At 53.3% G+C, this 57,671-nt stretch carries 48 protein-coding genes and 1 other annotated feature (2 of these 49 cut by a window edge); of the genes, 24 read left to right on the forward strand and 24 right to left on the reverse strand.

The window, feature by feature from the left end; all coding sequences use genetic code 11:
- The 4 genes in view from mdtD to IBT46_RS12835 are tightly spaced (at most 4 nt apart) and all read right to left on the reverse strand, a layout consistent with a single transcriptional unit that may run on beyond the window.
- A protein-coding gene (gene mdtD / locus IBT46_RS12820) for a multidrug transporter subunit MdtD (protein WP_200546084.1) crosses the window boundary here: on the reverse strand, positions 1 to 1,015 show its 5' portion. 392 nt of this gene lie to the left of the window's left edge; 1,015 of the gene's 1,407 nt are visible here — the first part of the coding sequence; it begins with the start codon at positions 1,013 to 1,015; its stop codon lies off the left edge, out of view.
- A gap of 4 nt (positions 1,016 to 1,019) precedes the next feature.
- On the reverse strand, positions 1,020 to 4,094 hold the full coding sequence (gene mdtC / locus IBT46_RS12825; RefSeq protein WP_200545982.1) for a multidrug efflux RND transporter permease subunit MdtC: 3,075 nt from the start codon (positions 4,092 to 4,094) through the stop codon (positions 1,020 to 1,022).
- Entirely contained in the window at positions 4,091 to 7,210 is a 3,120-nt protein-coding gene (locus IBT46_RS12830; protein WP_200545983.1) for an MdtB/MuxB family multidrug efflux RND transporter permease subunit, read from the reverse strand. Before IBT46_RS12830 ends, mdtC begins: the two co-directional genes overlap by 4 nt.
- On the reverse strand, positions 7,210 to 8,472 hold the full coding sequence (locus tag IBT46_RS12835) for an MdtA/MuxA family multidrug efflux RND transporter periplasmic adaptor subunit (RefSeq protein ID WP_200545984.1): 1,263 nt from the start codon (positions 8,470 to 8,472) through the stop codon (positions 7,210 to 7,212). The genes IBT46_RS12830 and IBT46_RS12835 overlap by 1 nt, the downstream gene beginning before the upstream one ends.
- A gap of 230 nt (positions 8,473 to 8,702) precedes the next feature.
- Between IBT46_RS12835 and IBT46_RS12840 the strand changes: the two genes are divergently transcribed.
- Both IBT46_RS12840 and IBT46_RS12845 read left to right on the forward strand, forming a co-directional pair.
- The gene (locus IBT46_RS12840; protein WP_200545985.1) at positions 8,703 to 9,665 is read left to right on the forward strand and encodes an aldo/keto reductase; all 963 of its coding nucleotides are present in this window, start codon (positions 8,703 to 8,705) and stop codon (positions 9,663 to 9,665) included.
- Positions 9,666 to 10,083: 418 nt separating this feature from the next.
- Positions 10,084 to 10,341, forward strand: coding sequence for a hypothetical protein (locus IBT46_RS12845; RefSeq protein ID WP_200545986.1), 258 nt, complete (start codon positions 10,084 to 10,086; stop codon positions 10,339 to 10,341).
- Positions 10,342 to 10,396: 55 nt separating this feature from the next.
- Here the strand turns inward: IBT46_RS12845 and IBT46_RS12850 are convergent, their stop codons facing one another.
- The 5 genes from IBT46_RS12850 to IBT46_RS12870 form a co-directional block, all read right to left on the reverse strand.
- Complete coding sequence (locus tag IBT46_RS12850) at positions 10,397 to 11,404, reverse strand: hypothetical protein (RefSeq protein ID WP_200545987.1); 1,008 nt, start codon at positions 11,402 to 11,404, stop codon at positions 10,397 to 10,399.
- Positions 11,397 to 13,079 (reverse strand): AAA family ATPase, encoded by a 1,683-nt coding sequence (locus IBT46_RS12855; protein WP_200545988.1) that lies wholly within the window; start codon positions 13,077 to 13,079, stop codon positions 11,397 to 11,399. Before IBT46_RS12855 ends, IBT46_RS12850 begins: the two co-directional genes overlap by 8 nt.
- Before the next feature lie 325 nt (positions 13,080 to 13,404).
- Positions 13,405 to 14,757 carry a molecular chaperone gene (gene yegD / locus IBT46_RS12860; RefSeq protein ID WP_200545989.1) on the reverse strand — a complete coding sequence of 451 codons (1,353 nt, stop codon included), beginning with the start codon at positions 14,755 to 14,757 and terminating at the stop codon, positions 13,405 to 13,407.
- Positions 14,758 to 14,839: 82 nt separating this feature from the next.
- Positions 14,840 to 17,437: a diguanylate cyclase gene (locus IBT46_RS12865; protein ID WP_200545990.1), complete on the reverse strand. Its 2,598-nt coding sequence runs from the start codon at positions 17,435 to 17,437 to the stop codon at positions 14,840 to 14,842.
- 129 nt (positions 17,438 to 17,566) lie between these two features.
- Positions 17,567 to 18,181, reverse strand: a complete 615-nt coding sequence (locus IBT46_RS12870) for a phosphatase PAP2 family protein (protein ID WP_200546085.1) — start codon at positions 18,179 to 18,181, stop codon at positions 17,567 to 17,569.
- A 219-nt stretch (positions 18,182 to 18,400) separates the two neighbouring features.
- Between IBT46_RS12870 and udk the strand changes: the two genes are divergently transcribed.
- The 3 genes from udk (at position 18,401) to asmA (ending at position 21,589) form a co-directional block, all read left to right on the forward strand.
- Positions 18,401 to 19,042, forward strand: coding sequence for a uridine kinase (udk, locus tag IBT46_RS12875; protein WP_123334955.1), 642 nt, complete (start codon positions 18,401 to 18,403; stop codon positions 19,040 to 19,042).
- Positions 19,043 to 19,149: 107 nt separating this feature from the next.
- Positions 19,150 to 19,731 carry a dCTP deaminase gene (dcd, locus tag IBT46_RS12880; protein ID WP_200545991.1) on the forward strand — a complete coding sequence of 194 codons (582 nt, stop codon included), beginning with the start codon at positions 19,150 to 19,152 and terminating at the stop codon, positions 19,729 to 19,731.
- Positions 19,732 to 19,744: 13 nt separating this feature from the next.
- Positions 19,745 to 21,589, forward strand: a complete 1,845-nt coding sequence (gene asmA / locus IBT46_RS12885) for an outer membrane assembly protein AsmA (RefSeq protein WP_200545992.1) — start codon at positions 19,745 to 19,747, stop codon at positions 21,587 to 21,589.
- A gap of 161 nt (positions 21,590 to 21,750) precedes the next feature.
- On the opposite strand, the gene IBT46_RS12890 is transcribed toward asmA, so the two are convergent.
- Positions 21,751 to 23,319: a TerC family protein gene (locus tag IBT46_RS12890; RefSeq protein ID WP_200545993.1), complete on the reverse strand. Its 1,569-nt coding sequence runs from the start codon at positions 23,317 to 23,319 to the stop codon at positions 21,751 to 21,753.
- A gap of 355 nt (positions 23,320 to 23,674) precedes the next feature.
- On the opposite strand from IBT46_RS12890, the gene galF reads away from it, so the two are divergent.
- The 15 genes from galF to wzzB all read left to right on the forward strand — a co-directional run bounded on the left by galF (position 23,675) and on the right by wzzB (position 40,112).
- Entirely contained in the window at positions 23,675 to 24,571 is an 897-nt protein-coding gene (galF, locus tag IBT46_RS12895; RefSeq protein ID WP_200545994.1) for a UTP--glucose-1-phosphate uridylyltransferase GalF, read from the forward strand.
- A 46-nt stretch (positions 24,572 to 24,617) separates the two neighbouring features.
- Complete coding sequence (gene galE / locus IBT46_RS12900; protein ID WP_200545995.1) at positions 24,618 to 25,631, forward strand: UDP-glucose 4-epimerase GalE; 1,014 nt, start codon at positions 24,618 to 24,620, stop codon at positions 25,629 to 25,631.
- Positions 25,632 to 26,085: 454 nt separating this feature from the next.
- On the forward strand, positions 26,086 to 27,132 hold the full coding sequence (gene wecA, locus IBT46_RS12905; RefSeq protein WP_200545996.1) for a UDP-N-acetylglucosamine--undecaprenyl-phosphate N-acetylglucosaminephosphotransferase: 1,047 nt from the start codon (positions 26,086 to 26,088) through the stop codon (positions 27,130 to 27,132).
- Positions 27,133 to 27,211: 79 nt separating this feature from the next.
- A complete protein-coding gene (gene rfbB, locus IBT46_RS12910) occupies positions 27,212 to 28,303 on the forward strand; it encodes a dTDP-glucose 4,6-dehydratase (protein ID WP_200545997.1) in 1,092 nt (363 codons plus the stop codon).
- Positions 28,300 to 29,202, forward strand: a complete 903-nt coding sequence (rfbD, locus tag IBT46_RS12915; RefSeq protein ID WP_200545998.1) for a dTDP-4-dehydrorhamnose reductase — start codon at positions 28,300 to 28,302, stop codon at positions 29,200 to 29,202. The genes rfbB and rfbD overlap by 4 nt, the downstream gene beginning before the upstream one ends.
- A 33-nt stretch (positions 29,203 to 29,235) precedes the next feature.
- Positions 29,236 to 30,114, forward strand: a complete 879-nt coding sequence (gene rfbA, locus IBT46_RS12920; protein WP_200545999.1) for a glucose-1-phosphate thymidylyltransferase RfbA — start codon at positions 29,236 to 29,238, stop codon at positions 30,112 to 30,114.
- A gap of 1 nt (position 30,115) precedes the next feature.
- Positions 30,116 to 30,643: a dTDP-4-dehydrorhamnose 3,5-epimerase gene (gene rfbC / locus IBT46_RS12925; protein WP_200546000.1), complete on the forward strand. Its 528-nt coding sequence runs from the start codon at positions 30,116 to 30,118 to the stop codon at positions 30,641 to 30,643.
- 50 nt (positions 30,644 to 30,693) lie between these two features.
- Positions 30,694 to 31,944, forward strand: coding sequence for a flippase (locus IBT46_RS12930; protein ID WP_200546001.1), 1,251 nt, complete (start codon positions 30,694 to 30,696; stop codon positions 31,942 to 31,944).
- Entirely contained in the window at positions 31,934 to 33,037 is a 1,104-nt protein-coding gene (locus IBT46_RS12935) for a glycosyltransferase family 4 protein (protein WP_200546002.1), read from the forward strand. Before IBT46_RS12930 ends, IBT46_RS12935 begins: the two co-directional genes overlap by 11 nt.
- A complete protein-coding gene (locus IBT46_RS12940; protein ID WP_200546003.1) occupies positions 33,037 to 34,017 on the forward strand; it encodes a glycosyltransferase family 2 protein in 981 nt (326 codons plus the stop codon). The genes IBT46_RS12935 and IBT46_RS12940 overlap by 1 nt, the downstream gene beginning before the upstream one ends.
- A 1-nt stretch (position 34,018) precedes the next feature.
- Entirely contained in the window at positions 34,019 to 35,137 is a 1,119-nt protein-coding gene (locus IBT46_RS12945) for an EpsG family protein (protein ID WP_200546004.1), read from the forward strand.
- On the forward strand, positions 35,134 to 36,204 hold the full coding sequence (locus IBT46_RS12950) for a glycosyltransferase family 1 protein (RefSeq protein WP_200546005.1): 1,071 nt from the start codon (positions 35,134 to 35,136) through the stop codon (positions 36,202 to 36,204). Before IBT46_RS12945 ends, IBT46_RS12950 begins: the two co-directional genes overlap by 4 nt.
- A complete protein-coding gene (locus IBT46_RS12955) occupies positions 36,179 to 37,300 on the forward strand; it encodes a glycosyltransferase (RefSeq protein WP_370569446.1) in 1,122 nt (373 codons plus the stop codon). Before IBT46_RS12950 ends, IBT46_RS12955 begins: the two co-directional genes overlap by 26 nt.
- Before the next feature lie 225 nt (positions 37,301 to 37,525).
- Entirely contained in the window at positions 37,526 to 38,932 is a 1,407-nt protein-coding gene (gene gndA / locus IBT46_RS12960; RefSeq protein WP_105591420.1) for an NADP-dependent phosphogluconate dehydrogenase, read from the forward strand.
- 163 nt (positions 38,933 to 39,095) lie between these two features.
- Positions 39,096 to 40,112 (forward strand): LPS O-antigen chain length determinant protein WzzB, encoded by a 1,017-nt coding sequence (gene wzzB, locus IBT46_RS12965; RefSeq protein ID WP_200546007.1) that lies wholly within the window; start codon positions 39,096 to 39,098, stop codon positions 40,110 to 40,112.
- A gap of 86 nt (positions 40,113 to 40,198) precedes the next feature.
- Here wzzB and IBT46_RS12970 read toward each other — a convergent pair whose 3' ends face one another.
- From IBT46_RS12970 to hisL, 10 genes are all read right to left on the reverse strand, one after another.
- A complete protein-coding gene (locus tag IBT46_RS12970; RefSeq protein WP_200546008.1) occupies positions 40,199 to 40,684 on the reverse strand; it encodes a YbaK/prolyl-tRNA synthetase associated domain-containing protein in 486 nt (161 codons plus the stop codon).
- A gap of 57 nt (positions 40,685 to 40,741) precedes the next feature.
- Positions 40,742 to 41,353: a bifunctional phosphoribosyl-AMP cyclohydrolase/phosphoribosyl-ATP diphosphatase HisIE gene (gene hisIE, locus IBT46_RS12975; RefSeq protein WP_200546009.1), complete on the reverse strand. Its 612-nt coding sequence runs from the start codon at positions 41,351 to 41,353 to the stop codon at positions 40,742 to 40,744.
- On the reverse strand, positions 41,347 to 42,123 hold the full coding sequence (gene hisF, locus IBT46_RS12980) for an imidazole glycerol phosphate synthase subunit HisF (RefSeq protein ID WP_200546010.1): 777 nt from the start codon (positions 42,121 to 42,123) through the stop codon (positions 41,347 to 41,349). The genes hisIE and hisF overlap by 7 nt, the downstream gene beginning before the upstream one ends.
- Positions 42,105 to 42,842: a 1-(5-phosphoribosyl)-5-[(5-phosphoribosylamino)methylideneamino]imidazole-4-carboxamide isomerase gene (gene hisA, locus IBT46_RS12985; protein ID WP_200546011.1), complete on the reverse strand. Its 738-nt coding sequence runs from the start codon at positions 42,840 to 42,842 to the stop codon at positions 42,105 to 42,107. The genes hisF and hisA overlap by 19 nt, the downstream gene beginning before the upstream one ends.
- Before the next feature lie 5 nt (positions 42,843 to 42,847).
- Entirely contained in the window at positions 42,848 to 43,438 is a 591-nt protein-coding gene (gene hisH / locus IBT46_RS12990; RefSeq protein ID WP_200546012.1) for an imidazole glycerol phosphate synthase subunit HisH, read from the reverse strand.
- Complete coding sequence (gene hisB / locus IBT46_RS12995) at positions 43,438 to 44,505, reverse strand: bifunctional histidinol-phosphatase/imidazoleglycerol-phosphate dehydratase HisB (RefSeq protein WP_200546013.1); 1,068 nt, start codon at positions 44,503 to 44,505, stop codon at positions 43,438 to 43,440. Before hisB ends, hisH begins: the two co-directional genes overlap by 1 nt.
- Entirely contained in the window at positions 44,502 to 45,596 is a 1,095-nt protein-coding gene (hisC, locus tag IBT46_RS13000; RefSeq protein WP_105591428.1) for a histidinol-phosphate transaminase, read from the reverse strand. Before hisC ends, hisB begins: the two co-directional genes overlap by 4 nt.
- Positions 45,593 to 46,900 (reverse strand): histidinol dehydrogenase, encoded by a 1,308-nt coding sequence (gene hisD / locus IBT46_RS13005; protein ID WP_200546014.1) that lies wholly within the window; start codon positions 46,898 to 46,900, stop codon positions 45,593 to 45,595. The genes hisC and hisD overlap by 4 nt, the downstream gene beginning before the upstream one ends.
- Before the next feature lie 4 nt (positions 46,901 to 46,904).
- Entirely contained in the window at positions 46,905 to 47,804 is a 900-nt protein-coding gene (hisG, locus tag IBT46_RS13010; RefSeq protein WP_105591430.1) for an ATP phosphoribosyltransferase, read from the reverse strand.
- A gap of 90 nt (positions 47,805 to 47,894) precedes the next feature.
- Positions 47,895 to 48,017, reverse strand: a sequence feature (His leader region).
- A complete protein-coding gene (gene hisL, locus IBT46_RS13015) occupies positions 47,993 to 48,037 on the reverse strand; it encodes a his operon leader peptide (RefSeq protein ID WP_200546086.1) in 45 nt (14 codons plus the stop codon). (Overlaps the previous feature by 25 nt.)
- Positions 48,038 to 48,214: 177 nt before the next feature.
- Here hisL and IBT46_RS13020 point away from each other — a divergent pair, with 177 nt between their 5' ends.
- Positions 48,215 to 49,045, forward strand: coding sequence for an SDR family oxidoreductase (locus tag IBT46_RS13020; protein WP_200546015.1), 831 nt, complete (start codon positions 48,215 to 48,217; stop codon positions 49,043 to 49,045).
- Here the strand turns inward: IBT46_RS13020 and IBT46_RS13025 are convergent.
- From IBT46_RS13025 to puuD, 3 genes are read right to left on the reverse strand one after another with little or no spacing between them, the layout of a single operon-like run.
- Positions 49,042 to 50,316, reverse strand: a complete 1,275-nt coding sequence (locus IBT46_RS13025) for an FAD-binding oxidoreductase (protein WP_200546016.1) — start codon at positions 50,314 to 50,316, stop codon at positions 49,042 to 49,044. The two genes, IBT46_RS13020 and IBT46_RS13025, sit on opposite strands and share 4 nt — an antisense overlap.
- 40 nt (positions 50,317 to 50,356) lie before the next feature.
- Positions 50,357 to 50,914 (reverse strand): HTH-type transcriptional regulator PuuR, encoded by a 558-nt coding sequence (puuR, locus tag IBT46_RS13030; protein ID WP_200546017.1) that lies wholly within the window; start codon positions 50,912 to 50,914, stop codon positions 50,357 to 50,359.
- Entirely contained in the window at positions 50,911 to 51,672 is a 762-nt protein-coding gene (puuD, locus tag IBT46_RS13035; protein ID WP_200546018.1) for a gamma-glutamyl-gamma-aminobutyrate hydrolase, read from the reverse strand. The genes puuR and puuD overlap by 4 nt, the downstream gene beginning before the upstream one ends.
- A gap of 226 nt (positions 51,673 to 51,898) precedes the next feature.
- Between puuD and IBT46_RS13040 the strand changes: the two genes are divergently transcribed.
- Both IBT46_RS13040 and IBT46_RS13045 read left to right on the forward strand, forming a co-directional pair.
- Positions 51,899 to 53,317, forward strand: a complete 1,419-nt coding sequence (locus IBT46_RS13040; protein ID WP_200546087.1) for a glutamine synthetase family protein — start codon at positions 51,899 to 51,901, stop codon at positions 53,315 to 53,317.
- Positions 53,318 to 53,800: 483 nt separating this feature from the next.
- On the forward strand, positions 53,801 to 55,168 hold the full coding sequence (locus IBT46_RS13045; protein WP_105591437.1) for an APC family permease: 1,368 nt from the start codon (positions 53,801 to 53,803) through the stop codon (positions 55,166 to 55,168).
- Positions 55,169 to 55,253: 85 nt separating this feature from the next.
- Here IBT46_RS13045 and sbcB read toward each other — a convergent pair whose 3' ends face one another.
- Positions 55,254 to 56,681, reverse strand: a complete 1,428-nt coding sequence (gene sbcB, locus IBT46_RS13050) for an exodeoxyribonuclease I (RefSeq protein ID WP_200546019.1) — start codon at positions 56,679 to 56,681, stop codon at positions 55,254 to 55,256.
- A gap of 239 nt (positions 56,682 to 56,920) precedes the next feature.
- Between sbcB and IBT46_RS13055 the strand changes: the two genes are divergently transcribed.
- Positions 56,921 to 57,671 carry the 5' portion of a D-alanyl-D-alanine carboxypeptidase family protein gene (locus IBT46_RS13055; protein ID WP_200546020.1) on the forward strand. 95 nt of this gene lie beyond the right edge of the window, so 751 of the gene's 846 nt are visible here — the first part of the coding sequence; it begins with the start codon at positions 56,921 to 56,923; its stop codon lies beyond the right edge, outside the window.

Consider the following 57,671-nt stretch of genomic DNA (forward strand, 5'->3'; position numbering starts at 1 on the left):
GCGCCAGCGCGACGGTGGAGCCCACCAGCACGTGGCGATAGCCGAAACGGTTAACGATCTGTACCACGATGCGCTTCATGCCCATATTGCCCAGTACCATCGGGATCATCATCAGCCCGGCGTGCAGGGGGCTGTATCCCATGCCGATCTGCAGGAAAAGCGGCGTCATAAACGGCAGCATACCGCTGCCGATGCGGGCGGTCAGGCTGCCGAGCAGGCCGATGGAGAACACGCGATTATCAAACAGTTTGAGGCTGAACAGGGCGAGATCGTTGTGGCGGGCGTGCAGCAGATAAAACAGCATCGTAAACACCCCGGCAAGAATAAACAGGCACAGCAGCAGCGGAGAAATGCCCAGCCCGCGCTGGCCGTCGAGCGCCAGAGTCAGCGTCGCCATCCCTACCGCCAGCAGCAAATAGCCGGTGAAATCGAAGCGGCGGGTAACCAGCGTGAAGTTGGGCAGCAGCCGCAGGGTAGCGATAGCACCGACGATACCCACCGGAATATTAATCAGGAAAATCCAGTGCCAGCTGGCGTACTCGACCAGCACGCCGCCCAGCGTGGGCCCCATCAGCGGGCCAATCTGCCCCGGTATCGTGACGAAGGTCATTGCCGCCATATACTGATCGCGCGGCACCAGCTTCATCACCGTCAGGCGGCCCACCGGCACCATCATCGCCCCGCCGATGCCCTGTACCACCCGCGCCATTATCAGCTGGTCCAGCGTGCCAGAAAGGGCACAGCACAGCGAACCGAGGCTGAACAGGATAATCGCGCTGAAAAACACGTTGCGCACGCCAAACCTGTCCGCCAGCCAGCCGCTGACCGGCAGCATAATTGCCACCGTCAGCACGTAGGAGACAATCACCGAATGCATATGCAGCGGGCTTTCATGCAGGCTGGCGGCCATCGACGGCAGCGCGGTGTTGACGATGGTGGTGTCCAGCGTCTGCATAAAGAACCCGAAGGCAACGATCCACAGCTGCCAGCGAACGGAGGAGGGCGGCGAGGCGATCACATCAGGCTTCCTCAACCACAGGCTGCGGGCGCGGCTTACGGCGCAGTTTATCCATATACAGATAAACCACCGGCGTGGTGTACAGCGTCAACAGCTGGCTCATCACCAGGCCGCCGACGATAGTGATCCCCAGCGGCTGGCGCAGTTCGGCACCGTCACCGCTGGTCAGCACCAGCGGCAGCGCGCCGAGCAGGGCGGCCAGGGTGGTCATCATAATCGGCCGGAAGCGAAGCAGGCTGGCCTGCTCAATGGCTTCACGCGCCGTCAGCCCGCCTTTGCGCTGCGCTTCAATGGCGAAGTCCACCATCATAATGGCGTTCTTCTTCACGATGCCGATCAGCAGCATAATGCCGATCAGCGCGATCAGGCTGAACGGCGCGCCGAACAGTTCCAGTGCCAGCAGCGCACCGACGCCCGCCGAGGGCAGGGTGGAGAGAATGGTCAGCGGATGGACGTAGCTCTCATACAGAATGCCCAGCACGATATACACGGTGGCGATTGCCGCAATAATCAGCCACAGCTGGCTGCTCTGTGATTTCTCAAACTCTGCCGCCGTACCGGCAAAACTGCCGCGCACGCTGGACGGCACGCCCAGCGCGGTGACGCTGCGGTCGATCGCCGCCGAGGCCTGCGAGAGCGACACGCCTTCCGGCAGGTTAAAGGAGATGGTCGAGGACGCCGACAGCCCCTCGTGGTTGACCGACAGCGGCGAGTTCGCCGGTTTCCAGCTGGCAAAGTAAGACAGCGGGATCGGTTTCCCTTCGCTGTTAATCACGTACATCTGGTTCAGCGCGCTGATGTCCTGGGTGTAGCGCGGATCGACCTCCATCACCACTTTGTACTGGTTCAGCGGCTGGTAAATGGTGGAGATCTGCCGCTGGCCGAAGGCGTTGTTCAGCAGGTTGTTGACGTCGGACACGTCAATACCCAGGCTGGACATTGCCGCGCGGTCGTAGGTCAGCGCCATCTCTGCGCCTTTGTCTTCCTGGTCCGAGTTGACGTCGGCCAGCTCCGGCAGCGCGGCAAAGGCGCGGCGGATTTTTGGCTCCCACTCGCGCAGGTCGTCCAGGCTGTCCGACAGCAGGGAATACTGATAGCCAGCGTTGGACTCGCGCCCGCCGATGCGCAGATCCTGTACCGCCATCAGGAACAGGTTGGCCCCCGGTTCCTTCGACAGCTTGGCGCGCAGGCGGGCAATTACCTGCTGGGCGTTCTCGGTACGTTCAGACAGTGGTTTCAGCGAGATAAACATCGACCCACTGTTGGTACGGAATCCGCCGGTAAAGCCAACCACGCTTTCCACCGCCGGGTCATCGTGGACAATGCGCATAAAGTCCTGCAGCTTGTCGCGGATCGACTGGAAGGAGATGCTCTGGTCGGCCTGAATAAAGCCCATCAGCCGCCCGGTATCCTGTTCCGGCATAAAGGTTTTTGGAATGGACACGTAAAGGTACATGGTCAGGCCGATGGTGGCGAAGAACACCAGCAGCGTCCAGCGCGCGTGATTCAGCACCACCCGCAGCGAACGGCCATACCCCTGCTGCACGGCCAGCAGCACCTTGCCGAAGCCGCGAATACGTGGCTGCTGATGTTTGCGCTGCGGCTTCAGCAGCAGCCCGCACATCATCGGCGTCAGGGTGATGGAGATCAGCAGTGAAATACCGATTGCCACCGACAGCGTCACGGCAAATTCGGTAAACAGCCTGCCAATCAACCCGCCGAGCATCAGCAGCGGCAGGAACACCGCTACCAGCGAAATGCTCATCGACACCACGGTAAAGCCGACTTCGCGCACGCCCTGCAGCGCCGCCTGCACCGGCTTCATCCCGGCTTCCACATGGCGGGATATATTCTCCAGCACCACTATCGCATCGTCGACCACAAAGCCGGTGGCGACCGTCAGCGCCATCAGCGACAGGTTGTTGAGGCTGAAGCCGCACAGGTACATGGCGGCAAAGGTGCCGATTAGCGAAACCGGCACCGCCACCGCCGGGATCAGCGTGGCGCGGCCAGAGCGCAGGAAGGCAAACACCACCAGAATCACCAGCCCGACGGAAATCGCCAGCGACTGCTCTACCTCGTGCAGCGAGGCGCGAATTGTCGGCGAGCGGTCCTGCGCCACGTTCAGCTCAATGGATGCCGGGATAATCTTACGCAGCTCCGGCACTTCGGCGCGGATGCGGTCGACGGTGTCAATAATATTGGCTTCCTGCGACTTGCGGATCATCAGCAGGATCGCCGGTTTGGCGTTGGCCATCCCGGCATTGCGTACGTCCTCAACCGAATCGGTGACGTTGGCCACGTCGCTCAGCCGCACCGCCGCGCCGTTGCTGTAGTGCACGATCAGCGGTTGATACTCCGCAGCGGTTTTCAGCTCGTCGTTGGTTTTCAGCTGCCAGCGGTGGTGGTTATCTTCCACCGCGCCCTGCGGCTTGCGCACGTTGGCGTTGGCAATCGTTTCCCGCACCGCATCCAGCGACAGGCCTTGGTTAAACAGCGCCTGCGGATTCAGCTCTACGCGCACCGCGGGCAGCGAGCTGCCGCCGACCGACACATCTCCTACGCCCTCAATCTGCGCCAGCTTTTGCGCCAGCTGGGTGGAGGCATAGTCATACAGCTGGCCCTGCGAATAGGTATCCGAGGTCAGGGTCATGATCAGGATCGGCGCGTCGGACGGGTTGGCCTTACGGTAGGTTGGCCGAGAGGGCATACCGCTCGGCAGCAGGCTTTGTGCAGCGTTGATCGCGCCCTGCACGTCGCGGGCGGCACCGTTAATATCGCGGTCGTAGTCAAACACCAGAATAATGCGCGTGGAACCGAGCGAGCTGCTGGAGGACATCTCGGTAACGCCGGCAATACGCCCCAGCGCGCGCTCCAGCGGCGTCGCCACGGACGAAGCCATGGTTTCCGGTGAGGCACCCGGCATCGAGGCGCTGATCATAATCACCGGGAAATCCACCTGCGGCAGCGGAGCCACCGGCAGCAGGCGGAAGCCCAGAATACCGGCCAGCAGGATCGCCACGGTCATCAGGATAGTGGCGACCGGGCGATGGATAAACAGGGCGAAAAATTTCACTCTGCCTCCCGGCGCGCGAAGCGCTGGCGAGTGGCGTGGGCGAGGCGGTCAAACAGCAGATAGATCACCGGCGTGGTGAACAGCGTCAGTACCTGGCTGACGATCAGCCCGCCGACCATGGCCGTACCCAGCGGGCGGCGCAGCTCCGCGCCAACGCCGGTGCTCAGCATCAGCGGCAGCGCACCGAGCAGGGCGGCCAGCGTGGTCATCAGGATCGGACGGAAGCGCAGCAGGCAGGCCTGATAAATCGCATCGTACGGCGACATGCCCTGTTCGCGCTCGGCGGCCAGCGCAAAGTCGATCATCATGATGGCGTTCTTCTTCACGATACCAATCAGCAGGATGATGCCGATAATGGCGATCACGTCCAGCTCGCTGCCGCTAATCAACAGCGCCAGCAGCGCACCGACGCCCGCGGTGGGCAGCGTGGAAAGAATGGTAATCGGGTGAATAAAGCTCTCATAAAGAATGCCCAGCACGATATACATCGCCACGATGGCCGCCACAATCAGCCAGACGGTGCTGGAAAGTGCCGCCTGGAAGGCGAGGGTGCTGCCCTGGAACTGGGTCATGATTTCCGCCGGCATTTCCATCGACTTCTCGGCCTGAGTGACGGCATTCACCGCCTGCTCCAGCGAGTAGCCGTCGCTGACGTTAAACGAGAAGGTCGCCGACGGGAACTGGTCAAGGTGGTTAATGCTCAGCGCGCCGTGGCGCTGTTCAACGCTGGCAATCGCGCTCAGCGGCACGCTGCCGCCGTCGGTGCTTTTCAGCCGCAAGCTTTGCAGCGCAGCCAGGCCCGGCGTGGCGGTGGTGTCGTGCTCCAGAACCACGCGGTACTGATTTGCCTGAGTGTAGATGGTGGAGATCAGGCGCTGACCGAAAGCGTTATACAGCGCGTTATCCACGTCGGCCATGGTAATACCCAGACGGCTGGCGGTATCGCGATCGACGCGGATATAGGCTTCCAGCCCCTGGTCCTGCCAGTCGTTGCTGACGTCCTTCAGCTCCGGCATGGTGTTCAGTTTTGCCAGCAGCTTCGGCACCCACAGGCTGAGCGAGTCGAGCGACCCGGCCTGTAGCGTAAACTGATACTGGGTGCGGCTGACCTGAGTATCAATGGTCAGATCCTGCACCGGCTGTAGCCACAGGCTGATGCCGGGGATCTGCGCAACCTGCTGTTGCAGACGGGCAATCACCACCGGGATGCGGTCGTCGCGCTCATCCAGCGGCTTGAGGTTGATTTGCAGCCTGCCGCTGTTCAGCGCCGAGTTGGTGCCGTCGACGCCGACAAACGAGGTCAGGCTCTGTACCGCCGGATCTTTCATAATCACCGAGGCCACTTCCTGCTGGCGCTGCGCCATGCTGGCGTAGGAAACGGACTGTGAGGCCTGCACGGTGCCGGAGATAATGCCGTTATCCTGCACCGGGAAGAAGCCTTTCGGGATCACCAGCCACAGCATCACGGTGATCGCCAGCGTGCTTAGCGCTACACCGAGGGTAATCCACGGATGATTCAGCACCCGGCTCAGCAGGCTGCCGTAGTGGGCAATGACCTTATCAAACATCGCCTCGCTGGCGCGCGAGAAGCGATTCTGTTTACGCAGCGACTCCACGCTTAACATGCGCGCGCACATCATCGGCGTCAGGGTGAGTGAGACCACGGCGGATATCAGGATCGCCACCGCCAGCGTCACGGCAAATTCGCGGAACAGCCTGCCGACGATATCACCCATAAACAGCAGCGGGATCAGTACCGCAATCAGCGAGAAGGTCAGGGAGATGATGGTGAAGCCGATCTCTCCGGCACCTTTCAGCGCGGCAGTTAGCGGTTTTTCGCCTTTCTCGATGTAGCGCGAGATATTCTCGATCACCACGATCGCATCATCCACCACGAAGCCGGTGGCGATGGTTAACGCCATCAGCGTCAGGTTGTTGATCGAAAAGCCGCAGAAATACATCACCGCAAAGGTGCCGACCAGCGACAGCGGCACCGCCACGGCCGGAATAATGGTGGCGGGAACGTTGCGCAGGAACAGATAAATAATCATGACCACCAGCGCAATGGCCAGCAGCAGCTCAAACTGTACGTCGTTAACCGACGCGCGGATATTGGTCGTGCGGTCGGTCAGCAGCTTAACGTCCACCGATTTTGGCAGTGAGGCGGTCAGCGCAGGCAGCATCTGGCGGATGTTGTCGGCCGTATCAATAATATTGGCGCCCGGCTGGCGCTGGACGTTAAGCACGATCGCCTGCTGGCGGTTGGCCCACGCCCCCAGCCAGCTGTTTTCCGCACCCTGTTCAACGGTGGCGACATCGCCCAGCCGCACCGGCGCGCCGTTAAGGTAAGTGACGATTAGCTGGCGATAGCCTTCGGCGGTTTTGATCTGGTCGTTGGCGGACAGCGTAATGGCGCGTTCCGGGCCGTCCAGGCTGCCCTTCGCCGAGTTGACGTTGGCATTGCTGATGGCGGTACGCACCGTTTCGGTAGTGATGCCCATTGATGCCAGCGCCTGCGCGTTCAGTTTCACTCTGACCGCCGGGCGCTGCCCGCCGGACATCGTCACCAGCCCGACGCCGGAAACCTGCGAGATTTTCTGCGCCACGCGGGTTTCCACCATATCCGCCACCTGGGTCATCGGCATGCTGGTGGTGGTGACGGCGAGAGTCATAATTGGCGGATCGGCCGGGTTAACCTTACTGTAAACCGGTGGGTTTGGCAGATCGCTGGGTAACAGGTTGGTGGCGGCGTTAATCGCGGCCTGCACCTCCTGCTCGGCCACGTCCAGCGGCAGCGTCAGCTGGAACTGCAACGTTATCACGGAGGCGCCGCCCGCGCTCTGCGAGGACATCTGTTTCAGGCCGGACATCTGACCAAACTGGCGCTCCAGCGGGGCGGTGACCGCAGAGGTCATCACGTCCGGGCTGGCACCGGGGTAGAGCGTCACCACCTGAATCGTGGGGTAGTCCACTTCCGGCAGTGCCGATACGGGCAGAGAACGATAACCGATGATCCCGGCCAGCAGGATCGCAATCATCAGCAGCGTGGTGGCGACCGGGCGCAGAATAAACTGGCGCGATGGTCCACCGCCGGTTGTGGAAGGCATTCCCTGCATCAGTCGCTGGCTCCCTTGGCTGGCTGTGCGCTTTTACCAGAGGTCAACGGTGTGGACTGCGGGGCGACGATTTCGACTTTTGCACCTTCGGTCAGGCGATCGATGCCGTCGGTGACGACTTTTTCACCGGCCTGCAGGCCGCTGCTAATCACCACGGTTTCGCTGTCCTGGATGCCCACGGTGACGGATTTTTTGCTGACTTTATTGTCGGCGTTGACCACCCAAACAAAGTGGCCCTCGTTACCCATTTGCAGCGCCGCTGCCGGGATCACAATCGCATCCTGTAGGGTAGCGACCTTCAGGCGAGCATTCACAAACTGATTAGGGAACAGCCGGTCATCCTCGTTGCTGAAGCGGGCTTTCAGTTTAACGGTGCCGGTAGTGGTATCGATCTGGTTATCCATGCTGAGCAGCGCACCCTGCGTCAGCAGCGTTTTATTGCTGCGGTCCCAGGCTTCGACCGGAACAGCGCCCTGTTTCTGTGCGTTAAGAATGGCGCTGATATCATTTTCCGGCAGGCTGAACACCAGGTCGATCGGGTGCGTCTGGGTGATCACCACAATTCCATTGGTATCGCCGCTGGTGATGTAGTTGCCGATATCCACCTGTTTCAGGCCCACGCGGCCATCGATCGGTGAAGTGATACGGCTGTAGGTGAGGTTGAGTTTGGCGCTGGCAACGCTGCCCTCATCGGCTTTAATCGTGCCCAGCGTTTCGCTAACCAGTGATTTCTGAGTGTCGAGGTCCTGCTGCGAAACCAGGCTGGTTTTCGCCAGCTTTTCATAGCGCGCCAGGTCGCGGCGGGCGTTTGCCAGCGTTGCCTGATCCTTCGCCAGCTGGCCTTCTGCCTGGATCAGCGCAACCTGCCACGGGCGGGGATCGATTTCGGCCAGCAGCTGTCCGGCTTTCACCTGCTGCCCTTCGGTAAAGTGCAGCGCAACTAAATCGCCGTCAACGCGGCTGCGCAGGGTGACGGTGTTGGCGGCGGTGACGGTTCCGAGGCCGGAGAGATACTGCGGCACGCTTTTGCTTTGCGCGACGGCCGCCTGCACCGGGCTTAATTCTGCGCCCATACCGCCAGGACCGCCTGGCCCACCGGGGCCGCGCCCGCCACGGCCACGAGGATGCGCGGATTTTTCAGCTGTGTCAGGTTTTGCTCCCGGAGCATCAGCATGGCTGTGCCACCAGTACAGGCCGCCGCCAACCAGTGCGGCAAGAATAACAACCAGTGGGATAATGGGGAAACGGCGCTGTGCTTTCATTAACTCTCTTGCTCTCCGGTAGCGGGGATATGTCCAGATGGGACGAAAGGCGTCCACTCTTCATTTTAGCTAATTATAACTTACGAAAAATGAAGGAAATAAGGATAACTGTATAGTTCTGCATTGTCTTCTGTTCACATTCTGCAAATTATTAGACAGAAAATGTCGAAGCGACAGATAGTTAGTCTGCTAAGATTGATGCCGTGAAACCCATCTACCAGGAGATTGAAATGAGTACTTCAGAACATCGCCAGCTTGGTCGTTCCGGCATTCAGGTTCCGCTACTGACCTTTGGGGGTAACGTTTTTGGCTGGACGGCCGATCAATCAACGTCTTTTTCCCTGCTGGATGCACTGGTGGAGAAAGGCCTGAATTTTATTGATACCGCCGATGTTTATTCGCGCTGGGTTCCCGGCAACGAGGGCGGCGAATCAGAAACCATCATCGGTAACTGGCTGAAGCAGAGCGGTAAACGCGACAAAATCATTCTGGCCACCAAGGTGGGGATGGATTTGGGCGACGGTAAAACCGGTCTGGCACCTAAATACATTCGCCAGGCGGTTGAAGCTTCCCTCAAACGTCTGCAAACCGATTATATCGATCTGTATCAGGCGCACCGCGATGATGAAGATACGCCATTACAGGATACGCTGGCTACCTTTGATGCATTAATTAAAGAGGGCAAGGTGCGTGCTATCGGTGCCTCAAACTACTCCGCCGACCGGCTGAGTGAAGCGCTGAAAATCAGTGCGGATGCCGGCCTGGCGCGCTATGAGACGCTGCAGCCGGAATATAACCTGTACGATCGCGAAGGCTACGAAAGCGGTCTGGAAGCGGTGGTAGAGGAGCATGGGCTGGGGGTAATTAACTATTATTCGCTGGCCAGCGGTTTCCTCAGCGGTAAGTACCGCAAGCCGGAAGATGCGGCGAAGAGTGCACGCGGGCAGGGCGTGGTGGAGAAGTATCTGAACGATCGCGGCTTGAAGATTGTGCATGCGTTGGTGGAGGTGGCCGAGGCGCATCATGCTTCGCCAACGCAGGTGGCGCTGGCCTGGCAGATTGCGCGCCCGAGCATTACCGCGCCGATCGTGAGTGCGACGTCGCTTGCGCAGGTGGATGAGCTGGCGAAGGCGACTCAGCTGAAGCTGACTGATGCGGATAAGCGTTTGCTTTCTGAGGTCAGTAGTTACTGAGTTGTTTGCAAAGCCTGGAGTTAGCGCTGGCGGGTTGTGCCCCCGTTCGGGCGGTCCTCGCGCCGCTGCGCGGTTCCTTCACTTCGTTCGTCAGCCTCCCGGACCGCCCCAGACGGGCCGTCCTGGCCCGGCTGTGACTTTCGCCAGCTTCCCTGCTGGCGAATCCTGGCTTCCTCTCTGCGTTCAGCGCTGTGGATTGCCCTCTCGGGGGCACAACCCGCCTGCTTTCTGACCTTCGTGTTGCCTGACAATCTAAAAGCGATGAAATTCTGAAAGGGGACAGCCCTGGAGCAGCAGCAGAGACTGCCCCCATACTCCTGTTCCGCAGCGAACCACACGGCAACGCGTTGATGCAACTCGCGGCTTTGAGGTATCATCACCGCCCTGTACATGTTCCCACCGCCGTGAGGCAAACCGTATGAACAAGAAAAAGATCTTTATCGTCTACCTGCCGGTCAGCCTGGTGTTCTTTATGATCCTGCCAGGAGCTATCCTGCGCGATATGCCGCCAGAGCGCTTTGCCTCGTTCAGCCATATCACCAGCCTTGGTGGCGTGCTTAACCCAATCGTCTCCGTGCTGCTCTTCCTGGCTATCGTCTCGGTGATTCTGGCAATGATTGCCGTTCCGCTGATTGGCCGCTGTGCCCGCGCAATCATTAATAGACGTAAAGGGTAAGCCTCGGGCTTATTCTGCGATATGCCGGGCGATTGGATACCCGGCTCCGCTTCGGCTATTCAAACAAACGCATCTGGAATGCCAGATCGCGCACCAGCTTAGTGAAGGGCTGGATCTTCTCGTTTGGTGTTCTGGCGAACTCCCCTAGCAAAAAGGCTTTAATTTGAGCCGGAGAGTAGTGGGGGCCCAATAAAGCAGTAACTGCATTAATATAGTCGTCGTTATACACTTTTTTCAACTGCGCAAGATGGGTCACAACTAATCCTGAATTTTTATAACGGTCATCTAATGCCAGAACTTGATTCAAATTTGCCAGTTTCGGCGCCATAGAGGTGTTTTTTTCTCTCAGTTTGACACTGATATCTTTATTTGTTTGTAAGCTAAACAGAGCATTGATCAAATCTTCATCGTCGATATAAAAATCAAAAATATCGTCAAGCTTTTCGGCTGTCGGATTAAATATAACAGGCTGCTGAGATTTTTTTTGATTACACACTTTACAACAAGGTACAAGATTGTTGATATTAATGGCGTAATAATAATGAGTTACCTTGTCTTTGATATGATCCAGATCGCCATAAAATGCGCTGTCGGTACAATCTAATATACCCTTGTCACAATAACCGCATACCTGACCATTAAGCGTTTTTACATAATTAATGCATCGTTTGCTATTGCGAAAGTTTTCATACTGTTTGATCATGAATGCTTCGGCATTATCATGGGAATTTTTTAAAATCCTGTGACCATGGCGATCTAGCCTACTTTCAATGTTATTTGGAGAGCTGGCATCGGCAGAGATATTGCCGACTATAATATCTTTTAGATAAGCCATGTGAGGCTGATGTAAATAGTTCTCTTGCACTTTCGTGAAATTTTTATTATTGATTTTTGGGATATCTTCGCCAATAAATAGATTGACATGACTCCGATTATTGTCAAAGAAAATGGTTCGGAACTGGTTTTTTCCACTCCGGATTTCTTTCTTGATTTTCGTTTTTAACGTGCTAAAGAAGTTACCGTGAAAGAACCAGCATAGAAATAACGTTTGTTGCTCAGTCATGGTTCAACCTCCGGCGTAAAAATTCTTTCTCCGATTCACTGAGTTCGTCAATCAGGCTATTGAGGCGCTGATGATGGCTGCCCTCTGCCATGATAAGTTTGTTAAGAGTAGCAGTCAAAGATTGTACAATTAGCGGTTCGGAAACCTCTCCGATCAGGAATGATAAATCGGAGATGCTTTTTTCCTCTATGGCTTTGTGGATCTTGTTCCTGATAAATTCACTTACCACGTTAGTAACCAAAAAACTATTTTTATACAAGTCATAGACATTAGCACCCAATGTTTTCGTTTTCAGATTAATCATACCATTCTCACCGAGATATAATACTTTTCTTCGTGGAAAGTCTGATAAAATCAGTGGGTTATGAGTTGATATAATGACGTTGAAATGTTTGCTTTTATCTTTGTCCTTTAGTAAGGAAACCACCCAAGCGATCAGCTGGGTTTGTAATTCAGGGTGTAAATCCGCATCAGGTTCATCAATAAATAAATTTACGCACTGACCTGGTTCAATTTCATTATCTATATCATTTATTTTACAGGCAAGATCAATCCGTTTCCATTGGCCGGTACTGAAAGGGGGGTAAATATAATATTTATATCCTTCGGCGATAATCTCATTGCTTGTTGAAGCTTTCAGCATAAATTTAAGTGTGCTGAGATGTTGTGGGTTATGAATTGAAAAGTTCAGTTGAATTTCATTTTTATCCGGGTTGGTATCAATAATTTCCGCCAGATTGTTGACGTGTCTGTCTAACTGTTCATCGAAAAATAAAGGCGTTTCGGGAAATAGGATTCCTGAACCATGATAAATGTTTGTAATATGATCTTTGCGGAAAATCTCTACAATTTTTTGTATTGAATAGCCCTGCGTTGTGTTTTTTCTTCGATACAAGTTAGCTGTAATGATTCGCATTAAAATGAGTTTAACAAATGAAATTTTATTGTTGAAGAAATTCCTCTTCATTTTTTTTATTTGACTGGTGAAGTTTTTTCTGCCGTAGTTATTGCCAATGATTTCTGATAGATTAAGCTGACTCAACCAGCGGTCTGTGATAACCAATCGTATCGATTTCCCCTGACACAATTCGTCGAGTTCATTGTTAAACGGCAGGCTGTCAATAAACAAATAGGCTTCTTTCAGGTTGTGCAGACCATTATATCTTTGCTCATTGCCAACAGAATAATCATTATCGGCATTGACGATTCCGGACTTAATCATATTGGTGTTATTCGACGAGAGATAAATCGAATGATAATTCGGAAATTCGTTGCTGGGGTGCTCCGTTAATCTGACCAGCAGGCCCTGCTCATTTTTTTCAGCTGTCCCTTTTCCAGAGTAATGGATTCCCTCTTTAACATATAGAACGTAGTAAGTTTCGTTGTGTTGAAAAACAGCAGTGTATTCAGAATTCGAATGAAATCTGCCTTTTTTATCTTTTTTAATGGAGTTTAAAAAATCCATTAAACAGGTTTTTCCGCAACCATTTTTGCCGATCAGGCAACTTATACCAATGTTCTCCGCAAAGAAACCATCCGGAACACTTTCTTTACCGGCGGTGAGCATTAAAAGACGTCGCTCAGGATCAAAGGCAAAATCGTATTTGTTATCCAGATTAATTGTAATGTTTTTATAAACCAGATGTTTCTCAATAAAGGCATACTTTAATAACATGTCATCCTCAACATAGTTCTGCTGCGCCGGCCCTGGAGTGTTGCAAAAATGACAGGGGTAATGGATAAGTATCTGTATCAGCGAGATTATAAGTTACAACGGGATAAGGTATTCACACTACAACGTTATGCTAATCGGAGCAATGCGATATGAAAGGTCCTGTTTTTATGTGTGGCAGAGCGATGGGGTAGGTAACAGAAATAAGGGTGCAGGGACTAAATTGGGTTGCGGCTTATGCCGCAACCGTGTGAAGCGATGAGGTGGATAATAGCGAAAGATTGGTGCACGAACTCCGCAACGTTTCCATTGCGCTATCATGCGCCTATCAGCGGAACATCACCTGCGCCCAGCGCGCCAGCCCCGCCGTAACTGAACCGAAATCATCGCCGCTGGTTAGCGGGATATCCGGCAGTTGACGCTGCAACGCCTGGCGCAGAACAGGTGACTTCGCGCTGCCGCCGGTCAGATAAATCACGTCGGGCTTCGTGCCGCTGGTCTCCAGCGCCAGCGCAACCTGTTCCTGAATCCGCTCAAGAGGCTGGTTAATCGCCGCCTGGAGCGCCGCCACGCTGATATCCGTTGCCAGCCCGTTGTCGATAAAATCTAATCCCGCCAGCGTCTGCGGCCGATCGGAAAGCGCAATCTTGCTCTCTTCCGCCGCACGCACCAGACGATAGCTCAGGCGCTGACGCCAGACTTTCAGCAGGCGCTTCACCTTCTCCGGCTCGCGCGCATCACGGATCAGATCCTGCAGCAGCTTGTTGCTGGCCGCGGCATAGAAATCACTCTGTGCCGGAACGTCGTTAATCGCCACCGCATTCCACCACGGCAGGGCAGGCAGGCCCATTCCCTTCACGGTTTCACCGCCCAGACCCAGCAGCGGCATCAGCTCCTTAAAGGCCAGCATAATATCCAGATCGTTACCGCCTACGCGGCAACCGCTGTGACCCAGCAGGCTGCCGCTGCGATCGGATTTATCGTGCCACTGCGGTCCCATCAGCAGCATCGAGCAGTCGGTGGTTCCGCCGCCGATGTCGACGACCAGTACGCGGCTTTCCTTACTTAGCGTGGCTTCAAAGTCCAGACCGGCGGCTACCGGCTCGAACTGGAAAATCACATCGCTAAAACCGGCACGGCTGGCCGCGCGGGCCAGAATGCCTTCAGCCTGCTGGTTGGCGTCGTCACCGCCCAGCCCCTGGAAGTTGACCGGACGGCCAATCACCGCCTGGGTCACGCTGTCGTTCAGCGAGCTTTCCGCCGACTGACGAATATGCAGCATCATTGCGCAGACCAGGTCCTCAAACAGCGCGACCTGCTGCGGCTTCAGGCCGCTGGCACCAAGGAACGATTTCGGTGATTTTACAAACCACACCTCTTCCGGATCGTCCATATACTGTGCCAGCGAGGCCAGACCGAACTTCACACTGGCCGGTGTGACTTCAATATCTTCTTCGCGATTGAAAGCGACGGAGCGCCGCAGCAGCGCCTGGCTCTCAGCGTGCGGCGTAGGGACCTGATGATGGCGGAACAGCCATTCACTGACGGCTTCACGGGTTGGCGCACACAGCATTGAGGGTAAATAGGGGGAACCCTGCTCTAGTGGCAGCATTTTTGGCTGGCCCTGGTCCATGATGGCGACCGAGCAGTTGGCCGTACCGTAGTCGAAACCGATAAACATCGTTCTCTCCGCTGAGTGGGGAAAAAAAGGGGGCGACTTTAGCCTGGCCGTGTCGGCAGAGCAAGGGGATATAGTGGTTTTATTAACGGGGGAGGGGGGAGATGCCCGGTGTCGGAGGCAGGTCGTGATCCGTTGCTTCGCCGTAAACCGCAATCTTGCCCCGACCGCTGTTTTTGGCCTGATAGCAGGCGATATCGGCCTGTGTCATCACTTCAACCGCGTTGCTGCTGCTGTCAAAAATGGTCAACCCGGCGCTGGCTCCAACAGAGAACTCGTGACCTTTCCACAGGAATTGATATTGACTGATGGTGGCGACCAGGCGACTGGCGATCTCGCTGGCGTCCTCCAGCGAACATTCCGGCAGCAGCATGCCAAATTCATCGCCGCCAAGACGGGCGAGGAAGTCGCTGCCGCGCAGCTGGCGCATCATCAGCGTCGACAGCTCACGCAGCAATGCATCCCCGGCGGCGTGGCCGGCGCTGTCATTTACCGCCTTAAAGCGGTCCAGGTCGACGAAGGCCAGCACGTGATGCATGTGCTGATTCTCCTGCGGCATCAGCAACACTTTCAAACGCTGCTCAAAGCTGGCGCGGTTCGGCAGGCGGGTAAGCATATCGTGAGAGGCGCTGTAGCGCAGGCGTTTAAATATTTCCCGCGACTCGCTGACGTCCTGGATAACCATGACGCTACCGATATTGTCGCCTTCCTGGGTGCTCAGCGGCGACAGGCTGTAGTTGATGGCAAACACCTCGCCGGCGCGATTGTGCAGGACGAGATCCTGGTCCGGGGAGTCAGCGGGTTTGGTATTTTTCGGCAGGGCGCAGCTGAGGACGATCTCCTGTTCTGGCCCTTCACCACCGTGAGTGATCTGCAAGATTTCAGCGATAGGCTTGCCCACCGCATGGTGCTGAGGCCAGCCGGTCATTTTTTCCGCCACCGGATTCATAAAGATCACCTGCATCTCTTCATCGGTGCTGATCACCGCTTCATCAATGGCATCCAGCGTGATGTGCATGCGCTCCCTTTCCTGATCGAGGGCGTCGGTCAGCTGGCGAAATGCGGTGACATCCTGATTAATCCCTAACATACGCGAAGACTGGCCGGGTTCGTCCGCTACCATATTGCCCTGGCAGCGGATGTAGCGAATACCCGAGCTGGTTTCAATACGGTACTCAACGTCAATCGGCGAGGTGTTTTTCATCGCGTCATCAAGTAAGGCCATCACCTTTTTTCGATCGGCGGGCAGCAGGCAGTTCATCCAGCTTTGCTGGGTGATAATCGCGCCTGGCGGCAGATGGTAGAGCTGGAACATGCGCCTGTCCCAGGTCATTTCTCCGGTGATCGGATTCCACTCCCATACGCCGATTCCGGCAGCGTCATTCGCCAGGGTGATGCGCTCCATCAGCTGCTGATTGACCTTCTCGGTTTGCTTAAGCCCGGTTATATCCTCTATTTGCGATATGAAATAGAGTGGCTGCTGTTCGCTATCGCGCACCAGAGAAACGGCCAGCAGCGCCCAGACGGTTTGGCCGTCGCTGCGAAGATAGCGCTTTTCCATACTGTAGCTGGCGATCTCTCCGGCCAGCAGGGCATTCATCTGTATTAAATCGGCATTCAGATCGTCGGGATGACTAAGCTGCTGGAAGGTCATTCCTTCAAGTTCATCCTGGCGATAGCCAAGCAGGCGGCACAGCGATTTATTGACCTGCAGCCACTGACCGCCGGGTGCCACCAGCGCCATGCCGATCGCCGAATATTCCATCGCATGGCGAAAGCGGGTTTCACTCTCCGAGATATGCTTGCGCTCTTCGCGGAACGAGTGCATCACCAGGGTCATTAAATGGCTGGGCACCAGCGCCAGCAGGAAGGGTAGCCAGGGAACCGAGACCAGCAACGGTGCGCTGATAAAGTCCTGCGGGATCAGGTTTAGCGCCAGCATCAATGAGATCATCGATACTGTCACAAGATAAACGATGAACGCGGCCAGCCGCGGCAAACGCACGGCGCTGTAAAACAGAATGACAATCACGAAGGCAAACGACCACGGCAGAAAGCGCAGGGCCAGCCAGCTAAGAGTAAGGGTGACCAGCAGGGTGAGTACCGTCTCGATCAGCACCCGATGCTTCATCAACGAGTCGCGCTGCCACAACAGTGCTACCGGACCGAGCGCCAGCATACCGATGACCTCTGAAGCAACCCATGTTGAGAAAAACTGCGTCAGTGAAGCGGCGGGGATATTCAGCAGCGCGCTGGCCAGCATCGCGCCAATAAACGGGGTGAACAGGCCGACCGCCAGCATCATTTTTACCCAGCTGTACAGCGTATTCAGCGGAGCGTGGTGATCCAGCAGCAGGCGCAGCATCACGCCGCCCATCAGCGCCTGGGCCAGATTGATTAACGGGAATTTCAGATTGGAGAGGCCTGGGCCAAGAATAATCGCATTGGCGCAGATCACCCCTACCATGCAGCCGCTCAACAGCAGCGGCAGGTGACGTACAGGATTACGAAATACCACGATGGTCATCAGCGCGGTGGAAAACCACAGCGGTGAGATCTGGCCGCTGATTTTAATCAACTCAAGGCAGTAAAGGGTGGATGCCAGGCTCAGTAAACCCAGCAGCAGGCTGTTCAGCCACTGCGTCCGGCTATGTTGTACATTGGCTAACGTTTCTGAGGCCATCCACACTTATCCAGCACGGCGCCTGGCAGCGGCGCAATCTTTATCTCTAAAGCCATGCTAGCACAAGAAAACCAGCTTGAAGTGGATGGCACAAAAAACCTGCGAGAAATGCCCCAGATTAAGTCGAGTTTATTGCTTGATTTTTAACAGATCCGCGCGCGTCCACGGGTGTTCGATGCCGGCAATTTGTGCAGACAGCTTTTGCAGAAACTGCTGAGTAGTGGCAACACGTCCGTTACTGAAAAGAAGCACGGGCACCAGCAGCGCGATGCACAGCTGCGCCAGTGAAAAACCCCTTGGCCGAACGGTACGCTGGCTGAGCAGAAAGGCGGTGCTAAGTGTAAAGCCCAGAACCAGGCCGGCAATCACCTCGCTCACTGAATGAGCGTTGAGTTCAAGGCGTGATATCCCAACGATAACCGGGATAAGATAACCCGCGATCAGCAGAACGCGCCGCCATATTACGGAAAGCCGGCCGCTCAGCAGCCAGAACATTACTGGCCACAGGGTGGCGGACATGGCACTGTGGCCGCTGAAGCCGGTGAAGTTAAAGCGCACGCTGCCAATCCCAAAGCCGAGGAAGGCGATTTTTGACAGGCTGACCACCAGTCCCGCACAGCCGAACGCCAGCAGCCAGAACCAGACGGCGCGTTTGTCGTCGTTTTTCCAGCGCAGCAGGAAGGCGATGATGACCGCAGTCGGCAGTAACAGCATGCTGTCACCGAAATAGGTCAAAAGATGCATTATGTGATCTGGCACGCTGTTTCCTTGAGGCTTTTTTGCTTGTCGTACTTTAACCGCACGCCAGCATATTATCTAACGGTATAATCTGAAAACGCCGGGGATGCTTTTTTCTGGCATCAGATGGGTGAACTCCCTATAATTGCGCGCGCTATGCCCTTCATATTTCAGGAAGCTGGCTATTTATCCTTTCATTTTGTCTCGGAATCAGGTCGTTAATTTATGGCTGACAAGTCGCATCAGTGCGTCATCGTAGGTATCGCAGGCGCTTCAGCCTCGGGGAAAAGTCTTATCGCCAGTACGCTGTATCGTGAAGTCCGCGATCGCGTGGGTGATGAAAATATTGGCGTGATCCCGGAGGATGCCTATTACAAAGACCAAAGCCATTTAACGATGGAAGAACGGGTTAAAACTAACTACGACCACCCGAGTGCCATGGATCACACGCTGCTGCTTCAGCATCTGCAAATGCTGAAGGCCGGGCAGTCGATTGAACTGCCGGTCTACAGCTATGTTGAGCATACGCGTGAGAAAAAAACCATCACGCTGAAGCCGAAGAAGGTCATTATCCTCGAAGGCATCCTGCTGCTGACCGATGCACGCCTGCGTCAGGAGATGAATTTCTCGATCTTCGTCGACACTCCGCTCGATATCTGTTTGATGCGCCGCATGAAACGTGATGTAAATGAGCGTGGCCGCTCAATGGATTCGGTGATGGCTCAATATCAGAAGACAGTTCGCCCGATGTTCCTGCAGTTTATTGAACCATCAAAGCAGTATGCGGATATTATCGTGCCGCGCGGCGGGAAAAACCGCATCGCTATTGATATCCTCAAGGCGAAGATTAATCAGTTCTTTGAGTAACCCTTGCAGGCCCGCCTGGCGGGCAGGCTACGGAGGTCGAACGGTGCGCTTTCCCGTTGTTCTCGTCGCCGCTTTTAAGCATTTCTGAATAGGTTGGAGTTTCCGTTATGAGATTATGTGACCGCGATATTGAAGCCTGGCTCGATAATGGCAAACTGGGCATCACCCCGCGCCCGCCGGTGGAACGCATCAGTGGTGCCACGGTTGATGTCCGACTAGGCAACCAGTTCCGCACGTTTCGCGGCCACACGGCTCCGTTTATTGATTTGAGCGGACCAAAGCATGAAGTCAGCGCTGCGCTGGATCGAGTGATGAGCGACGAAATCGTTCTGCCGGAAGGCGAAGCGTTCTTTCTGCATCCGGGGGAGCTGGCGCTGGCGGTAACCTTTGAGTCGGTGACGCTGCCTGACGATCTGGTCGGCTGGCTTGACGGGCGTTCATCGCTCGCCAGGCTGGGCTTGATGGTACATGTGACCGCGCATCGTATCGATCCCGGCTGGCAGGGGCGTATTGTGCTGGAGTTCTACAATTCCGGTAAACTTCCGCTGGCTCTTCGCCCCGGTATGCTGATCGGCGCACTGAGCTTTGAACCGCTATCGGGCCCGGCAGCACGCCCGTACAACAGCCGCCAGGATGCGAAATATAAAGGTCAGCAGGGCGCGGTTGCCAGTCGAATCGACAAAGACTAAAGGTGGCAAAGGCATGAAAAGATTGATAACCACACTGGCCATTCTACTGGTGGTGATGGTGGCCGGAATGACCGCACTCGTTCTGCTGGTCAATCCCAATGATTTTCGCGCCTATATGGCTCAGCAGGTTGAGCAGCGCAGCGGCTATCAGCTTGCGTTGAAAGGCGAGTTGCGCTGGCACGTCTGGCCGCAGCTGAGTATTCTTTCCGGGCCGGTCACGCTGACCGCGCAGGGGGCTTCTCAGCCCGTGCTCAGTGCGGAAAACATGCGCCTGGATGTCAATCTTCTGCCTCTTCTCTCCCACCAGCTTTCCGTAAAACAGGTCATGCTTAAAAATGCCGTTGTGCGGCTGATCCCGGAAAGCGAGCGCCAGCGACCTGCCGACGCTCCTATCGGTCCTGAAGGCAGTTCGCCGCCGTCGGTGATTGAAGATGTGACACGCGGCTGGCGGTTCGATATTTCTCACCTGCGGATTGTCGACAGTTTGCTGGTCTGGCAGCAGGATAACGGCGAGCAGCTTAACGTTCGCGATTTTAATCTGCGGCTCGATCAGACTCAGCCGCGACTGGTTAATCTTGAATTCAGCAGCCGAATTAGCCGCGATCAGCGCGATCTGCGCCTGCAGTTCAGCAGCGAACTTGATATCACCCACTATCCCCGCCAGATAAACGCCGCTATTAAACAGCTCGACTATCAGCTGCAGGGTGCCGATCTGCCGCAAACCGGGATTAAAGGCCAGGCGGCTATGGCAGCCAGCTGGGATAATGCTAATCAGCGCTTCAGCCTTAGCGACATTCAGCTCAGTGCCAATGACAGTCAGCTGAGCGGGACTATTACCGGCAGTCTCGGTAACCGGCCGCAGGTTGTGGCGGATCTCAGTTCGGCAACGCTGAATATGGATTCACTGTTAGGCATTCCAGAAACCACTAACGCCGATGCGGCGCAGCAGAGTCAGCGTACCGGACGTGCGCCGGTGATCGCTGAATCAGCGCCTGTCAACAATGCGGACTCACCGTTGAATGCCATCGACGGTAAAATCGGTTTGAAAATGGCTAAACTTCGCTGGCGCGGCATCGATATGGATGCGGTGGATCTGGAGGCGACGAATCAGCAGGGCTTGCTCAGTCTGGTCAGACTGCAGGGCCAGGCTGACGGCGGTACGTTCTCCCTGCCGGGAAGTATTGACGTCCGTAGCTCACAGACCCGTGTCGCACTTAAGCCTTCATTTCAGCGTGTTGGTATCGGTCCCCTGTTAAAAGCATTTAACCTGCCTGATACCATTAGCGGCGAGCTGTCGCTGGACGGTGATTTCAGCGGCAATGGCTTAACCGTGGCTGAATTTAATCATCAGTGGCAGGGGAGTGCGGATCTCAAGCTGGATAACGCCCAGTTTGCCGGGCTTAACTTCCAGCAGTTGATACAGCGTGCTGTGGAAGGGAACAGCGACAAAGTGCGCGGCGAGCGTAACGACCAGCCGATCCTGCAGCAGATTAGCGGCCACGCCACGCTGAATAACGGCCTGGTTACCTTCCCTGAGCTGAATGCGCAGTCGACCATTCTGAACTATACCGGCAGCGGTAATGTCGATCTGGCAAAAAGGGAGCTGGATATTAACTTTGGCGTAACGGTGATGCGCGGCTGGCAGGGTGATGACACGCTGGTCAGGCGTTTGCAGCAAACGCCGGTGCCGCTGCGGATTTACGGCCCGTGGTCGACGATTAACTACAGCCTGAAAGTCGATCAGGTGCTGCGCCAGCAGTTGCGTGATGAAGCGAAACAGCGCTTGAAAGAGTGGATGGGGCGCAACCCGGAAAATGAAAAACGTAACGATGTGAAAAAGCTGCTGAAGGATATGTAAGCCGGTAGCAGTTCTTACATCTCATGCCGTCACGTTTTATCTCATCTGCCGCGCGTTGTGCCGTTTCACCGCGTTTTCTTACAACCCCAGCGCCGGAAATGACGTGGCGTTATCCTGCGCAGGCTGGCGAAAATGCTGAGCCTGCGCAATATGCTGTACTTCTATTCCTCTTCCGCCGGTGGCGGTACGATCTGCACTTTTTGTACCCGATGGTTTTCTACCTGCAGGGTGCGGATCAGATAATCACCTATCTGCACCTCTTCCCCGACCTGCGGCACGTGCTGCAAATGTTCCATCAGCAGTCCCGCCAGCGTATTGTATTCACGCTTTTCATCCAGCGGCAGCGGCAGGTACATCGTCAAATCGTCCAGCGGCATATGCCCGTTAGCCGTCCAGCTGCCGTCGGCGTTTTGCTGAATATCGTAACGAGGGTCCAGCCGTTCCCCCTCGTTTGGCAGATTACCGGCAATCGTTTCCATCACGTCACTCAACGTGACCACGCCTTCCACCGAACCAAACTCGTCCACCACGAAGGCAAAGTGGGTGCGTGCATTGCGGAACTGCTCCAGTGCGGGCAGCAGCGGTAGCTGTTCAGGGAACACCAGCGGCTGACGGATTAAGGCCCGCAGATCGAGGCTGTTGCCGTGCAGTGCCTGTTTCAGCAGTTCAATCACATGAACCACGCCAAGCGGCTCTTCGCTATTTTCAGTAATGATCAGGCGCGTGTGCTGATTATTGTCCAGGCGGGACATAATCTCTTCCGGCGATTCGGCAAGGTCAATGTGCTGGATATCATGGCGGGAGGTCATGATGCTGCTGACGCTGCGTTGGCCCATTGCCAGCACCCGCGCAATCATCATCCGCTCCTGCTTATTAAAAATCGCTTTTGGCGCGGCGTTACTGGCCACCAGAGAGGCGGTTTCCGCGTCAAGTTCAGCCGGTTCATGGCTGCCGCGCAGCAGGCGTAAAACTGCTTCAGCGGTACGCTTGCGCAGCGGGGCTTTAGCCGACAGGAACCGACGGCGGTTGAACTGGGAAAGCTGATTCAGCGCCTCAATCATCACCGAGAATCCGATGGCGGCGTAGAGGTAGCCTTTAGGAATGTGATAGCCAAAACCGTCGGCGACCAGGCTGAAACCAATCATCAGCAGGAAGCTCAGACAGAGAATAATAATCGTCGGGTGGCCGTTCACGAAGCGGGTCAGCGGTTTACTGGCCAGCAGCATGAGCATGATCGAGATGATCACCGCAGCCATCATCACCGCCAGGTGGTCCACCATACCCACGGCGGTGATCACAGAATCGAGGGAAAATACCGCATCCAGTACCACGATTTGTGCCACAACGGGCCAGAATCGCGCACCGCGTTTTTGCGGATTTTGCTCTTCATCTTTACCTTCCAGCCGTTCATTCAGTTCAACGGTGGCTTTGAACAAAAGAAAGACCCCGCCAACCAGCATAATCGCATCGCGCGCACTAAAAGCATGCCCGGCAATTGAGAACAGCGGAGCCGTGAGGGAAGAGAGCCAGGAGATAGAGGCCAGCAGCATCAGGCGCATCAACAGCGCCAGCAGTAAGCCGGTAACGCGAGCGCGGTCGCGCAGGGCAGGGGGAAGTTTCTCCGCCAGGATGGCGATAAACACCAGGTTATCAATGCCCAGCACTAATTCCAGCACCACCAGGGTGACCAGTCCGGCCCAGATTGACGGGTCGGCGATCCATTCGAACATTGTTTTTACCTGTTAACCAAAAGTTGTTGCGTAATGATGAGTGTGAATCCCCGTGATTTCAACTGATAACCCCCTGCTGAAGCATTGCCGATTATTATCATTTATTGACTTATGCGGAATGAACTATTTATTGACCATAAAGCCTAAAATTATCCCGTTTAAGCTGGTTTTATTGCCGGTGGCGTAGCATATTATTGAGCCGTACTAACTGCATATTAACGAGCGATTTCGCTGGTTCCTTGAGTTTTAATTGGCACTGACCGCTGAACAATTTTCAGATTAAGATTATACTTAAGGATCGCACCGATAATGCATAATCAGCGAACGCTTATTACTTCATTTATATGGAAAAATTATGACCAAGCTTAAAGCAGTTATCCCGGTCGCGGGTCTCGGTATGCATATGCTCCCTGCTACAAAAGCGATTCCTAAAGAGATGTTGCCGATCGTTGATAAGCCGATGATTCAGTATATCGTCGACGAGTGCGTGGCAGCGGGCATTAAGGAAATTGTACTGGTCACCCACGCTTCTAAAAATGCAGTAGAAAACCATTTTGATACCTCTTACGAACTGGAAGCGCTGCTTGAGGCTCGCGTTAAGCGCCAGCTGCTCAGCGAAGTTCAGTCCATATGTCCGCCGGGCGTCACCATTATGAACGTGCGTCAGCCGCAGCCACTGGGTCTCGCGAACTCCCTGCTGTGCGCCCGCCCAATGCTGCACGACGAAGCTTTTGTTGTGCTGCTGCCGGATGTGCTGCTGGATGACGCTTCAGCGGACCCGCTGCGTTACAACCTGGCCGCGATGGTAGCTCGCTTTGAAGAAACCGGCCGTAGCCAGGTGCTGGTTAACCGCATGCCGGAAGCCGATCTTTCTGAATACTCGGTGATCACCACCCAAGATCCGCTGACTATTCCTGGCCGCGTTAGTCAGATTGTCGATTATGTTGAAAAACCAGAGCAGCCGCAGGCGCTGGATTCTGACCTCTCTGCCGTTGGTCGCTACGTGCTTTCTGCCGATATCTGGTCCGAGCTGGAAAATCTGGAACCTGGCGCGTGGGGACGTTATCAGTTAACCGACGCCATCGCTAACTTGAGCAAAAAACGTCCGGTTGATGCGCATCTGCTGACGGGGCAAAGCTTTGACTGCGGACGCAAGCTGGGTTACATGCAGGCTTTCGTGACCTGGGGGCTGCGTAATAACGCCCAGGGACGTGATTTCCGCGATGCAGTGAAAAAAATTCTGGCAAAATAACAATCTGAGGGTGCCGCGGGTCTGCCCGCTGCGTGAAGGAGTCTGAATGGCTATTTTAGTAACGGGTGGAGCAGGCTATATCGGTTCCCATACTGTACTGTCACTGCTGACCCGCGGTGATGATGTGGTGGTGTTGGATAATCTGAGCAACGCCTCGAAAGAGTCGGTGAATCGTGTTGAAAAGCTGACGGGTAAAACCGCGACTTTCCGCGAAGGCGATATTCTCGATCGTGCCTGCCTGCGGGATATTTTCGCCAGCCACAATATCAGCGCGGTGATCCACTTTGCCGGGCTGAAAGCAGTAGGGGAATCAACGCGTAAGCCGCTGGAGTATTACCAGAATAACGTTACCGGTACGCTGGTGCTGCTGGAAGAGATGCGCAGCGCGGGCGTTAACCAGTTTATCTTCAGTTCTTCGGCCACCGTTTACGGTGCCGATGCACCGGTTCCCTATGTGGAAACTACGCCGATTGGTGGCACAACCAGCCCTTATGGCACATCGAAATTGATGGTTGAGCAGATTCTGCGCGACTATGCCAAAGCCAATCCCGCGTTCAAAACGATTGCCCTGCGCTATTTCAATCCGGTCGGTGCGCATGAATCCGGTTTGATTGGTGAAGATCCTAACGGAATACCTAATAACCTGCTGCCGTATATTGCACAAGTCGCAATCGGTCGCCTGGAAAAACTGGGTATCTTTGGTGATGATTATCCAACCAAAGACGGTACTGGCGTACGTGATTATATTCACGTGATGGATCTGGCAGAAGGGCATCTTAAAGCGCTGGACCATCTGTCTGCGATTAACGGTTATAAGGCCTATAATCTGGGCGCCGGTAAGGGTTATTCGGTACTGGAAATGGTTAAGGCTTTCGAGAAAGCTTCCGGCCGGCCGGTACCCTATCAGGTTTCTCCGCGTCGTGATGGCGATCTGGCCGCTTTCTGGGCTGATGCGTCTCTGGCTGATAGCGAACTCGACTGGCGGGTTTCACGCGGCATTGATGAGATGATGCGCGATACGTGGAACTGGCAGTCAAATAACCCAAATGGTTATCGTTAGTAATCAATTTCACTTGTTACTACATCGAAAGCTCCCTCAGTGGGAGCTTTTTTTTTTGCTCGCTGTAAAATGAAAAATTTTGTGAATTGCTCATATATCATGAATTATATGGGAAAATTCCCAATAACGAATTTTTAACGTTAGCAGGGCAAAAAAAACAGCTCCCCTGCTGTTTAATTGCGCACATAAAGCAATTATCCCTACTCTTCATAAAAATTTTCAAATTAAACTTGTATGCCTCATGCCGAGGCGGGAGAATTAGTGATTCTTTTGGTAATCCTTGATGAGATTTTGTTTCCAGGAGTTATCTGAAGAAAAAATTTAGCCAGGCAGGATAGTCTGACTATGCTTGAGTAGGGGAAATCGCGTTTAGTGGACTGGATTGCTGTGCCAGGGGCGGTAGCGTGGTTTCATTGAGCGAAATGCAAAAAGCTAAGTGAGCATTGGTGCACATATGCAAGAGATCGTTCTCATCTTTCTGGGGGCTTTAGCGCTGTTGTTTATTGCGAGGAAAATAGCTCGCAAAGTGGGGCTGGTGGACAAGCCAAACGCGCGTAAGCACCATAGCGGGCATATCCCTTTGGTCGGCGGCGTTTCTGTCTACTTTTCCTTGTGGATTCTCTATGCGCTGCAGCCTGCGTGGCTGCCTGATTTCGATATTTATATGATTTGCGCCACGCTGCTGCTGCTGGTGGGGGTGCTTGATGACAGGTTTGACCTGCCGGTGATGCCGCGTATGGGTCTGCAGGCGGCGGTAGCGGGCATTATGATGTACAACGGGCTCTATTTATCCTCACTGGGTAATATCCTGTTCGGTTACCAGCTGATTTTGGGAACCTTTGGTTATGTGATTACCCTTTTTGCCGTTATTGCAGCCATTAACGCTTTCAACATGGTCGACGGCATTGACGGATTGTTAGGCGCACTCTCCTGCGTCACCTTTGGCTCGCTGGGCATCGTGTTTATCATGGGCGGCAATGATGATATGGCGATGTGGTGCATGTGCCTGATGGCGGCCTGCCTGCCTTATATTCTGCTCAACCTTGGTATTCCATGGGGCAGAAAGTTCAAGGTCTTTATGGGTGATGCGGGCAGCATGCTCATTGGTTTTACGGTGATCTGGCTGCTGATTGTCGCCTCTCAGGGGCAGGATGCGATTATGAGCCCGGTAACCGCGCTATGGCTGATTGCGGTGCCGCTTATGGACATGATGCGTGTGATGATTGCGCGTATTCGCCGTGGCAGTAGCCCGTTCCGCCCCGACCGCGAGCACATGCACCATATCCTGATGCGTGCAGGTCTTAGCGGGCGCTGGACGTTGGTGATCATGACTTCTGCGCAGGTATTCAGTGGCATGATCGGCATTATCCTTGAAGGCTGCCGCGTGCCTGATAACTGGCAGCTCGCCCTGTTTGTCGGCAGCTTTATTTCACTGCTGTATGCCATGAAATCGTTGGAAAGACTCAAAGTGACTTTTGGGCGCTTCCTGGCCGTAAAATAGGCTAACTGGAAAGTGCAGGCGCCGGGGCCCTATCTGTCCCGGCGCGATTTGCCAGGCATTATTATAAGAGAGAGACCGTGTGAAAATTTTAGTGACCGGCGGAGCCGGATTTATCGGTTCGGCCGTCGTGCGCCATATCATCAGTGAAACCGCAGACAGCGTCATCAATGTTGATAAACTCACCTACGCAGGTAACCTTGAATCTGTTGCAACGGTGAGTTCAGATCCCCGTTATGCCTTTGAACAGGCAGATATCTGCGATAAAAGCGCGATGGCCGCTATCTTTGCTCGCCATCAGCCTGATGCGGTTATGCATCTGGCGGCTGAGAGCCACGTCGATCGCTCGATCAGCGGACCCGCTGATTTTATTGAGACCAATATCGTCGGAACCTACGTCTTACTGGAAGCGGCGCGTCAGTACTGGAGCGAGCTGGATGCCTCACGCAAGGAGGCTTTCCGTTTCCATCATATTTCGACCGATGAGGTGTATGGCGATCTTCCCCATCCTGATGAAGTTAGCGATGGGCAAAACAACCTGCCGCTGTTCACAGAAACCACCTCCTACGCGCCCAGCAGCCCCTATTCGGCTTCTAAAGCCTCCAGCGACCATCTGGTTCGCGCCTGGCTGCGTACCTACGGTCTGCCAACGGTGGTGACCAACTGCTCCAACAATTATGGGCCTTATCACTTCCCGGAAAAGTTAATCCCGCTGGTTATTCTTAACGCGCTGGAAGGTAAAAACTTGCCCATTTACGGCAAAGGCGATCAGATCCGCGACTGGCTGTATGTCGAAGACCACGCCCGGGCGCTGTACACCGTGGTGACCAATGGAACCGTGGGCGAAACGTATAATATCGGCGGCCACAACGAGAAACAGAATCTGCAGGTGGTGGAAACGATTTGCGATCTGCTGGACGAGATGGTGCCGAAAGGGCAGAGCTATCGCCAGCAAATCAGCTATGTCGCTGACCGTCCGGGCCACGATCGCCGCTATGCGATCGATGCCGGAAAGATCGGCCGTGAGTTGGGTTGGCAGCCGCTGGAAACCTTTGAAAGCGGCATTCGTAAAACCGTACAGTGGTATCTGGATAACTCCAGCTGGGTCAGCAACGTGAAAAGCGGTGCTTATCAGACGTGGATTACGCAAAACTACAGCGAGCGTCTGCCGTGAAAATTCTACTGTTGGGAAAAAACGGTCAGGTGGGCTGGGAACTACAGCGTGCGCTTGCTCCACTTGGACAACTGACCGCGTTGGCCTCTGATTCAACTGACTATTGCGGTGATTTCACGCGTCCGCAGGATCTCGCCGATACCGTTCGTCAGCTGCGCCCCGATGCGATTGTCAATGCTGCTGCCTGGACGGCGGTAGACAAAGCCGAGTCGGAAGCTGAGCAGGCGCATCAGGTCAATGCCGCAACCGTTGAGGTCCTGGCAAAGGAAGCCCATCAGCTGGGCGCGCTGCTGGTACATTACTCCACCGATTATGTCTTCCCGGGGGAGGGCGATCGCCCGTGGCAGGAGAGTGATGCCACAGGTCCGCAAAACGTTTACGGTGCCAGCAAGCTGGCGGGTGAGCGGGCAATCCAACGTTTCTGTGAAAATCACCTGATTTTCCGCACCAGTTGGGTATATGCCAGCCGGGGAAATAACTTTGCCAAAACCATGCTGCGTCTTGCTGCCGAGCGTGAAGAGCTGTCGGTGATTAACGATCAGTTTGGTGCACCAACGGGAGCTGATTTAATTGCGGACTGTACCGCACACGCTATTCGCGCGGTTCAGCGCAGACCTGATGCGGCAGGGCTATATCATCTGGTGGCATCCGGCACGACAAGCTGGTTCGACTATGCCCAATTCGTTTTTGCCGAAGCTAGAAAAAATGGTGTCGAGCTTGCGTTAAAAAATCTGCATGCGGTGCCGACAAGCAGTTATCCGACCCCAGCACGCCGCCCGCTGAATTCCCGACTGGCGACCGATAAGTTCTGCACGACATTTGGACTTTCGCTGCCTGAGTGGCAGGTGGGTGTGCGGCGGATGCTGCAGGAACTCAACGATTCGCAGATCCCGCGTTAAATCTCTGCGATAGAATTAAAAAAAGAGAAAACTATGAAGCGTAAAGGCATTATTCTCGCTGGCGGTTCCGGAACCCGCCTCTATCCGGTCACTATGGCGGTAAGTAAACAGCTGCTGCCAATCTACGACAAACCGATGATCTACTACCCTATCAGCACGCTGATGCTGGCGGGGATACGCGATATTCTGATTATCAGTACCCCACAGGATACGCCGCGCTTTGAGCAGCTGCTGGGCAACGGGAGTCAGTGGGGATTGAATCTGCAGTATAAAGTGCAGGACAGTCCGGACGGGCTGGCGCAGGCTTTTATCATCGGTGAAGAGTTTATCGGTGAAGATAACTGCGCGCTGGTGCTTGGCGATAATATTTTCTACGGCCACGATTTGCCGAAAGAACTGGAAGAAGCCGTCAGTCAGCCTTCCGGAGCAACGGTATTTGCCTATCACGTCAACGATCCGGAGCGCTACGGCGTCGTTGAGTTCGATAAACAGGGCATTGCCGTTTCGCTGGAAGAAAAACCGCTGGAGCCGAAAAGCAACTACGCGGTAACCGGTCTTTATTTCTACGATAACAGCGTTGTTGAGATGGCCAAAAGCCTGAAGCCGTCGCCGCGCGGCGAGCTGGAAATTACCGACATTAACCGCCTCTACATGGAACGCGGGACATTAAAAGTGGCGATGATGGGCCGGGGCTATGCGTGGCTGGATACCGGTACGCACCACAGCCTGATTGAAGCCAGTAATTTTATTAAAACCATTGAAGACCGCCAGGGGCTGAAGGTTTCCTGCCCGGAAGAGATTGCCTACCGTAAGGGCTTTATCGATGCGGCGCAGGTGAAAAAGCTGGCGGAGCCGCTCGCGAAAAATGATTACGGCAAATATTTATTAAAAATGATTAAAGGTCAGTTCTGACATGAAGGTAATTCACACGGCGATCCCGGACGTATTGATTTTTGAACCTAAAGTTTTTGGCGATGAGCGCGGTTTTTTCTTTGAAAGCTTTAACCATAAGACTTTCGAAGGAGCTGTAGGGCGAAGGGTCGAATTTGTTCAGGATAACCATTCTAAATCTGCCGGTGGGGTTCTGCGCGGACTGCACTATCAGTTAGCACCCTACGCGCAGGGTAAGCTGGTGCGCTGCACGGCCGGAGAGGTCTTTGACGTTGCCGTCGACCTCCGCCCCGATTCTCCGACTTATGCGAAGTGGGTCGGTGTAAACCTTTCTGCTGAAAACAAACGGCAGATGTGGATTCCTGAAGGGTTCGCTCATGGCTTCCTGGTACTGAGTGAGAGTGCAGAGTTTCTGTACAAGACGACGAATTATTATCATCCGGAAAGCGATCGGGGCATCATCTGGAACGATCCGACGCTGAATATTGCATGGCCTTTACGGGTTGAACCGGTATTATCGGTAAAAGACCGCGATCAGCCTGTATTTTAATATATTGAATTTACTCGAACTACGTCACTGTATGAGTTGATGACTGTATCATGCAAAGTATAAAAAAAAACACGCTCTACTTAATGTTCTCACAAATTGTAGGCTATGTTTTTCCTCTTCTCACACTACCTTATCTAAGCCATGTTTTTACTCCAGCCCAATTTGGGGTTATGGGGGTTTGCCAGGCAATTACGCAGTATTTTATTATTGTTACTGATTATGGTTTTAATATAACTGCGACAAGAGAAGTTTCTGTATGGCGCAATGATAAGAAGCGTATATCAGAAATTTTCTGTAATACCTTGGCCGCAAAATTATTCCTGCTGTTGGTTTGTGTCGGCGGAATGATCGGTGTCGTTCTTTTTCTTGATATCGTAAAAGGCTACGAAACGTTACTGTTTTGCTGTTTCCTTGGTGTCATTGGTAATGCAATGTTCCCTCTGTGGTTATTTCAGGGAACTGAGTTAATGAAGGTACCCGTCTTTTTCGTTTCATTAGCAAAAATGCTACTTTTGGCCGCAGTTTTTGTGTTGGTGAAAGACGAAAACGATCTGAATGTTGCTGCGCTACTGCTAAATGGTGGGAATTTTCTTGCAGGCGTTTTTGCTATCGTCTACATCGCGAAGAAATCACTGGCCAGTCTTATGGCTCCAAAAGCAAAAGATATAGTTCTAACCATGAAAGAGGGCTGGCCGGTCTTTTTGTCAACGGTGGCAATCAGTTTTTATACAACCTTTAATACGGTGTTACTGAGTTATCATACCACTGCATCGGATATTGGTTATTATAATGCAGCAGACAAGATTCGAATTGCAATTCAGTCACTATTTGGCCCAGTAACTCAGGCATTATATCCTCGTATCGCGCATGCCGCGGTTAACAATAAAAGCTATGCCATATCGTTAATCAAAAAAGGTACTGTTTTACTGCTGGCAATAACAGTACCTTGTGCAGTAATTCTATTATTCTTCTCTGATATTTTAGTTAAATACTATCTAAGTGATAGCTATAATGGCGCAATTCCCTACCTGCAGTATTTGAGTTTTCTTCCTGTGGTCATTGCTGTTGCAACAGCCTATTGCAATTGGGGGCTATTAGGTTTCGGTGAGGGTAAACTAGTTAGTAAAATTTATGTGACTTTTGGTTTGCTGCATATGTTATATGCTATTCCTCTAATATTACATTATAAAGTAACTGGCGTTATTGTTTCAGTATATACAACGCAGACATTAATCACCATTGTTACGGTTTATTTCTACAATAAAATCAGAAAAAGTGAGAGAGCTGTAAATGGTTCATAAATTTAGTCGTGTAGTTATAATTCATGAATATGGGGAACCTTCCCACTATTCTGGCTTAATTTCCTTGTGTAAAAGTCATGACGTAAAATATGAGTTTCGTAGTTTTAATATCATAAAAAGACTCTATCTTTTTATGAGAAAAAAAAGAGAAGACTGTATCTCATCGATCATTTCAGATTTATTTTGGTTTATGGGAGTTTGGCTGAATCCTGGCAGCTTGAAAAGCACACTTTGTGTAGTAGGTATGGCACCATTTGACTCTTCTATACTCCCCATGTTGCGCATTTTGAAATGTTGTCAATGTATCTACCACACATCATGGTTATATTGGGATGGAGCTAATGTCCCTAAGAAAAGCCATGTTTTTGGTCGTTTTATTAAAGATAAATGGTCAGTTTTTCTTGAGCGGGTTAATGCTTTAGCTGTTGTCACGCCAGATGTGAAAGATAATATCAATCATCATTATCCATCAACAGTGGATAAGACGTATGTTGTTTTTCATTCATTTTCTCAAGATATATTTTTTAGCGATAAACCCTCAAGTATCAAGCCATTAAAAATAACTTTTCTTGGTAGGCTGGAGCCGTATAAGGGGATTGCTACGATAGCTGATTTGGCTGAAAAATTACCAGAATTGAAATTTAAAATTATTGGCAATGGACAGCTAAGTGAATATTTAATTGAGCGATCAAAGAAAATTAGTAATCTTTCTCTACTTGGTTTTGTTAGCGACAAGAATAAAATTGCAGCTGAATTAAGAAATAGCGATGTAATTATTTTGCCCTCTAAGAAGGTTCCCGGTTGGGAAGAGTTATTTGGTATGGCATTAATTGAAGCAATGGCCTGTGGCTGTGTTCCTCTAGCGGTTGATCATCAAGGGCCGAAGACAATTTTGGCCTCAACAGCACTGTCGGAATATTTGCTACCAGAGAATGCCTTTTTCGAAAAGGCAAAAGATAAACTGATTTGGTTAAACGATAACCAGGTTGAGTTGGATAAAAACAAAGAAATAAGTCAAGAATTGGCAACTAAATATAGTACAAAAAGTGTTGCTATTTTATGGGAAGATATAATTAGCAAAAGGGTCATTTAATGAACTATGTTATAATTTTAAATTGGCGAAATATCGAAGATACTGTTCATTGTGTTAATTCTTTACTTCAAGTTGATACGTCAAATTTGAGTATAATTGTTTGTGATAATGACTCAGGTGACAGTTCTCTTGAAAAACTAAATGAAAGCATTCTGCAATTTAAAAATACCTCATTAGTTCGTCGAAATATTATTAAGCTGAGTGAAAATGACATTTCTGAATTTGGTCCTCTGAGCGAAAAACCAACTATTTACCTGATGCAGAATAATGAAAATTACGGTTACGCTGGTGGAAATAACCGAGGAATTACACTTGCATTAAAAGACCGAAATTGTGAATACGTGTGGTTATTGAATAATGATACGGAAGTAACTGAGAATTCATTTTCAGGTCTTTATAATAAGATGCAGCAGGATCTCACTATAGGTATTTGTGGCTCAGTTTTACTTCTTGAAGATGACCGTGAACGTTTGCAGGGTGTAGGGGGAGGGTACAATCCTAAACTTTGCACTACATGGCATGTTTTAGGAAATATACCTTATTCCGAACTTAAAGAGTATCATTGTGATAACGTGAAAATTGATTATGTTATCGGTGCTTCTATGCTTATTCGGGCCAGTGCCTTACGAGAGCTAGGAATGCTTTCGGAAGATTATTTCCTCTATTATGAGGAAATTGATTTTTGTTTGAAAATCCAGAAACGTTATAGAATTTGTTATGCGAAAGAGAGCATCGTTTACCACAAGCTTGGATCTACAATAAAAAAGAGCAAGAGTATACTGGCTGACTATTTGTCTGTAAAAAACAGATTGATTGTAACGCGTAAGTTTTATCCAAAGTATTATGCAATTGTTTGGGCATCGCTGATTATTGTTCTATTTAACAGACTAAAAAGATCTGAGTTTTTAAAAGCTAAAAACGTATTTAAAGCGATGACTATAGATGCCATCAATGTTCTAATAAAGTTCAAATCGGTCTAATATGATTTACGCAATGCTTTGTTTTATTCTAGCACTTGGCTGTAGCACAAATATTAAATTAATTACCAAGGTGAATTCTGTATTAATTTTTTTGTTTCTCTCAGGTGCATATAGCTATGGTTATGATTGGATAAGATATAGAGAGTACTACGAGAATGTTTTTTTAGCCGGAGACACTTCCACTTGGTTATATGAACCTGGTTTTTCACTGATCATGTTTATGACTAAATCCTTTTCCCTTGATTATCAATGGGTAGTGATCACCTGTTCTCTGATCTTAACGATAAATCTCTATGAGTTTGCTTTAAAAAATAAATATAGAAATTTTTGTCTCTTTTACTGTTTCTGTATTTTTGGATTTATGGAGTTTGCAGAACAGATACGGCAGGGAGTTGCAATTACATTTGTTCTTGTTAGCACATACTATCTTTCGAATGAAAAAAATAAAAAATTCGTGATTTATGTTCTCCTTGCCAGTATGTTCCACGTGTCATCAATTTTATGTTTGGCATTCTGGCCATTAAAAAAAATATATCGGAAGTTTAATCCTGTAATTATTACTTTGATTATGGTTTTAATTGGCGGGATTTCGATTTATGCCTTCAAATTTATTATTGAAAACATTAATTTGTTTGGTGTAAGTGGCTTTATTGCGGAAAAATTACAGGGTTATGCATCATCTGATGGCAGTGATTCAGGGATACTCAGTTTTGGTTTACTTTTAAATATTATGGTTATATGTGTTGCTGCTTTATCAACTCAGGTAAATCGGTCTCACCATTATTTGGCGGTTTTTTTCTCAGTTTTTGTTATTGAATCAAAAGCTATATCCATTGCCTATCGTTTTTCATACTATGGTTACACCTTTATTTATGAGTCTTTTGAGTGGATGTATGGGCTACGTAAAGCCCGTATTTTTAATCGTTTAGCTCTAATTACTATTCTTCTTGTGTTTGCATTCAAGCCACTACTGAATCCAGTATATAGGGAAATATTTAATGATTATCACTCTTACTGGCTTTCCGGCATCATTCCACTACCTGATTTCCGTGAAATGAGAACGGAGCGTTGCAGTACACTTGTTGATAATGGCATTCAATACTGTGGAGATTTTAAATGATGAAGAAGATCTACGTTGATGGCTATTTTCTCTCACAAAAAATAACGGGCGTACAGCGGTATGCTAAACAGTTTATCGAAAACATGATTGATAATGGTTATGAGGTTACTCTAATTGCGCCCTCAAATGCTACCTTAGATATTCCGGGTGCTAAAAAAATACAATCTCGTTTCAAAGGAATGTTTTGGCAGCAATGTATTCTACCATTTATTCTATTGGCTCATGGTTTTCCTCCATTACTGAGTCTTACTGGCATCGGACCTGTATTTTATCCAAATAAAATGCTTGCAATTCATGATGCTTCTATCTATCGGTTTCCAAAGTTTTTTTCAAAAACATATCTTCTATTTTATCGTATTGTCTATCCTGTAAGTATCTTCTTCAGCAAAGCTTTAATAACGGTCAGCAATTTTTCCATGACCGAACTACGACACTTCATAAAAATGAAGAAAAAAATTTACGTGATATATAACGTTACTTCAGATCTTGTCTCTACAGATGGTGATAAAATAAGTCTTCTCGATGGGGTAGGTAGATATATTCTTACTGTCGGGTCGTTAGATGAAAGGAAAAATCTAAAGCGAATTGTGAAAGCGTTTAATAATTCTTCAATAAAAGAAGGATATAAATTAATCGTTGCTGGGGGGAATTCATCCGCATTTTCTGACATTAAACTTGAATGTGAAAATAAAAACGTTATTTTCACCGGTTATGTTACCGATGGGCAATTGATTAGTCTTTATAAGAATGCGAGTTTTTTTGTTTATCTCTCCATTTACGAAGGTTTTGGAATTCCTCCTCTTGAAGCGCTTACTTGTGATTGTCCTGTTTTATTAGCAGACATAGACGTTTTTCGAGAGGTATACGGAGACGAATTTAAATATGTCAATCCTTCCGACATCTCAAAAATTAGCCATGAAATGGAAAAGTTTAGCCGTCTTGACCGAGAAAAAATAAAACAACAACAACAACCTGTTATCTCTAAATTTTCAAAACAAAATCAAATTGTACAAATTTACACAGCACTAAGTGGAGCTTTTGGTGAAAAAAATATTACAGTTCAGTAAGTTCTATCCACCTGGTATCGGTGGAATTGAACAGGTTGCGTATGATATCGTTAAAGGGATTAATCGCTCACAGACCAACCACTGCGACGTGCTTTGTTTCCACCATAAAATGCGAAGTGACAGTGAGCAAGTTATGGATCAGGGAGCATCTATTTTTCGCATGAAAACATGGAAAGTTATCGCGTCAACTCCAATTTCACTTTCTATTTTTACTAAATATTTTAGTATTCTGTCAAAATATGACGTTGTTCATTTTCATGTCCCGAATCCTTTAGGGACTATAGCTGCGATTCTAACCTTTAATAAGAAGATAGTTGTTCATTGGCACAGCGATATTGTTAAACAAAAGATGATGTTGCGTTTTTTCCGTCCATTGCAGAACCTCATGCTCCGTAAAGCTGATGTGATTATCGTCACGAGTGATAAGTACGGAAAAGAATCTGAACAGTTGGCGAATTTTCAGGACAAAGTCGTAACGGTACCAATCGGAATTGATTTCGATAGCTATATGGATAATTTAGAAGTAAAAAGGCGATTGATTGAAAAGTATAAGAATAGAAAAGTAATTTTCTCTCTTGGTCGCCTGGCCTATTACAAGGGGTTTGAGTATTTAATTCAATCGGCTAAATATTTACCCGATAATTACAGTGTGGTTATCGGTGGGTCAGGAGAGTTGCATGATGAATTGCAAAATCTGATTGATGATAATGATCTTCAGAATAAAGTTCAGCTGTTGGGGCGGATTGAGGCTAATGAGCTCTCTGCCTGGTATCAAGTAGCCGATGTTTTCTGCATGTCCTCGATCGAAAAATCAGAGGCATTTGGCGTGGTGCAACTTGAAGCTATGAGCAACAGTTTGCCCGTGGTATCGACACGCATTGTTGGTTCTGGTGTGGATTGGGTGAACCTGGATGGCGAAAGCGGTTTGACAGTTGAACCACGTGATGATCGAGCGTTGGCTTCTGCATTTATGCGAATTTGTGAAGATGCAGACTTTGCACAGCGTTTAGCTGAAGGTGCGTACGGACGATACCAGAAACTGTTTACCGCCGATAAAATGTGCGCAGGAATAGAGAATGTTTATAACACTTTGTAATGACTATGTTGCGTGGTTAAGTTTCCGATAATCTAGTCATTCACGCTATAAGTTTATGGTTAATTTTCTCAGAGGCCATACAAAAGGCAAGGATTACAAACAGCTATTACCTACCATATCTATCGCACCAATCACTATCCACATTACCTAAACCTGAGTTAACATGTCTGGAACATTGACCGCAGTCACATTGCTGCAGGAAAAATCACGTAGACAGGAGTAGGTATGTCCAAGCAACAGATCGGCGTTGTGGGTATGGCTGTTATGGGCCGCAATCTGGCACTCAACATTGAGAGCCGCGGCTATTCAGTTTCTATCTTCAACCGCTCTCGTGAGAAAACCGATGAAGTGGTCGCAGAGAACCCAGGTAAAAACCTGGTTCCGCACTACACCGTCGAAGAGTTTGTTGACTCACTGGAAAAACCTCGTCGTATCCTTCTGATGGTGCAAGCCGGTGAAGCGACCGACAAAACTATCGCATCCCTGACTCCACATCTGGATAAAGGCGACATCCTTATCGATGGCGGTAATACCTTCTACAAAGACACCATTCGCCGTAACCGCGAACTGTCTGAGCAGGGCTTCAACTTTATCGGTACCGGTGTTTCCGGTGGCGAAGAGGGCGCACTGAAAGGCCCATCTATCATGCCTGGCGGCCAGAAAGAAGCTTACGAGCTGGTTGCTCCTATCCTGGCTGAGATTGCAGCACGTGCAGAAGGCGAAGCCTGCGTGGCTTACATGGGTCCGGACGGTGCGGGTCACTATGTTAAAATGGTGCACAACGGCATTGAATACGGCGACATGCAGCTGATCGCAGAAGCCTACTCTCTGCTGAAAGGCGCGCTGAATCTGAGCAATGACGAGCTGGCGAAAACCTTCAGCGAGTGGAACGAAGGCGAGCTGAGCAGCTATCTGATCGACATCACCAAAGATATCTTCACTAAGAAAGATGAAGAAGGTAACTACCTGGTTGATGTGATTCTGGATGAAGCAGCGAACAAAGGTACCGGTAAGTGGACCAGCCAGAGCTCCCTGGATCTCGGCGAGCCGCTGTCACTGATCACCGAATCCGTGTTTGCCCGTTACCTCTCCTCGCTGAAAACTCAGCGCGTAGCGGCATCTAAAGTGCTGACTGGTCCAACCGTACAGGCTGTATCAGGCGACAAAGCCGAGTTCGTTGAGAAAGTACGCCGCGCGCTGTACCTGGGCAAAATCGTTTCCTATGCACAGGGCTTCTCTCAGCTGAAGGCTGCTTCTACCGAGAACAACTGGGATCTGCACTACGGCGAAATCGCGAAAATCTTCCGCGCTGGCTGTATCATTCGCGCTCAGTTCCTGCAGAAAATTACCGATGCCTATGCCGATAACGCTGACATCGCTAACCTGCTGTTGGCTCCGTACTTCAAAAACATCGCTGACGAATACCAGCAGGCGCTGCGTGACGTTGTGGCTTATGCCGTGCAGAACGGTATCCCAACGCCTACCTTCTCTGCTGCCATCGCCTACTACGACAGCTACCGTTCAGCGGTACTGCCGGCGAACCTGATTCAGGCTCAGCGTGACTACTTCGGTGCGCATACCTATAAGCGTACTGATAAAGACGGTGTGTTCCACACCGAATGGCTGGACTAATCCCGTCATCAACCTCCCGCTAAGCGGGAGGTTGTTTCATCCAAAATAGCCCTTCTCGAGTTTTTTAAGAAATTCCCCATCGCACCTCGCTGACTCTTCAACTATTTTTACCTATACTGACTTCCTTTGCGTTAGCTTTCTTTGTTTGAGTAAATTGAAAATTATGAGTCGCGACAGCCATTCCAATTCTGAGCAGAATCCGCATCACCAAAATTTCTATAGCCGTGATGAAGAACTCGGTCTGCTGGATATCCTCGTCCAGCTGTGGGCCGGTAAAAAAATTATAATTGCATCGATCGTCGTCACCGTCCTGCTGGCGCTGGCCTACGTCTTGCTGGCAAAAGAGAAGTGGACCTCAAAAGCGATTGTGACGCTGCCAGCAGCAGGTCAGGTAGCGAACTATAACGCCGCGTTAAGCGTGTTGTATGCGCAGAGCCCGCAGGATAAGCCCGCTATTGGCGATTTACAGCAGCAGTTATTCAACCGATTCAGTGGCTCAATCAGCGCACTCTCATCCGAACTGGAAAACCTGGATGAACCGCTGGAGCTGAAAGTTCAGCAGGTGATTAAAGGCAGCCGCGAACCGCTGCGCATCTCCTTCACCGCGGAAACCGCAGAGCAGGCACGTAAGCAGCTGGGGGAGTACATTCAGCGAGTAAACGACGATGTTGTGGACGATTACGGTGCCGATATTCGCCGCAGCCTGAGCGTGAAAACCCGCGAGCTGACGGATTCACTGGATACGCAAAAGCAGGTCGCTTTGGATAAAAAGCAGCAGCGGATTGATGTGATTAAGCAGTCGCTGAAAATTGCGGAAGCGTCAAACATTACCCGCTCACAGCTGAATCAGGCCGAATTCCTGTCCGATGATACGCTGTACCTGCTGGGCACCGTTTCTCTGCAGGCGATGATTGCTAATGAAGCGACGAAACCGCTGCCGCTTGATAGTGCCTATTACGACACGCAGCGTTCACTGTTAGCGATGACCCATCTGAAAATTCAGGTGGAGAACCTGCAATCCTTCCGCTATATCGCACCGGGCGATCTGCCTGTGCGTCGTGACAGTCCCAAGCGCGCACTTACGGTCCTGCTGTCGATTATCCTTGGTGGTATTATCGGCTCCGGCATCGTAATTGGTCGTGTGGTCAGTCAGCAGTATCGCCAGCGCAAACAGTCTTAAACGTTAACGCAGCGGCCGGCACGCTCCGGCCGCTATGCACCAGGCGGAAGCCTGTTGCCATCATATTACACTCCAGGCCACCGCGCTTATTCCTCTTCCCGCAAAAAACTCAAAATGGTCGGTGCCGCAATGCGCTGATAGTCTGCCGTATTCAGCACCATGGATTTCTCCAGCAGCCCGGCGTTAAACGCCAGCTCGTCATAGCGTGTCAGCAGGCTGGGATCGGCAACCAGCAACAAATCCTGGTGAAAGCTGAAAGGGGGGATCGCACCAAACACGCAGCCGGTCAGCTTATCTACATCCGCCGGACTGGCCAGCGAGGCGCGCAGGCCGCCCAGCGCCGACGCCAGTCTGGAGAGGTCGGCCTGCTTGTCGGCAGGCAGCACCGCCAGCACGTGCTGCTTCATACCGTTACCCTTCACGTGGCACACCAGCGCTTTTGCACCCTGGCCGAGCGCGGTGCCGCGCAGTGCAGCCACATCTTCACATTTCCCCATCGCCGCGTGTTCCATCACCCGATAACGCGCCTGCTGTTCGTCGAGCAGGGCGGTAAGTTGATCAAAGGTATTCATGATTGCTCCCTGTAAAAAAAAGGGCCGGATAACCGGCCCCTTTAGCATAGTGAACGATTACTTGTGTCGCTGGCGCAGATTATCAATCACCGCCGACAGGTTCAGCTCCTGATCCTGTAACAGCACCAGCAGATGATAAACCAGATCGGAGGCTTCGTTGGTCAGTTCGAAGCGGTCGTTAACCGTTGCGGCCAGCGCGGTTTCCACGCCTTCTTCACCCACTTTCTGCGCGATGCGCTTGGTGCCGCTGGCATAAAGGCTGGCGGTGTATGAGCTTTTCGGATCGGCATGCTTGCGTTCGGCCAGCAGCTGCTCCAGCTGATAGAGGAAGGTCCAGTCCGGTGCGGCCGGAGAGAAGCAGCTGGAAGTGCCAAGGTGGCAGGTTGGGCCAACCGGATTGACCAGCACCAGCAGCGTATCGTTATCGCAGTCCGGGGTGATGCTGACCACGTTAAGGTAGTGCTCGGAGGTTTCCCCTTTGGTCCACAGGCGCTGCTTAGTCCGCGACCAGAAGGTCACTTTGCCTGTGGTCAGGGTTTTATCCAGGGCTTCCTGATTCATATAACCGTGCATCAGAACTTCGCCGGAAACGGCGTGCTGCACGACGGCGGGCATCATCCCGTCAGTTTTTACCCAGTCCAGCTTAGCCAGCTGTTGTTCAGTTAACATGCGCGGATCTCCACACCTTTTTCTACCAGGAACGCTTTCAGTTCCCCAATATTAATAATCTGCTTATGGAAGACGGACGCGGCCAGCGCACCGTCGACGTCGGCATCGCGGAATGCCAGATGGAAGTGTTCCATGGTGCCCGCGCCGCCGGAGGCGATCAGCGGCACCTTACACACTTCACGCACTTTCTGCAGCTGCACCAGATCGTAGCCGTTGCGCACGCCGTCCTGGTTCATCATATTCAGCACGATTTCACCGGCACCGCGCTTTTGCACTTCCTGCACCCAGTCGAGGGTTTCCCACTTTGTGACGCGGGTACGGCTTTCGTCGCCGGTGTACTGATTAACGTGATACTTGCCGCTTTCGCTGTCGTACCAGGTATCAATGCCGACCACGATGCACTGCACGCCGAAGCGATCGGCCAGGCGGGTGATCAGCTCCGGATCGGCCAGCGCCGGGGAGTTAATCGAAATCTTGTCGGCACCGAAGGAGAGCAGCAGCGCCGCATCTTCCACAGACTTAATGCCGCCCGCCACGCAGAAGGGAATGTCGATCACTTCCGCCACGCGTGAGATCCAGCTTTTATCCACCACGCGGCCATCGCTTGATGCGGTGATATCATAAAACACCAGCTCGTCGGCACCTTCCTGGGCATAGCGCTGCGCCAGCGGCACGATGTCACCGATGATTTCGTGGTTACGGAACTGCACGCCTTTGACCACCTGGCCGTCGCGTACGTCGAGGCAGGGAATTATCCGTTTTGCCAGCATGAAATTGCCTCCGATACGTTGAATTTACCTTCCAGCAGCGCGCGACCGACGATCACGCCCTGCGCACCGCTGCCGCGCAGGGCGGCAATGTCGTCCAGTGAGCCGATGCCGCCGGAGGACTGGAAGGCAATTTGCGGATAGCGCGCGGAGACTTCGCGATACAGCTCAACGTTTGAGCCGCTGAGCGTGCCGTCGCGGGAGATATCGGTGCACAGCACGTGCTTCAGGCCAAACGGCAGGAACTGGTCGATGACCTCTTCCAGCGTGATCCCGCTGGCTTCCTGCCAGCCGCTGATCGCCACTTCTTTACGGTTGTTGGCATCAATGCGCACGTCCAGCGCCAGTACAATCGCTTCCGCGCCGTACTGCTTAAACCACTGCTGAACCTCTTCCGGCTGCTTAATCGCCGTAGAACCGACCACCACGCGAGTTGCGCCAGCGTTCAGCAGCGCCTCAACGTCGTCTTTGGTGCGGATGCCGCCGCCAACCTGCACCGGCACGCTGACGCCCGCCAGCAGTTTGGTCAGCAGGGGGATCTGGCGTGCCGCCGGATCTTTCGCACCGGTCAGATCGACCAGATGCAGCACGGTCGCACCCTGAGCCTGATAATCCTGCAGGCGCGGCAGAGGATCGCTGCCGTAGTCGCGCTGCTGGCCGTAGTCGCCCTGGTGCAGGCGCACCACTTTGCCATCAATTAAATCTAACGCCGGGATAATCATACCGGTTACATCTCCAGGAAATTTTTCAGCAGCTGCGCGCCAGCGGCACCGGAACGCTCGGGGTGGAACTGCACGCCGTAGAAGTTATCTTTCTGCACTGCAGCGGTAAACGGTGACCCGTAGTTGCACTGGGCAATGGTGTACGGGTTAACCGGCATGGCGTAGCCGTGAACGAAATAGAAGTACGAACCGTCTTCAATGCCGCGGAACAGATGATTACCGGCCTGCGAAGTAATCTGGTTCCAGCCCATATGCGGCAGCGGCAGGCCAACATCCTGCATCCGCTCAACCGGATGTTCGATTACGTCCAGCGTCGGAATACCGCCGTTTTCATCGCTGTGCGAGCCGAGCAGCTGCATACCCAGGCAGATGCCCAGCACCGGCTGCGTACAGGCTTTGATCAGCTCGATCAGATCGCGTTCGCGCAGCTGGTCCATCGCCGCCTGCGCGGTGCCGACGCCCGGCAGAAACAGCTTGTCGGCGTTCAGTACGATATCGGCTTCACGGCTGACCTGCGGGTTATAGCCCAGGCGCTGTATGGCCCACTTTACCGAGGAGAGGTTGGCGCAGCCGGTATCCAGGATCACCACGTCCATTACAGTACTCCTTTCGAGCTTGGCAGCGTGTTGCCCTCTACGCGGATCGCCTGGCGCAGGGTGCGGCCGAAGACTTTAAACAGGCTTTCCACGCGATGGTGATCGTTTTTGCCTTTGGTGCGCAGGTGCAGGGTGCTGGCCATGGTGTAGGAGAGCGAGCGGAAGAAGTGTTCCACCATCTCGGTGCTCAGATCGCCCACGCGCTGATAGCTGAACTCGGCTTTGTATTCCAGGTGCGGGCGGCCGGAGATATCCAGTGCGCAGCGCGCCAGGCATTCATCCATCGGCAGCACGAAGCCAAAGCGACCAATGCCGCGCTTATCGCCCAGCGCCTTCAGCAGCGCTTCACCCAGTGCCAGGCCGGTGTCCTCCACAGTGTGGTGATCGTCAATGTACAGATCGCCCTTCACGTCGATATTCATGCGGAAACCGCCGTGGGTGGAGATCTGATCGAGCATATGGTCGAAGAAGCCGACGCCGGTGCTGATTTTGCTGTCGCCTTCGCGGTCCAGCCACACTTCAACCTTGATCTGCGTTTCTTTGGTGCTGCGGTTGACCAGCGCGTAGCGATCGCGTTTGGTCAGCTGTTCTTCAATCTGTGACCAGCTCAGGCCGTTTTTGCCGTACAGCAGGCCGGTGATGCCCATATTCTGTGCCAGCTGAACGTCGGTGGCGCGGTCGCCGATCACATAGCTGTTGGCGGTATCCAGCGCGCCTTCGGCCAGCCACTGGGTGACCATTTTGGTTTTTGGCTTGCGGCAGTCGCAGTTATCTTCCGGCTTGTGCGGGCAGATCAGAATATCGTCAAACTTCACGCCCTGAGAGGTGAGGATCTGCATCATCAGATTGTGCGGGCCGTCGAAGTCCGCCTGCGGGAAGCTGCTGGTGCCCAGTCCGTCCTGATTGGTGATCATCACCAGCCGGAAGCCAGCTTTCTGCAGCGACAGCAGGGCGGGGATGGCATCCGGCTCAAAGGCCAGTTTATCCATGCGGTCCACCTGAAAATCTTCCGGCGGTTCAGAAATAAGGGTGCCATCGCGATCGATAAAAAGGACTTTCTGACTCATGCTTGCTCCTGAGGTACGGTTGCGCCGGGTAAGGATTTCAGCGCGCTGATAACACGGTCACACTCTTCACGGGTGCCGATGGAAATACGCAGGCATCCGGACAGTCCCGGCTGCTTATTCTGGTCGCGCAGGATAATACCCTGATCCCACAGCGTCTTGAAGACCTGGCTGGAGGCCGTAAAGCGCGCGAGAATATAGTTGGTTTCACTGTTAAACACTTCTTCAACGCAGTCACACTGGCGCAGATCGGCAATCAGCTTTTCGCGGTTGGCGATTAGCTGACCGACGTGCTCACGCATCAGCGCAATCCCTTCGTCGCTCAGCGCCTGCCCGGCGATATCCGCGACGGGGGTCGAAAGCGGGTAGGGGGCGATCACTTTCATCAGCAGCGCGATCACTTCGGCGTTCGCCAGGGTGAAACCACAGCGCAGGCCCGCCAGCGCAAAAGCTTTCGACAGCGTGCGCAGAACCACCAGGTGCGGGTAATCTTTCAGCCAGCCGGCCAGCGACGCCTGCGGACAGAATTCGATGTAGGCTTCATCGGCGACCAGCAGCGCTTTACCACGCGTCATCTCCAGCAGCTCACGGAAATCATCCGGGTTGATCAGGTTACCGGTCGGGTTGTTCGGGCTACAGACGTAAACCAGCTTCACGCCGTCCAGCTGTTCAGCAATGCCGGACAAATTCAGCTGCCAGTCTTCACGCGCTTCAACGGTGCGGTACTCCACGCCGATGGTTTCCGCGCTGACGCTGTACATGCCGTAGGTCGGCGGGCAGAACAGTACCGCATCTTTACCCGGCTCGCAGAAGGCACGCATCAGCAGCTCAATGCCTTCATCGGCACCGCGGCTGACCAGCACCTGATCCGCATTCAGTCCGGCGTAAGCGGCATAACGCTCTATCACCAGCTTAGGCTGGCACTCAGGATAACGGTTCAGCGTCTGCTGGCTGAGGTCAAACGGCACCGCCAGCGGATATTCATTGGCGTTCAACCAGACGTCGCCGTTGCCGCCCAGGCGGCGGGCGGACTGATACGGCGTCAGCGCGCGAACGTTTGCGCGGGCCAGCGCTTCAACGGAATTCGTGCTCATGGTTTCTCCTTCAGTGCGGCTACGCGCAGGGTTACGGCGTTCTTGTGGGCAATCAGCTGCTCGGCGGCGGCCAGCGTTTCAATGGTCGCCGCCAGGCCCATAAAGCCCTCCTGCGTCAGTTCCTGCACCGTCATTCGCTTCTGGAAGTCCGCCAGGCCCAGGCTGGAATACGTGGCGGTATAGCCATAGGTCGGCAGCACGTGGTTGGTCCCGGAAGCATAATCGCCTGCGGACTCCGGCGACCAGTCACCGAGGAATACCGAACCAGCGCTGGTGATGCTTTCCACCAGATCGCGTGCCTGGCGGGTCTGAATAATCAGGTGCTCTGGCCCGTAGCGGTTGCTGATCTCCACGCACTGCTGCAAATCGCGTACCACAATCAGGCGGCTGCTTTCCAGCGCTTTGGCGGCGGTAGCGGCGCGCGGCAGTTCGGCCAGCTGACGATCCACGGCGGCGGCAACGGCTTCCGCCATCGGCAGAGAAGGTGTTAACAGCACCACCTGTGAGTCCGGGCCGTGCTCGGCCTGCGACAGCAGGTCAGAAGCGACGAAGTCCGGCGTTGCGCCCTCATCGGCGATCACCAGCACTTCCGACGGACCGGCAGGCATATCGATCGCCGCACCGTCCAGGCGCTGGCTGACCTGGCGCTTGGCTTCGGTGACGTACGCGTTGCCCGGGCCAAAGATTTTGTCCACTTTCGGCACGCTTTCGGTGCCGAACGCCAGCGCGGCAATCGCCTGTGCGCCGCCGACCTGGAACACTTCCTGCACACCGCACAGTTTGGCTGCGTAAAGGATTTCATCGGCAATCGGTGGTGGCGAGCACAGCACCACGCGGCGGCAGCCGGCGATGCGGGCAGGCGTGGCCAGCATCAGTACGGTGGAGAACAGCGGTGCAGAACCGCCGGGAATATACAGGCCTACCGAGGCCAGCGGGCGGGTCACCTGCTGGCAGCGCACGCCGGGCTGGGTTTCAATATCCACCGGCGGCAGTTTCTGCGCCACGTGGAAGGTATCAATATTGGCGACCGCAACGGCCATCGCCTGCTTGATTTCTGAACCGAGGCGCGCGCAGGCGTCCTCGATTTGCTGCTCGCTGACGCGCAGTGCATCAACCTGCGTTTTATCAAAGGTGGCGCTGTAGTAACGCAGCGCATCGTCACCTTCGGCTTTAACCTTCTCTAGAATACCGCGCACGGTGGTGCTGATACTGTCCGAGGCAGAAACCGCCGGGCGGGTCAGCAGCGCCTGCTGCTGCTCTTCACTACAATCCTGCCAGGCAATGGGGGTCATCATGGTCGCCATGGGATTACTCCATCATCTTCTCAATTGGCAGCACCAGAATGGAGCTGGCCCCGAGGGATTTCAGTTTTTCCATGGTTTCCCAGAACAGCGTTTCGCTACTGACCATGTGCATGGCTACACGGCTCTTATCGCCCGCCAGCGGCAGAACGGTAGGGCGCTCGGCACCCGGCAGCAGGGAAATGATGTCTTCCAGACGCTCGCTCGGCGCGTGCAGCATGATGTATTTTGACTCGCGAGCCTGAATCACGCCCTGAATACGGGTCATCAGCTTGTCGATCAGCTCCTGCTTGGCGGCAGGCATTTCGCCGTCGCGCTGGATCAGACAGGCTTTAGAGCGGTAAATCACTTCCACTTCACGCAGGCCGTTGGCTTCCAGCGTGGCGCCGGTAGACACCAGGTCGCAGATCGCATCGGCCAGACCGGCGCGCGGTGCCACTTCCACCGAGCCGTTCAGCAGGCAGGATTTGAAGTTAACGTTTTGCTTATCGAGGTATTTTTTCAGCAGGTGCGGGTAGGAGGTGGCAATACGGGAGTTCTGTAAACAGGCCGGTCCGGTATATTCATCGTCCACCGGCATCGCCAGCGACAGGCGGCAGCCGCCGAAGTCCAGGCGACGCAGGGTGAAGTAGCGCGGATCTTCGCCCTGTGCGCGGCGGGTCAGCAGCTCTTCTTCCAGCACGTTCTCACCGATGATGCCGAGGTCAACCACGCCATCCATCACCAGGCCCGGAATATCGTCATCGCGTACGCGCAGGATATCAATCGGCATGTTCTCAGCGAAGGCGATCAGACGCTGCTGCTGCAGGTTAATTTTGATGCCGCAGCGGGCCAGCAGTTCGCGTGATTCGTCACTTAAACGGCCTGATTTCTGCATAGCTATGCGTAAACGGGTGTTATCTAACATCGGTGCTAATCCTCTCTATCCTGTCTGCTTTATATTCATTATGCCGTTGGTCAGTCCGTCATCTCAGCATTCGGGCTCTGGGTTCAGCCCAAAAAAAAGCCCCCGGAAGGTGATCTTCCGGGGGCCATTTCGCGTTTATGCACCACTGGAAGATCCTGAACGTCTTCCAGCACACATCGCCTGAAAGACTAGTCAGGGTGATGGTGGTGATGATTAAACTGAACGCGAGTCATAAAATTCTCTTGGATGAATGTCTATTCATATCGTGACAAATAACCTAACCAGGATAGGGAGATGACGCAACACTTTTTTGTTAATGTTGAAAGATTCTCTTATTCACGGGCGGTTGTCAGCGGCATTGGGCTGGCGTAGCCTGAGGCATACTGGTTGCAATAAACGGGAGCAAGGACATGAAGAGAGTCGCAATTGTCGGGCTGGGCTGGCTGGGAATGCCGTTGGGGCTGTCGCTCACCGCCGCCGGAATGCAGGTCACCGGCAGCAAAACCACCCCGGACGGCGTTGAGGCTGCGCGCATGTGCGGCATTGAAAGCTACGTGCTGGAACTCAACCCGGAACTGGTCTGCGAGGCGGATGACCTTGCCGCCTTGCTGAGCGTTGATGCGCTGGTGATTACCCTTCCTGCCAGCCGCACGGCATCCGGCGGCGAAAACTATCTGCGGGCGGTGCAGCAGCTGGTGGACAGCGCGCTGGCCTTTAATATTCCGCGCATTATCTTCACCAGCTCAACTTCCGTTTACGGCGATCGTTCGGGCTTGGCCAAAGAGAGTAGTGAATTGCTACCGGTCAGCGTGGCCGGACGCACGCTGCAGGAGCTGGAAAACTGGCTGCACAAGCTTCCCGGCACCTCGGTAGATATTTTGCGGCTTGCCGGGCTGGTTGGGCCTAAGCGACATCCGGGGCGTTTCCTTGCGGGGAAAGAGGGGCTGAGCAACGGTGAGCAGGGGGTGAATCTGGTGCATCTTGAGGATGTGATTGAAGCCATCCGGCTGCTGCTCCAGCGGCCGAAAGGTGGCCACGTTTACAACCTTTGCGCCCCGGTTCATCCGTCACGAAAAGCGTTTTATCCCACCGTCGCGCGCCAGCTTGGTCTGACGCCGCCGACCTTTATTGACGACGGCACCGGTAAAGACGGCGGTAAAATCATCGACGGCAGCAAAATTTGCCGCGAACTGGGCTTTGAATATCGCTATCCGGACCCTGGCAAAATGCCGCTCTCCTAAACCCCCAGTCGGTCACGCAGCGCATACCAGGCGGCCCCGATCGCGGTCAGCGGTACGCGCAGGGTGCGCCCGCCGGGGAAGGGCAGATGCGGCAGTTTCGCAAAGGCATCAAAGCGTTCGGCGTCACCACGCATCGCCTCAGCGATCAGTCGACCGGAAAGATGGGTGCTGGTCACCCCGTGGCCGCTGTCGCCCTGCATATAGTAAACGCCGTTTTCCAGGCGGCCAAACTGCGGCATTCTGGACAGCGTCAGCAGGAAGTTGCCGCTCCACGCGTAATCAAACTTCACCCCGGCCAGCTGCGGGAAGGTTTTCAGCAGCTTGGGGCGGATCAGCGCATCAATATCAGACGGTTCGCGCGCACCGTAGATCACGCCGCCGCCGTACAGCAGGCGGTTATCGGCGGTCAGCCTGAAATAGTCCAGCAGGTAGTTACAGTCCTCAACGCAGAAGTTGTTCGGCAACAGCGACTGCGCCACTTCGGCTGAGAGCGGCTCGGTGGCAACAATCTGCGAACCGCAGGGCAGGCTTTTTTTCGCCAGCCGGGGTTCAAGATGCGGTGCCAGATAGGCATTACCGGCAAAAATCACAAATCGCGCCTGAACCTGCCCCTGTTCGGTACTGATGCGATGTGGCGAACCGTACTGCACGGAGGTGACCGCCGAACGTTCATAGATCCGGCCGCCGTGGCGGCGGATGGCTTCAGCCTCGCCCAGCGCCAGATTTAGTGGATGAATATGCCCACCGCTGCGGTCCAGCAGCCCGCCAACGTAGCGGTCGCTGCCTACTTCGCGGCGAATCTCCTCGCGGTCCAGTAGCTCCAGCTGGTGGTTACCATAGCGCTGCCAGCGTTCCGACTGCGCGTCAAGATGCTGCATCTGTCGCGGGGTGAGGGCGGCAAAAACACCGCCGGGGCGATAATCGCAGTCAATGGCATAGCGGTCGATGCGATCGCGAATAATTGCCGCGCCCTCAAACATCATGCTGCCCAGCAGCTGCGCGCTCTCGCTGCCGTAGCGCTGTTCGATAACGTCGACATCGCGACTGTAGGAGTTAACAACCTGCCCGCCGTTGCGGCCGCTGGCGCCGAAACCAACCTGTGCCGCCTCCAGTACCACCACATCATAGCCCGCTTCGGTCAAAAACAGCGCCGAGGAAAGGCCGGTAAACCCGCCACCGATGATGCACACGTCGCACTGAATACTCTCTTTCAGCTGCGGCCAGGCTTCGTGCGGGTTGGCGGTTGCTGCATAGTAGCTATTCACATGCATATTTTTTCCCTTATGCCCGGCTGCACCGGGCCTGTCGTGGCTAAAACGTTGCGGGCGTATGGGCGCTGATAATGCAGCAGCGCCGGGAAGAGGAATTGGTAAAGCTGTGGGGATGGCCGGTATCAATGACATAGCTTTGACCGGCATGCAGGTGATAGCTCTGACCGTTGATATTCAGCGTGATCTCACCCTCCAGCAGCGTGCCGGTTTCTTCTCCCTGATGACGTATTTTTTCACCGGTGGTTGAGCCAGGCTCATAAGTTTCCAGCAGCATGGCCAGCGTTCTGCGGGCGTTGCCGTTGTGGATCAGCCGCAGCGAAACCCCCTGGCCGCCGATATCGATCAGCTCATGCTCCTCAATCACCACTTTAGGTACTTCATCCACCACCGGCTCTGAGAAAAACTCTGACAGTGAGAGGCCGTAAACCTTGAGTAACTTTTGCAGCGTGCTGACTGCCGGGCTGACTTTATCCTGCTCAATGGTGCTGATCGCACTGTGCGTCAGGCCCGAAAGCTCCGCCACGCGGCGCTGTGACAAACCCATCTGCTGCCGGATCTCGGACAGCCGTCGTCCGGGAGCCAGGGTGATTTCGCTCATAGCCTTTCCTTTCTGAAACGCTGGCTGGCCGCGATCAGCCCGCCAAAAATCTGGCGGGAGGGCTCCGAACCGGCGCTTTGCCATTCCGGGTGCCACTGAACCGCCAGGGCAAAGGGATGCTGAGAATGACTGACGGCTTCGATCAGGCCGTCGGCGGAACGCGCTTCGGGCCGCATTTTTGCGCCCAGCGTGCGTATTCCCTGCTGGTGCAGGGAGTTGACCCGCAGCCTGCTGGCGTGGTTTACCAGCGATGAGAGCAGGCCGTCCGGTTCCAGCCAGACTTCATGAACCGGTGAGTACTGTTCCTCCAGCGTCAGGGAGGGATCTTCGCGGTGATCCTGCATGCCGGCTACCAGATGCAGCTGGCGGTGCAAATCACCGCCGGTGGCAACCACCAGTTCCTGCAGCCCCCGGCAAATCGCCAGCAGCGGCATGCGGTTTTCCAGCGCGTAGTTGACCAGCGCAAAGGCCAGGCGGTCGCGGCCGGGATCGGCATCCGGTTCTTCTCCGGCCTGATGATAATGATGGGGTTCGATATTGCTTGGGCTGCCGGTGAGTAAAATGCCATCCAGCGCAGCCATAGCGTTTTCTAATAGATGAGGGGCTGACATCAGCCCGTGGGGCAGCGCCAGTGGAATTCCACCTGCCAGCAGAACGGCATCGAGATATTTGTTGTGTACCATCTGCGTCGGATGGCCGTTTTTATCGACCTGGCACATCACTACGCCAATCAATGGTTTGTCAAAAATAATGCCCATTCTCACCCCGTTACACTGTTAAAAATATCAACCGGTGGAACCGCCCGTGGCGCAAAACTGTGCAATATTATGTCAATCTAGCAACGGGATGGGTAATATTCAAACGTGATGAGGCGAAAAATAAAGCAGTTAGTTACATTTGCACACTCTTTGTGTTGGCGCTATGTTAATAGTGTGGCTGTTATTTTGAGCAACGCTCAACAACGAAACGAACCTGGTGGGTGGCATCATGACCAATATTGTCGAAGTTGAAGACTTCACGCGGCACAGTGAAGAGAAACGAACCACCGCGTTCCAGAGTGAAGTGCAAACTTACCTGGAACGCCATCCTGAAACGCAGTACGTCGATATCCTCCTCAACGATTTAAATGGCGTTTTTCGCGGTAAACGCATTCCGATTGCCAGCCTGAAGAAACTGGAAAAAGGCTGTTACTTCCCGGCTTCTGTCTATGCCATGGATATCCTCGGCAACACCGTGGAAGAAGCGGGGCTGGGCCAGGTACTGGGTGAACCGGATAATATCTGCGTTCCCGTTGAAGGTTCTTTAATTCCCTCCGCTTCCGATCCCGAACATCTGGCGCAAATTCTCCTGACCATGCGCAATCAAGATGGCACTCCCTTTGACGTTGAACCCCGTAATGTTCTCAACCAGCTGTGGCAGCAGTTGCGCAATCGAGGGCTGTTCCCGGTGGTAGCGGTAGAGCTGGAGTTCTATCTGGTCGATAAACAGCGCGATGCCGAAGGCTATATTCAGCCGCCGTGCGCGCCGGGCAGCGACGAGCGCAATATGCAAAGCCAGGTGTATTCCGTTGATAATCTGGATCACTTTGCCGACGTGCTGAGTGAAATCGACGAGCTGGCGAAGCAGCAGGGCATCCCGGCCGACGGCGCGCTGGCGGAAGCGTCCCCGGGCCAGTTTGAGATCAACCTGCACCACACGCGTAATGTACTGAGCGCCTGCGATCACGCCGTGCAGCTGAAGCGACTGATCCGTCAGGTGGCCGAACGCCACGGCATGAATGCTACTTTTATGGCCAAGCCGTACGAAGAGTACGCCGGTAGCGGTATGCATGTGCATATCAGCATGCTGGATGCTGCCGATCATAATGCCTTTATCTGCGATGACGGCAGCGATTCGCCGCTGCTGAAGCGTGCGCTGGCCGGGATGATCGATTTGATGCCGGCTTCGATGGCGCTGCTGGCACCCAACGTGAACGCCTACCGCCGTTTCCTGCCGGATGCCTTCGTTCCGCTACAGGCATCCTGGGGCCACAATAACCGCACCGTGGCGCTGCGTATTCCCTGCGGCGACAGCGATAACCACCGCGTGGAATATCGCGTTGCCGGTGCCGATGCTAACCCTTATCTGGTGATGGCGGCGATTCTGGCCGGTATCCTGCACGGGCTGGATAACCAGCTGCCGCTGCCGGTCGCGGTGAAAGGTAACGGGCACGAGGCGGAGGGCAACCCGCTGCCAATCCGCCAGAGCGATGCGCTGTATGAGTTTGAGCAAAGCCATGCATTACAGAAATTGCTGGGCGCGCGTTTCGGTTTTGTCTGGCACAGCTGTAAGCATCACGAGCTGATGCACTTCGAGCGGCTAATCACCGCAACGGAAATTGACTGGATGCTAAAAAACGCCTGAAGCTCCGGCTGGCAGGCGCTGAACGCGGGTAATCGTCTGTGTAACAGTGCTTTGCCAGTTAGGATTAAACGTAAATTTGTAACTGAAGGTCTCAAAAGCTTGTCAGGACGCCTCCGTTTGGTGCAAAATACGCGCCCTGCAATAAGAAAGTTCACGTAACCGACGCTAATTAATCCTGGCGGCGGTTATTTTTTTTATGCAGGTAAACGAACTTTGTATTTTAAGAGGCCGGTCCAGAACCGGATAGATATAAGCTTTCAGCACACACAGTGACGTGTCTTATTGAGGAAACAAACATGGGGCAACATCTTCTTATTCCAGCATCTGCTGGTATTCGCCAACGCGACGACTACGGCGCGAAAGCAGGATCTTTTTCTACTCCTGCCTGCTATTCCCTCAATCCTCTTATGAAAGACTATCGCAGTACGCGAAGTTTCCCTGTGGTTCAACCCAGAAAGGTTGACTCTATGGGGAGGCTGAATCATGTCGCTTAATACCGCTACTCCTGGCGCACAGCCTCGCGCTCACCTGAAGAAAACGCTGACGTTAATGCCTGTAGTGATGATGGGCCTGGCTTACATGCAGCCAATGACCCTCTTCGATACCTTTGGCATTGTTTCCGGCTTAACTGACGGTCACGTAGCTACCGCATACGCATTTGCGCTGATTGCTATTCTGTTTACCGCGCTGAGCTACGGCCAGCTGGTTCGTCGTTTCCCGTCTGCGGGTTCGGCCTACACCTATGCGCAGAAAGCGATTAGCCCGCACGTCGGCTTTATGGTCGGCTGGTCTTCACTGCTTGATTATCTGTTTATGCCGATGATCAACATTCTGTTGGCCAAAATTTACTGGGAAGCACTGGTTCCCGGCATTCCATCATGGATTTTCGTGATTATGCTGGTGGGCTTTATGACCCTGTCTAACCTGAAAGGCATTAAAACCGTTGCTAACTTCAACAGCGTGATCGTGGTGCTGCAGGTGGCGGTAATGGTGGTCATTATGGGCATGGTGGTCTGGGGCGTAGCGCACGGAGAAGGTGCCGGTACGCTGGTCAGCAGCAAGCCATTCTGGTCTGAAAATGCCCACGTTGTACCGATGATTACGGGGGCGACCATACTCTGCTTCTCGTTCCTCGGCTTTGACGGCATTAGTTCGCTGTCTGAAGAAACCAAAGACGCCGGGCGCGTGATCCCGAAAGCGATCTTCCTGACCGCATTAATCGGTGGCGTGATCTTTGTCGTGGTTTCTTACTTCCTGCAGCTGTACTTCCCGGATATCTCTCGCTTTAAAGATCCGGATGCATCACAGCCGGAAATCATGCTCTACGTGGCAGGCAAAGCCTTCCAGTTCGGCATCCTGATTTTCTCCTGTGTGACCGTACTGGCTTCAGGCATGGCGGCCCACGCTGGCGTGTCGCGTCTGATGTACGTGATGGGCCGTGATGGTGTGTTCCCGGAGCGTTTCTTCGGCTATATCCATCCGAAGTGGCGTACCCCGGCGCTGAACGTGCTGCTGGTTGGTGCTATCGCGCTGACCTCCATCACCTTTGACCTGGTCACTGCCACGGCGCTGATTAACTTCGGTGCGCTGGTCGCGTTTACCTTCGTAAACCTGTCGGTAATTTCGCAGTTCTGGATCCGTGAAAAGCGTAACAAAACGCTGAAAGACAACTTCACCTTCCTGATCCTGCCGATGCTGGGTGCGCTGACGGTTGGTGCGCTGTGGATTAACCTGGAAGAGAGCTCGATGGTTCTCGGCCTGGTGTGGGGTGCAATTGGTCTGATTTATCTGGCCTTCGTCACCCGCAGCTTCCGTAATCCGGTGCCGCAGTGTAGCGAAGACCTGATGTAACGGCCTTGCCGTTCTGCATCAAGCCATAAAAAGGGGCGGTTCATATGAACCGCCCCTTTTTTTATCTGGCGATCATCGAAATTCGTCAGGAAGTCAGCTCGCGGGCATACTCGAACAACGCCTTCAGCTGTGCCAGTTTTCCTGCATCACCCTCATACTGGTTATACAGCATCTCCAGTTCCTGCACGTAATCCTGCACACGCTGCGGATTCAGCGCTTCGCGGCGGTGCTGTAGCCAGCGTTTCTGTTCTGCGTCATCAAGCGTGCCGGGGAAATTGCGCGCGCGGAAACGGAACAACAGCTTCTCAATGCGGGCATCGGCAAAGGTCAAATCCAGCGCGGGCAGATGCTCCGCCGCCGTCTGGCGAATAATATTCATTGCCTGGCGATCCGCGTCGCTAAAGAAGCCGTTGTAAAGCTGGGCATCAACATCCTCCGACGGGGTAAATGGCTCCGCTTCTGCAAACAGCGTCACCACTTTTCCACGCACTTCCGGGTGCTGACGCAGCAGGGCGAGATTATCCAGGCAGCGCTGGCGATCGATATCCAGCCGTGCCGCATCTTCCGGGCGCAGGGTATTGGCCGGAGCCACCACCGGGCATTTATTGATATGTACCAGCTTAAGCGGCACCGGCGAGGCGTCGCCCAGCTCATCGCGTCGGGTATACAGCCGTTCACGCAGCTGGTCGGCATCCAGCGTCAGCAGGGGGGACATATCGCCAGCCAGGTCGCAGGTAATCAGCGCATTACGGTTGTCGGGATGCCAGGCGAGCGGGGCGATCCAGCTGGTATTACCGCGCGCCGCGCCAAACATGCCGGAAATATGCACCAGCGGTTTCATCTGCGGGATATCCACCAGGGCGGTAATCTTTTGCTTATTGCGATGGGTAAACAGGAAGTCGTACAGCCTTGGCTGCTTTTCTTTGACCAGCTTCGCCATGGCAATCGTGGCGTAGACATCCGACATCGCATCGTGGGCGTTGGCATGTTCCACGCCGTTGGCTTTGGTCAGATGCTCAAGGCGGAAGCTGGGAAAACCGTCGTCGTTTTCCGGCCAGACAATCCCTTCCGGGCGCAGGGCGTAACAGGCGCGCATCACATCCAGCAAATCCCAGCGGCTGTTGCCGTTCTGCCAGCTCCATGCATAGGGGTCGTAAAAATTACGATAGAACAGATTACGGCTCACCTCATCATCAAAGCGCACGTTGTTATAGCCAACGATGCAGGTGCCGGGTTCGCTGAACAGCTGGTGGATACGGCGGGTAAATTCTACCTCGGTGACGCCGCGCGCGCGCGCAATCTGCGGCGTGATGCCGGTAATCATCACCGCTTCCGGCTGCGGCAGGTAGTCGTCAGCGGGCTGGCAGTAAAACACTTCCGGCTCACCGATAATATTGAAATCCATATCGGTACGGATCCCGGCGAACTGCGCCGGACGATCGAGTGACGGGCTTTTGCCGAAGGTTTCGTAATCGTGGAAGAGGAAGGTAGGCTGTGCGCGATCGTTTTTCAAAGTTTATATCCGTTCACTTTTGTTCATTATGGCCCTGAGCGATGCAGAACGATGTTTCAGATATGGTAAACCATTATCTCCCTGCTCTGAAGTGACGAATGCAGCCGTTCACCGGCGAAGAAAAAATGCGACCACGCATTTCCAGACTGCCGCGCGCTATACTGTGTTACCAACTCTCGCCTGACGGACGGTTAAGCGTTACACTGAAGCAGGGTTACTGTCTGAAATCGGGGAATAAATTGCCTGTAAATCTGTTAGCCATTCCGCCCGTTGCGTTGAGCAGCTCGAAAGCCGCTGGCATCCTGTTGATTAATGAAGGGCCGGGCCCGGTGCGGTCAAAAGCCCTGTACACCCAGGGTGACCGCGATCTGCAACAAATGGCGTCGATGACTAAAATATTGACCGCAATGGTTCTGGCGGACCTGAAACCTGATTTAACCACGCTGCTGACCCGCACCGATGCCGATTCCGCGCTGGGTTCTGGCGCAAACCTCAACGTCAGTGAATCCATCTCGGTGAATGATGCTTTCTATAATCTGATGCTGCCATCCTCCAACGTGACTGCCAATATGATTGCCAGAATCTGGGGCGGAAAACTGCTGCATGCCGAAGGGATAACCGACTACACCGACAGACAGGCCGTGGTGCGCTGGGTGCGCCAGATGAATGCGAAATGCCGTTCTATCGGCATGGGATCGGCTCTGTTTACCACGCCTTCCGGGTTGGGAAACAATCATGCCAGCGTGATCGGTGCCCTGAAAATGGTGGCACGCGCCACGCGCTATCCGATGATTATGCGCAGTTGGAAGACGCAGAACTACCGTCTGAAAGTGTTTGGCGATACCCCGCGTATTGAAACCATCTCAAACACCAACAACCTGCTGTTCTCCGATCTGGAAGTGATTGGCGGTAAAACCGGCACGCTGGCACCCATCTACAACCTGGCCTGCGTGGTATCGATGCCGAACAACCAGCTGCTGCTGGTTGTTA

This window comes from Erwinia sp. S38 (genome assembly GCF_016624545.1).
Taxonomy (GTDB): domain Bacteria; phylum Pseudomonadota; class Gammaproteobacteria; order Enterobacterales; family Enterobacteriaceae; genus Erwinia; species Erwinia coffeiphila.

Coding starts and splice junctions, on each gene's coding strand:
- IBT46_RS12830 (WP_200545983.1), bottom strand. CDS start 7,210: ATGCAGGGAATGCCTTCCACAACCGGCGGTGGACCATCGCGCCAGTTT.
- IBT46_RS12835 (WP_200545984.1), bottom strand. CDS start 8,472: ATGAAAGCACAGCGCCGTTTCCCCATTATCCCACTGGTTGTTATTCTT.
- IBT46_RS12840 (WP_200545985.1), top strand. CDS start 8,703: ATGAGTACTTCAGAACATCGCCAGCTTGGTCGTTCCGGCATTCAGGTT.
- IBT46_RS12845 (WP_200545986.1), top strand. CDS start 10,084: ATGAACAAGAAAAAGATCTTTATCGTCTACCTGCCGGTCAGCCTGGTG.
- IBT46_RS12850 (WP_200545987.1), bottom strand. CDS start 11,404: ATGACTGAGCAACAAACGTTATTTCTATGCTGGTTCTTTCACGGTAAC.
- IBT46_RS12855 (WP_200545988.1), bottom strand. CDS start 13,079: ATGTTATTAAAGTATGCCTTTATTGAGAAACATCTGGTTTATAAAAAC.
- yegD (WP_200545989.1), bottom strand. CDS start 14,757: ATGTTTATCGGTTTCGACTACGGTACGGCCAACTGCTCGGTCGCCATC.
- IBT46_RS12865 (WP_200545990.1), bottom strand. CDS start 17,437: ATGGCCTCAGAAACGTTAGCCAATGTACAACATAGCCGGACGCAGTGG.
- IBT46_RS12870 (WP_200546085.1), bottom strand. CDS start 18,181: ATGCATCTTTTGACCTATTTCGGTGACAGCATGCTGTTACTGCCGACT.
- udk (WP_123334955.1), top strand. CDS start 18,401: ATGGCTGACAAGTCGCATCAGTGCGTCATCGTAGGTATCGCAGGCGCT.
- dcd (WP_200545991.1), top strand. CDS start 19,150: ATGAGATTATGTGACCGCGATATTGAAGCCTGGCTCGATAATGGCAAA.
- asmA (WP_200545992.1), top strand. CDS start 19,745: ATGAAAAGATTGATAACCACACTGGCCATTCTACTGGTGGTGATGGTG.
- IBT46_RS12890 (WP_200545993.1), bottom strand. CDS start 23,319: ATGTTCGAATGGATCGCCGACCCGTCAATCTGGGCCGGACTGGTCACC.
- galF (WP_200545994.1), top strand. CDS start 23,675: ATGACCAAGCTTAAAGCAGTTATCCCGGTCGCGGGTCTCGGTATGCAT.
- galE (WP_200545995.1), top strand. CDS start 24,618: ATGGCTATTTTAGTAACGGGTGGAGCAGGCTATATCGGTTCCCATACT.
- wecA (WP_200545996.1), top strand. CDS start 26,086: ATGCAAGAGATCGTTCTCATCTTTCTGGGGGCTTTAGCGCTGTTGTTT.
- rfbA (WP_200545999.1), top strand. CDS start 29,236: ATGAAGCGTAAAGGCATTATTCTCGCTGGCGGTTCCGGAACCCGCCTC.
- rfbC (WP_200546000.1), top strand. CDS start 30,116: ATGAAGGTAATTCACACGGCGATCCCGGACGTATTGATTTTTGAACCT.
- IBT46_RS12930 (WP_200546001.1), top strand. CDS start 30,694: ATGCAAAGTATAAAAAAAAACACGCTCTACTTAATGTTCTCACAAATT.
- IBT46_RS12935 (WP_200546002.1), top strand. CDS start 31,934: ATGGTTCATAAATTTAGTCGTGTAGTTATAATTCATGAATATGGGGAA.
- IBT46_RS12940 (WP_200546003.1), top strand. CDS start 33,037: ATGAACTATGTTATAATTTTAAATTGGCGAAATATCGAAGATACTGTT.
- IBT46_RS12945 (WP_200546004.1), top strand. CDS start 34,019: ATGATTTACGCAATGCTTTGTTTTATTCTAGCACTTGGCTGTAGCACA.
- IBT46_RS12950 (WP_200546005.1), top strand. CDS start 35,134: ATGATGAAGAAGATCTACGTTGATGGCTATTTTCTCTCACAAAAAATA.
- gndA (WP_105591420.1), top strand. CDS start 37,526: ATGTCCAAGCAACAGATCGGCGTTGTGGGTATGGCTGTTATGGGCCGC.
- wzzB (WP_200546007.1), top strand. CDS start 39,096: ATGAGTCGCGACAGCCATTCCAATTCTGAGCAGAATCCGCATCACCAA.
- IBT46_RS12970 (WP_200546008.1), bottom strand. CDS start 40,684: ATGAATACCTTTGATCAACTTACCGCCCTGCTCGACGAACAGCAGGCG.
- hisIE (WP_200546009.1), bottom strand. CDS start 41,353: ATGTTAACTGAACAACAGCTGGCTAAGCTGGACTGGGTAAAAACTGAC.
- hisF (WP_200546010.1), bottom strand. CDS start 42,123: ATGCTGGCAAAACGGATAATTCCCTGCCTCGACGTACGCGACGGCCAG.
- hisA (WP_200546011.1), bottom strand. CDS start 42,842: ATGATTATCCCGGCGTTAGATTTAATTGATGGCAAAGTGGTGCGCCTG.
- hisH (WP_200546012.1), bottom strand. CDS start 43,438: ATGGACGTGGTGATCCTGGATACCGGCTGCGCCAACCTCTCCTCGGTA.
- hisB (WP_200546013.1), bottom strand. CDS start 44,505: ATGAGTCAGAAAGTCCTTTTTATCGATCGCGATGGCACCCTTATTTCT.
- hisC (WP_105591428.1), bottom strand. CDS start 45,596: ATGAGCACGAATTCCGTTGAAGCGCTGGCCCGCGCAAACGTTCGCGCG.
- hisD (WP_200546014.1), bottom strand. CDS start 46,900: ATGGCGACCATGATGACCCCCATTGCCTGGCAGGATTGTAGTGAAGAG.
- hisG (WP_105591430.1), bottom strand. CDS start 47,804: ATGTTAGATAACACCCGTTTACGCATAGCTATGCAGAAATCAGGCCGT.
- IBT46_RS13020 (WP_200546015.1), top strand. CDS start 48,215: ATGAAGAGAGTCGCAATTGTCGGGCTGGGCTGGCTGGGAATGCCGTTG.
- IBT46_RS13025 (WP_200546016.1), bottom strand. CDS start 50,316: ATGCATGTGAATAGCTACTATGCAGCAACCGCCAACCCGCACGAAGCC.
- puuR (WP_200546017.1), bottom strand. CDS start 50,914: ATGAGCGAAATCACCCTGGCTCCCGGACGACGGCTGTCCGAGATCCGG.
- puuD (WP_200546018.1), bottom strand. CDS start 51,672: ATGGGCATTATTTTTGACAAACCATTGATTGGCGTAGTGATGTGCCAG.
- IBT46_RS13045 (WP_105591437.1), top strand. CDS start 53,801: ATGTCGCTTAATACCGCTACTCCTGGCGCACAGCCTCGCGCTCACCTG.